This window comes from Mesorhizobium sp. M0208 (genome assembly GCF_040322015.1).
In the GTDB taxonomy this organism is placed as follows: domain Bacteria; phylum Pseudomonadota; class Alphaproteobacteria; order Rhizobiales; family Rhizobiaceae; genus Mesorhizobium.
Map to the genome: position 1 here is coordinate 1 of NZ_JAMYSP010000037.1, position 53772 is coordinate 53772.

The window sequence follows — 53772 nt, forward strand, 5'->3', positions numbered from 1 at the left end:
CATGCCGCGTTCCGCGGCCTTGGCAAACAGCAGGTCGGCGACGTGCCGCCCCGTCGCCTGGTCGAGATTGCCGGTCGGCTCGTCGGCGATCAGGATGCGCGGCGACGGCGCCAGCGCCCGGGCGATCGCCACGCGCTGTTGCTCGCCGCCAGACAATTCGCCGGGGTAATGGGTGACGCGATCGCTGAGGCCGACCGCCGCCAGCTCGCGCGCCGCCACGCCGAACGGATCGGCATGGCCGGCAAGCTCCAGCGGGACGGCAACGTTTTCCAGCGCCGTCATGTTGGGGATGAGATGGAAAGACTGGAATACGATGCCGATGCTTCGCCCCCGAAACGATGCGATCTGGTCTTCGCTTTTGCCGTTGAGCAGCTCGCCGGCAATTCGAACCGTGCCCGAATCGACCCTTTCAAGCCCAGCCAAAACCATCAGCAATGTCGACTTTCCCGAACCTGAGGGTCCAACGATGCCTGTCGCTTCGCCGCCCGCCACATCGAGGCTGACGCCCTTCAGCACATGGACCGAGGAGCCACCTTCACCAAGCGTCAGCGATACGTCTTTCAGCGAAATGACGGCTTCTTCCAAAATCAAATCGTCCTATATGGAGGATGAAGGCTAGAGCATCCGATGCTCGACAAAAGATGAAAACCTGCCTTCGCCAACAGATGTTCCTGGTTCATATGGGGCCTGCCGCATGGCTTTCAAACACACCTTTGCCGCAGCCTTCGCCCTTTTTCTCGCCGTTTGCGGCGCCATTTCGTCGGCGAGCGCCGAACCGTTCACCATTGTCGGTTTGGGCGACAGCTTGATGGCGGGTTATGGCCTCGGGCCAGGTCAGGGCTTCACCGAAAAGCTGCAGTCGGCGCTTCGCGCCAAGGGCTACGATGTCACGGTCGCCAATGCTGGCGTCTCCGGCGATACGACGAGCGGCGGCCTGTCACGGCTCGACTGGTCGGTGCCGGACGGAACGCAACTCGTCATCCTGGAGCTCGGCGCCAACGACATGCTGCGCGGCGTTTCGCCAGCCATAGCGGAAAAAAACCTGGACGCCATGCTGGCAAAACTGAAGCAGCGCAAGATCGCCGTTTTGCTTGCCGGAATGCGCGCGGCGCCCAATCTCGGCGCCGACTACCAGAAGGCGTTCGACGCAATCTTTCCGCGACTGGCTGAAAAATACGGCGTGCCGCTCTATCCTTTCTTTCTCGAGGGCATCGCTGGTCAATCCGTCCTGCAGCTCGAGGACGGCCTTCATCCGAACGCCGGAGGCGTCGACCGCATCGTCGAGGGTATGCTGCCCGGTGTGGAGAAGGCCATTGCAACGGTGCGGGGTAATTCCTGAAGGCGAGGGTTCGCCGCCGCACCACATTCCGTTGGGGAAGCTTTTAGGCAGCCCTGCGACCAACAAACCGCTTGCCCCGTTCGAATATCGATGATTCGCTAGGTGCAAGAGTTCGATTCGAGGACAGGAGGCTTCCCATGCCGCGTCTTTTTACCGCCCTCGAAATACCGCGTGATGCCGCTCTTTCGCTGTCCCTGCTCAGGGGCGGCCTGCCCGGAGCCCGCTGGATCGACGTCGAGAACTACCATCTGACGCTGCGCTTCATCGGCGATGTCGAGGGCCATGTCGCCGACGAAATCGCCAACGCGCTCGACCGTGTTCACCGCTCCTCCTTCCCGCTGACGCTGTCCGGCGTCGGCGCCTTCGGCCAGAAGAAGCCGCATGCGGTGTGGGCCGGGGTCGCCGCTTCGCCCGATCTTTCCGCATTGCAGGCCGAGATCGAGCGCATCTGCCAGCGGCTCGGCATCCCGGCCGACCCGCGCAAGTTCATGCCGCATGTGACGCTGGCCCGCCTGCGCAATTCGAGCCCGCTCGATGTCGCCCAGTACCTGTCGGCACGCGGCAATTTTTCGACGCTGCCGTTCCGGGTCGGCCGCTTCGTGCTGATGTCGTCGCGCGATTCGGTCGGCGGCGGGCCTTACGTCGTCGAGGAGGCCTGGCCGCTTTCAGGTGCCGACAACCGCGTCGCCAGCCGTTTGGTCGGCGCCGCCGACGCTTCGCGGATCATGCGGTAGGCGGATATGGCCAGGGAGAAACTAGCAAAAGAGGCGATCCGCGCCGAACTTGCCGGCCTCGAAGGCTGGTCGCTTGCCAAGGATGGCGGCTCGATCACCCGCACCTTCACCTTCAAGAATTTCTCCGAAGCCTTTGCCTTCATGACCCGCGTCGCCCTGGCGGCGGAGAAGATGGACCACCATCCCGACTGGTCGAATGTCTACAAGACGGTAAACGTGACCCTCAACACGCACGACGCCGGCGGCCTGACGGCGCTGGATTTCGATCTGGCCAGAAAGATGAACCGCTATTTCGGCGGCTGAGCCTAGCTACACCTTGCAGCGAGGTTCGGCTTTCACCACATTTTGCCTCGCGGTCATGCGTGAAGTCACGCGACGGCCGCAAGGAGAGATTAATGGCGCAAAAATCCGGTTTTGATTTCTTCGGCCTCGGCAGCAAGCCGGGCAACGAGAGTGACGTGCGCGACAAGTTCTGGCGTACGGCGAAGAAAGCCGCCCGTCATATCCCGTTTATGGAAGAGGTGGTCGCCGCCTATTACTGCGCCATGGACAAGAAGACGCCGCTTCGCGCCAAGGGCACATTGCTGGCTGCGCTCGGCTATTTCGTGCTGCCGACGGACGTCATCCCCGATTTCATGGTTGGGCTTGGCTTCACCGACGACATCGCCGTGCTGACCGCCGCGATCACAACCGTCAGCGCCCACATCACGCCCGCGCACCGGCTCGCCGCCAAACAGGCCATCGCCGACAAGAGCTGAGCCGGCACGGCGCAAAAAATCGCGCGAGACTTTCCGGCCGTCAAACCCACCGCCGCACCCGCGCCTTGTAGGCGCGATAGGCATCTCCGAACTTCCGCTCGAGATAGCGCTCTTCCGGCGCGATGACGCCGGTATTGATCACCTACAGCAGGGGGATGACGAGCGCGATAGCCCAAAGACTTCCGGCGGCGACGCCGAGGCCCAGATAAATGAGGGTCGCTCCCAGATACAAGGGGTTTCTGGTCCGCCGATAGATACCGTCGACGACCAGCGCCGTCGTTGGCAAGGTCGGTGGTATGTTGGTTCCAGCGGCCTGAAAGCGGCCCGCCGCCATAAAGAGGAACACGAAGCCGCACACCGCGAGCACGGCGCCGGCCAGATAGCGGGCGAGCGCCTGCCCGGCCATGACCGGGAGGGGCGCGAGCACCTCGAGCACGGTTGCCGCCGCCAGGAAGCCGAGGAAAATCAAAGGCGGTAGCGCAATGACCCCGGGAACGTCGGACGCGCCCGATCCGCCCGCCGCCTCTCCGCCATCCGACCGGGGCACCGCGCCGCTAGCCGCCGCGCGGACGGCGACACGAATGCCGAACACAATCGCCAGGACGACTGTGCCGCCCGCGAGGATCAGGACTGTCTCGGAAATGGCCATGGCCAAATCTCCCGTAAGCCGCCAAGGAGGGCACCCTGGCCGAGTGCCGTGGCAACGAACGCAGACATGGTACCGCCTGCAGGGAAATTCGTCACGTACCTCAAGAAAAGCGGGAATCGCCGCGAAACCTAGCTGCTTGAAAAGTCAAACTCTTGCCGTTTTCGTGGCCTCCAAGTCGCGGCAGGGACAGTGCGCCAGCCGCTTTTTCGGGCGGCAGCGCGAAGACGGCGGCGGTTTCCTGGCGTGAACATCCTTTTCTTAGGGAAATTCACCGTTTGGTAACCCAGATTAAATCAAAATGAAGCGACGGGCAGGACGCCGAGCCGGCCTGCCGCCGCACCAGTGGAATACGGGAAAAGCGATGCGCGGATTGATTGCTATAGTTTCCAGCCTGGCCCTGGTGGCCCTGACGGCGCCCGCGCTGGCGCAGTCGGCCACCAAGATCGGCCAGCATAATGCCTGGGGCACCTACAGCTATCAGGCGTCGGGCGGCGGCAAGGTCTGCTATGTCCTGACCGTGCCAACCGACAAGCAGCCGCCGACGCTCGATCACGGCGACATGTTCTTCTTCGTCAGCCAGCGGCCGGGGCAGCAAGTGTCCTACGAGCCGCAATTCATTGCCGGCTATACCTTCCAGGAGGGTTCCAAGGCCACCGTCACCATCGACAAGAAGTCTTTCTCGATGTTCACGCGCGGCAAGTCGGCCTGGGTCGAGAACGCCGCCGAGGAGCCGGTGCTGATCGCCGCGATGAAGACCGGCACGGACATGAAGGTGTCGGCCAAGTCCGGCCGCGGCAACACCACCACTTACGTCTTCTCGCTGAAGGGCATCTCGGCGGCGCTGGCCTCGATCGCCAAGTGCAAGTAGGCGGTTAGGCGCGGTCTTCCCTTCCCTCCTTGTGGGAGAAGGTGGATCGGCGCGCAGCGCCGAGACGGAAGAGGGGTGTTGGACGGAACGCGGTCGGCGCCAAGCTGGAACACCCCCGACCGAGCTACGCTCGGGCCACCTTCTCCCAGGGGAGAAGGGAAGACCACCTGCATGACTCCGCCGCTAACCTGTGCTATGCGCCGCGCTTCATTTCGGGCACGATGCTGTACTCGGCCGCAAATCGCTTATATTGGCGCAACAATGACCCTTTCATTCGATCTCACCACTGAGGGCGCGCGTGACGCGTTGCGCACCCGCACGACGCCTGAAAAGCCGTCGCTGATCGGCCTGACGCGCGCCGAACTCGGGGCCGCCCTCGTCGCCGCCGGCATCGTGCCGGAGCGCCAGGCGAAAATGCGCGCCCAACAGCTCTGGCATTGGATCTATGTGCGCGGCGTTTCCAACTTTGCCGGCATGTTCAACATCTCCAAGGATCTGCGCGCCGCCCTTGACACGCATTTCACCGTTGCCAGGCCCGAGATCGTCGAGGAGCAGATTTCCTCCGACGGCACGCGCAAATGGCTGTTCCGCTTTCCGCCGCGCGGCGCCGGCCGGCCGGTCGAGATCGAGACCGTCTACATTCCCGAAGAAGGCCGCGGCACGCTCTGCATCTCTTCGCAGGTCGGCTGCACCCTGACCTGCTCCTTCTGCCACACCGGCACGCAGAAGCTGGTGCGCAACCTGACCGCCGAGGAAATCCTCGCCCAGCTTTTGACCGCCCGCGACCGGCTCGGCGATTTCCCCGACCGCGACACACCCGACGGCGCCATCGTGCCGGCCGAGGGCCGGAAAGTGTCCAACGTCGTCATGATGGGCATGGGCGAGCCGCTCTATAATTTCGAGGCGGTGAAGAAGGCGCTGCTGATCGCATCCGACGGCGACGGGCTTTCCCTGTCGAAGAGGCGCATCACGCTCTCGACATCGGGTGTCGTGCCCGAGATCTTCCGCACCGGCGAGGAGATCGGTGTGATGCTGGCGATCTCGCTGCACGCCACCAATGACGATCTGCGCGACCTTTTGGTGCCGATCAACAAGAAGTATCCGCTGAACGAGCTGATCGCTGCCTGCCGGGCCTATCCCGGCCTGTCCAACGCCAAGCGGATCACCTTCGAATATGTGATGCTGAAGGACGTCAACGATTCAATCGAGGACGCCAAGGCGCTGGTCAAGTTGCTCAAGGGCATCCCCGCCAAGATCAATCTGATTCCGTTCAATCCGTGGCCGGGCACCAACTATCAGTGCTCGGACTGGGAAACGATCGAGAAGTTCGCCGACTACATCAACAATGCCGGCTATGCCTCGCCGATCCGCACGCCGCGCGGCCGCGACATCCTCGCCGCCTGCGGCCAGCTCAAGTCGGACTCCGAGCGTATGCGCAAGGTCGACCGGCTGGCGCTGGAAGCGATGATGATCGCGGGGCATGGCGAGGTGTGAACCGCGTCGTCGCCTATCTGATCCGCTTCGCCGTCATCCTTGTCGGCTATGGCGTTGCTTCGCTGGCGGCAAGCGCCTTCCTTAACATCATGTTCCTGGCGTCTCTTGGGCTGATGACGGACGAGATTCAACCGGCGGCGCAGGCTTCGCTGTGGTTTTCAGTCCCCTTCGTCGGGCTGTTCGTCGCCTATTTCGCTTTCATGCCGGCGGCCATCGCCATCCTGGTTTCCGAGGTCCTTGGCCGGCGGGACTGGCTGTTCTATGCACTGGCGGGCGCGGCGGTGGCGGCGGTCTTCCTCGGCTTCGTCCACCAGACGGCCGATGCCAATTTCGAGGTTACCAACACCAGCGTCATGCTGGCGGTGATCGGCTGCGGTATGGTCGGCGGTATTTTCTACTGGCTGAGCGCCGGGCGCTCGGCCGGAAGCTGGCGCCAGATCAGCGCATGACCCCGAACCAAAGGTTCGGAAAGGATCATGGGCAAAATGAAAGTACCTATTTCGCCTGGGCCGTCAGGATCTTGAGCGCGAAGGCCGAAAAAACTCCGGCAAACAGATAGTCGACGACGCGGGTCACACGCGGGCTGGATTTCATCGCGGCCGAGAATTTTTCCGCCGCCAGCACCATCGGCGCCGTCACCGGGATTGCCAGCACGACGAACATCGCGCCGAGGAAGAACAGCTTTCCCGGCGCATTGGGGTCATGGGCGGAGACAAATTGCGGCAGGAAGGTCATGAAGAACAGGATGATCTTCGGGTTGAGCAGGTTGACCCCGAGCCCCGCGGCCCAGCTGCGGAACAGTGAGATCTGCGGCCCGCTCTTCTTCTCCGGTGAAAACGCCGACCCTTTTGTGATCGCCTGCCATGCCAGGAAGACCAGATAGCCGGCGCCGAAAATCTTCAGCACGAAGAACGCCATCGGCGAGGCGACGATCAGCGCCGAGACGCCGACCACCACCAGCGTGGTGTGAATCAGCGTGCCGCACAAGGCGCCGGTCATCGAGGCAAAACCGGTGGCACGGCCCTGGCTCAGCGTGCGCGAGACGAACAGCGTCATGTCAGGCCCGGGCGTGATCGCCAGGATGAAGGTGGCGATGGAGAACTGGATAAGCGTGGCACTGTCGGGGATGAAGGACATGGCTCGTCTCGTAGCGGCAAAAGACGGCGCAGCCATAGCGCAGGACCCGTGTGCTCGCCAGCCTCTGAGCGATACAGCATCTGGTCCAGCATCGTTCGTCCCTTGCGCTGGCCTAAAACGCCGTGATACCTCGCCCGCGAAGAACCCCTGTCGCGGAACTGCCCACCATGTCGAAAGCAAAAGCCGTCAAGAAAGTCGTGCTCGCCTATTCCGGCGGCCTCGATACCTCGATCATCCTGAAATGGCTGCAGACCGAGCTCGGCGCCGAGGTCGTCACCTTCACCGCCGATCTCGGCCAGGGTGGCGAACTGGAGCCGGCTAGGCGCAAGGCCGAGATGATGGGCATCAAGGACATCCGCATCGTAGATGTCCGCGAGGAGTTCGTATCCGATTTCGTCTTCCCGATGTTCCGCGCCAACGCCGTCTATGAGGGCAGCTATCTGCTCGGCACCTCGATCGCCCGGCCGCTGATCTCGAAACATCTTGTCGAGATCGCCAGGGAGACCGGCGCCGACGCGATCGCGCATGGGGCCACCGGCAAGGGTAACGATCAGGTGCGTTTCGAGCTTTCCGCCTATGCGCTGAACCCCGACATCAAGGTCATCGCACCCTGGCGCGACTGGTCGTTCAAGTCGCGCACCGACCTGATCAACTTCGCTGAGCAGCACCAGATCCCGGTGCCGAAGGACAAGAAGGGCGATGCGCCGTTCTCGGTCGACGCCAACCTTCTGCACTCCTCCTCCGAGGGCAAGGTGCTAGAGGACCCGTGGAGCGAGCCGCCGGAATTCGTCCACCAGCGCACCATATCGCCGATGGATGCGCCGGATGAGGTCACCGAGATCGAGATCGAATTCCTCAAAGGCGATCCGATCGCGCTCGACGGCAAGAAACTGTCGCCGGCGACGATGCTGGCGGCGCTCAATGATCTCGGCCGCGACAACGGCATTGGCAGGCTAGATCTGGTCGAGAACCGTTTCGTCGGCATGAAATCGCGCGGCGTCTACGAGACCCCCGGCGGCACCATCCTGATATCGGCCCACCGGGCGATCGAATCGATCACGCTCGACCGCGGAGCCGCCCATCTCAAGGACGAGTTCATGCCGCGCTATGCCGAGCTGATCTATAACGGCTTCTGGTTCGCGCCCGAGCGGCTGATGCTGCAGGCGATGATCGACAAGAGCCAGGAAGACGTTGAAGGCACCGTGCGGCTGAAGCTCTACAAGGGCAACGTGATTGTCACCGGCCGCAAGTCGAGGAAGACGCTCTATTCCGATGCGCTGGTCACCTTCGAGGACGACCGCGGCGCCTATGATCAGAAGGATGCCGAAGGTTTCATCCGCCTCAACGCGCTCAGGCTTAGGACATTGGCCGCGCGCAGCCGCACGGGTTGAGCCAAACACTATTCCAGGAAAACCCGGCGGAGACGCCGGGTTTCTATTTGGTATCCCTCGCGGGACGGAGGGATTCTGATAATGAAAACGCCATTTTTCTCCTGCTTGCGGCAGCCATCGTCTTTATTGGATGCCAGTCCTCGCAGGCGGCCTCGAAACGCGAGCAGAATCCAGACGGGTGCATCTCTGCTGTCCACCTGTGGAGCATCACGCTCAAGCACGATATCGCCTCTTTCATGGGCGTCTCGCAGGAGCACATGCCGGCCCTGTTCTGCCAGCGCCTTGCCGAAGGGGTGCGCACCGGACGCATCAGCTACTCCGACATAAACAGCCTGCAGCTAGATCAACCGACCGAAATCTGGATGGTCATCAAGGGCAAGTCAAAGGCGGCTGCTAGGGCCACCCCGGCGCCGCGGAACCCCAAATTCCGTACCTGCTCAAATGTTATCACCGGCTCCTTCGAGGTTGCCGCTTCCGAGAAATGCCCCTTGGGCGGCAGCTACTCGCAAGCTGCCGGAGTCCCGACGGTGATCGAGGGCAGGCCAAAGGCGGCTCCTTCAACGCCACGGAACTCCAAGTTCCGTACCTGCTCAAATGTTTACGCAGGCTCCTTCGAGGTTCCCGCTTCCAAGAAATGCCCATTGGGCGGCGGTTACGTGAACAATTGAGAGCCCAGGCGCTCGCCTCTCTTGGCATGCCACACGCACCGACAAAAAAGCCCGGCACACGGCCGGGCTTTTTGTCGAACGGACATTTCTAGTCAGCCGCCGTCGATCGCGTCGGCGATCTGGGCGATGGCCTGTTGGTAGACGCTCGCGGAATTCCAGCCGGCAATTGCACCGATATTCGCCTGCGCGCTGGCGCCCGGTCGCCAACCATGACTCTTGAGGAAGTTGGCGGTAGAAGCCAACGCAGTGGCCTTGTCGCGCAGGTTTTTGTTGCCTACGCCATATGTCAAAACATTTCCGGGCAGGAACTGCGTGTGACCAATCTCGCCATGCGCGGCACCGACCGACGAGGCGCTCAACGCTCCGCGATCAACCAGCTTCAGGGCCGCAATGGCATGCGGGTAGAAGAACTCCGGACGGCGGCAGTCATAAGCGAGCGTTAAAATGGCGGAGACCGTATTCTGGTTGCCCATGGCGGAACCGAAGCCGGTTTCCATGCCCCAGATGGCGAGCAACACGCCCGGCGACACGCCGTAATTCTGTTCGATCTTGTCGAACAGCGCAGCATTGGCCTTCTTCAGTGCACGGCCCCTGGCAATGATCGCGGACGCGCCACGGCGCTTCATGAAAGCTTCCACCGAGCCGCTGAAAGCCTTATGGATGGCGCGGTCAACGGAGATCGTCTTTGTCGCGTAGGTTGCGCGAGCCAGAGCGGCCAGACCCTTCGAGCCGACGCCGTCGGCCTTGGCCTCTGCGGCGAACTCCGGTTTCCACGCCTCGAAGCCGGCGCCGCTCTTGCCACAGCTGGCCGCCCCTGCGCCCGTCGCCAGCGCAAGCACCGCCACCACCGTGGCCACTACAAACATCTTCTTGGCAAGAAATGCCATGCTGCTCTCCTGGTTGCCTGAATCACGTTCCCAATTGCGAACTTGCCTGCGAAACACCTGCTTGTCACTGCCCCGGCGCCACGCCGATGCACTCAATACAGCAGGAACCTCAAATCCACCACACTGGCGGACACCCGGGAATTTGCCTACGATCAAGTAATTATTGTGGCGGGGGCAGAATAAGCATGGAAGACGTTGACGTCGTGATCATCGGCGCCGGTTCAGCCGGGCTTTCGGCTGCCAAGACCCTGCGCGCTGCCGGTTTTTCCTTCAAATTGTTGGAAGCGATGAACCGCATTGGCGGCCGCGCCTGGACCAGCGATCAGCATTTCGGCGTGCCGTTCGACATCGGCTGCGCCTAGTTGCATGCCGCGGACCGCAATCCCTATTTTCCCGAGGCGAAAGCCGCCGCCTGGACGCTTCACCATCACGACATGAATGTCGATCATCTCTACTACCGCGAGCGAAAGGCAAGCGAAGCCGAAGAGGCGGCGATGAAGGTGGCCGACGCAAGGCTGTTCGAACTGGTGGCGGCACATCAGGTGAGGGAAGGCGACGACGACCGTCTTTCGGCATTGCTCGCCAAGGGACACGCGCCGCGCGCCGCCGCAACCTTCGCCGGGCCGATGGATTTCGGCGCCGACGAGGACGAGATATCGATCCGCGACTTTCAGGCCGCCGCCGATCTCGATCCGAACTATTTCACCAGGGAAGGCTTCGGTACGCTGGTTGCGCGCTTCGGCGCCGATGTGCCGGTGGCACTGTCGACGCCGGTGCGCAAGATCGTCTGGGATGGGCCGGGCGTAGCCTGCGTCACCGATCGCGGTACCATCTGCGCCAAGGCGGTTATCGTCACCGCCTCGCCGGCAGTGCTCGCCTTCGAGGAGATTGCGTTCTCGCCTGCACTCCCCGACGCGCATTTCGCCGCCTTCTTTGACCTGCCGATGGGCATGCTGACCAAGCTGCCGGTCGAAATATCCGGTACAAGGCTCGGCCTGGAGCCGTTCGACGATTTGCTGATCGAGCGGCTGGCCAGACACGACATCTACTTCCTCTGCTTTCCCTTCGACCTCGATCTGATGGTCGGTTTCGTCGGCGGCGATTTCGCCTGGGAGATGTCGGCGGCGGGCGAGGCGGCCGGCATCGACTTCGTCGTCGACCGGCTCTGCGGCATCTTTGGCGGCGACGTGCGAAAACATGTCGGACGCGCGATGATGACCAATTGGGGCGCTGAGCGGTTCGTGCGCGGCGCCTATGCGGCGGCGCGGCCAGGCCGCTCGCAAGCGCGCGCCACGCTGATGCAGCCGGTGGCGGAAAAGATCTTCTTCGCCGGCGAGCATTTGGCCGGTCCGCTGATGCAGACCTGCGGCGGCGCCAGGCTATCGGGCGCGGCAGTGGCCAAGGAGGTCGTCGCCCAGCTTGCGGCAAAATAGCGTCGGCCGGCAGGAACGTGGGCAGCTGACAGGCGTTTGGCGTTCTCCTGTTCGTATTGTCCTTCGCATTTCGAATGATTTGAGACGCCAATGAAGCTTTTCGACTGCCCGCATTGCGGCCACCGTCTCTATTTCGAGAACGCGCAATGCCTGAACTGCGCCAGCCTCGTGGTCTACGATCCCGAGCATGCGCGCTTCGCGCTGTCCGGCGGCGACGTCTTCCATTGCACCAATGCCGACGAATGCGCCTGCAACTGGATGGCGGAGCCCGGCCACGCCTTCTGCCGCGCCTGTGCGCTGAACCAGCTGATTCCGGATCTGTCGGTCGACGGCAACCGCCGCCGCTGGATCCGTGTCGAGGCGGCAAAGAAGCGTGCCGTGTATTCGCTGCTCGCCTTCGGCCTGCCGGTCGCACCCAAGCAGAATCCCGGCGACGAGATCGGCCTCGCTTTCGATTTTCTTGCCGATCCGATCGGCGGCGGTCCCGGCGGCGAGCGTATCTTGACCGGCCACGACAACGGCCGGATCACGCTCAACGTCGCCGAGGCGGATTCGGCAGAGCGCGAGCGACGGCGCGTCGAGATGGGCGAGAACTACCGCACGCTGCTCGGCCATTTCCGCCATGAACTCGGCCATTATTACTGGGACCGCCTGATCCGCGACGATCCGCAAAGGCTTGCCGGTTTTCGCGCTTTGTTCGGCGACGAGCGCGCCGATTACGAACAGGCGCTGAAGACCTATTATGCCGATGGCGCGCCGCCCGACTGGCAGCAGCGCCATATCTCGGCCTATGCGACGTCGCACCCATGGGAGGACTGGGCCGAGACATGGGCGCATCACATGCACATCACCGACACGCTGGAGATGGTGCATGCCCTGAATTTCCCGCTCGGCCGGCTGGAGACCGTTGAAGCCAACGAGCTGCCGCGCGCCGATACCGGCGGCAAGTTGCAGCCGGCACCATCGGAACCCGCCCCCAGGCCAGAGCCCTTCGAAAGGATTCTCGAGCGCTGGCTGGTGCTGTCGGAGGCATCCAACTCGATCAACCGCTGCATGGGCCTGCCCGATCTCTATCCGTTCGTCATCTCGGACGTGGCGGCGCAAAAACTTGCTTTTGTTCACGAGCTTTTGACCGACCTGCCGAAAACGACTGGAACAAATCGTGAGCCGGCCGAAGCCTTTTAGCCGGAACGCATGCGGCTTTGCTTCGTTTTCCGTGCCAAGGGACTGTGAAACGGAGAGAAAACCATGAAACGCATATTGTTTCCGGCGGTGGCCGGAGCGCTCATAGCGATGTCGGGCTCTGCTTTGGCCGACACCGCCGTCTCGGCCATCACCGATCTCAATGTACGCGCCGGCCCCGGCCCACAATATCCGGTCATCGGTGTGCTCGCGGCCGGCCAGTCCGCGACGCTCGACGGCTGCATCGCCAATAGCAAATGGTGCACCATCGCCGAGGCCAACGGCCAGGGCTGGGTCTATTCCGACTATGTGACGGCCGATTTCGGCGGCAGCCGTGTGGTCCTGACACAGCGTCCGGCCAGCGCCGACATTGCCGTCGTGACACCGCCTGCCGATAGCGCCGAATATTCCGACACCTATACCGGAGCGATCGTTGCCGGCGAGGCGATCGAGCCCATCCGCAGACCGCCGGCCGAGATCCGCACCTATGTCCGTACGCATCGGCTCGAACCGGTCTATCTCGAGGGTGAGGTGGTTACCGGCGCGACGTTGCCTGACACCGTCGAGCTGCGCGAGATTCCGGACTATGATTACCGCTATGTTTATGTGAACGGCCAGCCGGCACTGGTCGATCCAGGCACCAGGCGCATCATGTACGTCGAGCGCTGACGATACAAGCAGGGCGGTCGCCCTATAGCGGCGGCCGCTCGCACTGCCGACATTGCCACAAGCCGGTACTGCCGCTGCAATACCGGTTTCCACATTGCGGCCGATGTTCTAGACCTTGCGAGCCGAAGCACCAGCCAGCGAGCCCGCGTGACGATCGACCCAACCGCCTTCCAACAGTACCGGCACACCACCAACAACAAGACCACTTTGCCGCGGCTTCTGCTTGGAGCGGTGGTCGTCATCCTGTTCTGGCTCGGAACAACTGCCGCCGTGCTGTTCGGCGGCACATATGCCTTTGCCGTTTGGCAGGCGTCATCTGGCACCGCCCCGCCAGGTGGAGGAGCGGTGCAGGATTTCATGGCCTCTCCTGCGGGCATCCTCGCGGCGCTGGCTTCATTTGCCGGAATCTGGCTCGGCCTTTGGGCTGCAATGCGCTGGATCCATCGCGAAAAGCTGACCGCCCTGATTGGCGTCAGCCGGCGCATTTCTTGGGCGGGGTTCCTGAAAGGGCTGACCGCGGTGCTGATCACCTCGCTGCTTTCCGAGATCCTGCTTTATGGTTTGCAGCCCGACATCGCGCGCGGCGCGATCGGCCTGTCCTGGTGGCTTTTGTTCCTGATCCCGATCGCCGCCCTGACCTTTCTGCAGACCTCGTCGGAGGAGATGCTTTTTCGCGGTTATCTGCTCAGGAGCCTGGCGAGCCGGTTCCAGAACCCTTTCATCTGGGCGCTGCTGCCGGGATTGCTGTTCACCTCCCTGCACTGGAGCCCAGGTTCGAGCGCCGCCATCAATGCCTGCGTGCTGGCCTCGATCGCCGCCTTTGCGCTGTTGCTGACGCTTCTGGTCTATGCGACCGGCAATCTCGGTGCCGGCTTCGGCGCCCATCTCGGCAACAATCTAACCGGTTTCCTGCTGATTTCGCACCAGCAAAGCTATAATTCCTTCGCCCTGTTCAACGCCAAGCCGCTCGAATCCGCCGGCTGGACGACTTTAGACGCCGTCCTCATCGCCGTGATCGGCATCGTCAGCAGCCTGTTGACTGTTCTGTTGCTTTTGCATCCGCGCTCACCGCTGAAGGTCGAGCCGGATATGCCGCTCGCCGGCGGCGTGCGCTGATGCGCCTTGCCTGGCTGCCCCGAGCATATTTGGCGCAAAGCCTGACGAAAGCTTGACTCTGCAGCCGATTTCCTGTCTACACGCCGCGAAATCCGCGACGAGTATTCCTCCGAGCAAACCGACCGGGACGCCGAAACCTCCTTGAGGTGAAGTGCTGTAAATCGATCCCGGAGGCCAACACCCGGCAGCGCTGTGCGCCCCCGGGTGCTTTTTGGCTTTGGGCTTTTGCCCGGACCGGCTTTTGCTTGGACAGTTGGCGCGAACGCATTACCTCTCGGGCATCATCCGGGTGCCAGGGAAAAGGAAAAAGAATGTTTGAATCGCTACAGGAACGCACAAGAGGCGTGGAGGGCCATCGGCCCGACAGGGATCAAAATCAATCCAAGGCGCTGTCGCGCGGTGGGTTGACCAATGTTTGAGTCCCTGCAAGAGCGCCTTGGTTCGATCCTGAACGGCCTCACCGGCCGCGGCGCCTTGTCGGAGGCTGACGTCTCGGCGGCGCTGCGCGAGGTGCGCCGTGCGTTGCTCGAGGCCGACGTGGCCCTGGAAGTGGTGCGTTCCTTCACCGACAAGGTGCGCGAAAAGGCCGTCGGCGCCGCCGTGGTCAAGTCGATCAAGCCCGGCCAGATGGTCGTCAAGATCGTCCATGACGAGCTGGTCGAGATGCTCGGCGCCGAGGGCGTCGCCATCGATCTCAATGCACCGGCTCCGGTCGTCATCATGATGGTCGGCTTGCAGGGTTCCGGCAAGACGACGACCTCGGCCAAGATCGCCAGGCGCCTCACCGACCGTCAAAACAAGAAGGTTTTGATGGCCTCGCTCGACACGCGGCGTCCCGCCGCACAAGAGCAGCTCCGCCAGCTCGGCGAGCAGGTCAAGGTCGCCACATTGCCGATCGTCGCCGGCCAGACGCCGGTCGATATCGCCCGCCGCGCCGTGCAGGCGGCCAAGCTCGGCGGCCATGACGTCGTCATCCTCGACACTGCCGGCCGCACCCATATAGACGAGCCGCTGATGGTCGAGATGGCCGACATCAAGAAGATGTCGTCGCCGCACGAGATCCTGCTGGTTGCCGATTCGCTGACCGGCCAGGACGCCGTTAATCTGGCAAAAAGCTTCGACGAGCGCGTCGGCATCACCGGCCTCGTGCTGACCCGCATGGACGGCGACGGCCGCGGTGGTGCGGCGCTCTCGATGCGCGCCGTTACCGGCCAGCCGATCAAGCTGATCGGCACCGGCGAAAAAATGGACGCGCTGGAGGAATTCCATCCCAAGCGTATCGCCGACCGCATCCTCGGCATGGGCGACATCGTCAGCCTCGTCGAAAAGGCGGCCGAGAACATCGACGCCGAGCAGGCGGCGGCGATGGCCAGGAAAATGCAGTCGGGCAAGTTCGACCTGAACGACCTCGCCGGCCAGCTTCAGCAAATGTCGAAAATGGGCGGCATGGGAGGCATCATGGGGATGATGCCCGGTATGGGCAAGATGAAGGACCAGATGGCCGCCGCCGGTCTCGACGACAAGATGTTCGGCCGCCAGCTCGCCATCATCTCGTCGATGACTAAGGCCGAGCGCGCCAACCCGGATATTCTGAAGCACTCGCGCAAGAAGCGCATCGCCGCCGGCTCGGGTACCGACGCGGCCGAAATCAACAAACTGTTGAAGATGCATCGCGGCATGGCCGACATGATGAAGGCGATGGGCGGCAAGGGCAAAGGCGGCGGCCTGATGCGCGGCATGATGGGCGGCCTCGCTTCCAAGATGGGGCTCGGCGGCATGATGCCTGGCGGCGCAGGCGGTCCCGGAGGCGGCATGATGGGCGGCGGCATGCCGGATCTCTCCAAGATGGACCCCAAGCAGCTCGAAGCCTTGCAGAAGCAGGCGCAGGCGGCCGGGCTCGGCGGCATGAAGGGCCTGCCCGGTGGTCTTCCCGGTGGCGGTGGCCTGCCTGGGCTGCCCGGCGGCATGAAACTTCCCGGCCTGCCGGGCGGTGGTGGGCTGCCAATGCTTGGCAAGAATGGCCTCGGCAAGAAGAAGTGAGAGCGCCATGAACGAAGAGAAGGACATGGCGGACGCGCGTGCGGCGCTGGCCAATTATCGCGCCTCGATCGACAACATCGACGCGGCGCTGATCCACATGCTGGCCGAGCGCTTCCGCTGCACCAAGGCAGTCGGCGTGCTGAAGGCGGAACATGGCCTGCCGCCTGCCGACCCGGCGCGCGAGCAGGAGCAGATCGCCCGTCTTCGCCAACTGGCCAAGGACGCCCATCTCGACCCGGATTTCGCGGAGAAATTCCTGAACTTCGTCGTCCGCGAAGTGATCCGCCATCACGAGCAGATCGCCGCATCCAACGGCGTGACGAAAACCGGCTGAGGACCAGCCACCAACCGATCAACCAAATCAGAGCTTTAGGAGAAGAGAAATGCCACTGAAAATCCGATTGGCCCGTGCGGGCTCGAAGAAGCGTCCCTATTACCATGTCGTCGTCGCCGACGCGCGTTCGCCGCGCGACGGTCGTTTCATCGAGTCGCTCGGCTCGTGGAACCCGCTGCTGCCCAAGGACGGCGAACGCGTCAAGGTCGACGCCGAGCGCGTCAAGCATTGGCTGTCGCATGGCGCCCAGCCGACCGACCGCGTGCTGCGCTTCCTTGATGAAGCCGGCATCGCCAAGCGCGAAGCCCGCTCCAACCCGAAGAAGGCCGAGCCCGGCAAGAAGGCGCAGGAGCGCGCAGCCTTGCTGAAGAAGGCGCAGGAAGATGCCGCCGCGGCCGTAGCCGCCGCTGCAGCCGCGCCGGCCGAGGCGGAAGCCGCCAGCGCCGAATAAATCATCTCCACCACCACGAAACGGCGGGCCTTGCCCGCCGTTTGCTGTTCGTCCGCATGGTGCGGCCTGATCAATAGCCCTCGGGGCAACTCGCAACGTACACACGACCGTTACGATCGCGATAACGGCACTGGCCGCTTTCGCTGGCACGGCCGATCAGCGCACCGGCCAAAGCGCCGGCCGCACCGCCGATCACCGCGCCCTTGGTTGGGTTGCCGGCCACCGCAGCGCCGACCGCCGCACCGCCCAGGCCACCAACTGCCGCGCCTTGCTCAGTGCGGGAGCAGGCACCGAGCGGTACCAGCAAGGCCATCAAGATCATCACCTTTTTCATTGTCGTTCCTCTCCAACAGGGTGCCGTCCTCGCCGCTGCACCTCCTAACTCGCAACCAGGCGATTTGATCCAAAGAAGAAGATCGGCTGCCGCCCGGCGCTCTGGCGGCGTGGCCACCATCGAACGGCTTTCGAAGTCGCCGCTATTGGCTGAATGGGAACAACCCGCGCACCCTTGGATCGCGCAGATACAGGCCACCCCAGAGGATGGCGCCGAGATAGACGCCGAACAGTATGTGCGAGAACAAAGGGCTGCCGATCCGCACATGCGTGGCGACGGCGCCGCCGAGATAAGCGGTGAGCAGGATGGCGCCGAGCACCGAGGTGCGCGGCAGCGCGTAAAGCGCTGTCGAGACCAGTCCAATGATGCCGAGAATGCGCGAGACATTGGCATCGGCCGGCCAGCCGAGCTGCACCATGGTCTGGGTGACGATTTCGAGCGGCGGTAGCTTGATCACGCCGTCGAAGATCATGAACAGCACGACGACGGCGCTGAGCACGCGGCCGGCCCACAAGGCACGCGATGAGACGGGTGCTGCCTGAGACATGGTCATTGATGTTCCCTCCGGTCGTTGTGAGCACTGGCTCCTCCGCCAGCTCGAACCAAGGACGCGGCCCATTACGGCGATCCGACATGCCTCCAGTTCTTTTCACTCCAGCGGCGAACCTTGGGTGTGTACGTTCAGTCAGCAACGAACCTGGCCAAGTCCACCTTGCGGGGTGAGGTGGAGGGCGTTATCGAAAATCCATAGAAGTGTCTTCGAGCGCTCGACGCAGCAGCCGCCTAGTCGCACAACGAAAGCAATCGATGGCCGGAGAGACCGACCTGAAACAGTTGCTGGCGGCAATGACGCCGGAATTGCTTGCCGGGGTTCATGTGTTCACCACGTTGCCACCCGATGCGCCCGTTCCCGACAGGCTCCACCCGGTGATGCTATTTCGCGAGCGCGAGGGCATGACGCTGATCGTGCATGAAGACCATGCCAAGGCCGCTGGACTGAAAACCGTGTTCCGCTGCCGGATGCTGACGCTGAACATCCATTCGTCGCTGGACGCGGTCGGCTTCCTCGCCGCCATCACCGCACGACTGGCCGCGGCCGGCATCGGCGTCAATCCGGTCTCGGCCTTCTACCACGATCACCTGTTCGTGCCCGCCGACCGGGCGGAGGAGGCGCTGGAGTTGCTGTTGGACCTAGCGGAGGAGAACCGGCTGTGACGCCGGCACCTTGCTGGCCATTTGAGACGCCTGCGCTGCCCCTCATCCTCCTGCCGGAACCTTTTCCCCGTGAGCGGGGAGAAGGGCGCTAACGGCCGAAGGCCGAGCCCGCGACTGCGGCCGCCGGCCTTCCGGCGCCCCCGCGGAGGGCCAGCCGCGATAGCGGCGATACGGCACGTGAGCGAAAAGCAAGCTGAGCAAAAATCGCGGCCGAAGGCCGAGCCTGCGACCGCAGACCGCCGGTCGTCCGGCGCCCCGCGAGGGCCAGCCGCGTTAGCGGCGATGCGGCCGTGAGCGAAAAGCAAGCTGAGCAAAAATCGCGGCCGAAGGCCGAGCCTGCGACCGCAGGCCGCCGGTCGTCCGGCGCCCCCGCGGAGGCCAGCCGCGTTAGCGGCGATACGGCCCGTGAGCGAAAAGCAAGCTGAGCAGAGATCGCGAAGGCCGTGCCTGCGACCGCAGGCCGCCGGTCGTCCGGCGCCCCGCGGAGGCCAGCCGCGTTAGCGGCGATACGGCCGTGAGCGAAACTACGCCGCCTTCTTCTTTGGCTGGATCAGCCCGCGCTCGACCAGCAGCTCGGCGATCTGAACCGCATTGAGTGCCGCGCCCTTGCGCAGATTGTCGGAGACGATCCACATCGACAGGCCGTTGTCGATGGTCGAATCCTCGCGGATGCGCGAGATGAAGGTGGCGTCCTCGCCGGCCGATTCCAGTGGCGTGATGTAGCCTCCGTCCTCGCGCTTGTCGATGACCTGGCAGCCCGGCGCCTCGCGCAGGATCTCGCGCGCCTCATCGGCGGTGATCGGCTTTTCGAACTCGATGTTGACCGCTTCCGAATGACCGATGAACACCGGCACCCGCACGCAGGTCGCCGTCAGCTTGATCTTGGGGTCGAGCATCTTCTTGGTCTCGGCCACCATCTTCCACTCTTCCTTGGTGAAGCCGTCGTCGAGGAAGACGTCGATATGCGGGATTACGTTGAAGGCGATACGCTTGGTGAACTTCTTGACGTCGACGGTGTCGGCGACGAACACCGCGCGAGTCTGCGTGAACAATTCGTCCATGCCTTCCTTGCCGGCGCCGGAGACCGACTGGTAGGTGGCGACGACGACGCGCTTGATGGTGGCAGCGTCATGCAGCGGCTTCAGCGCCACGACCAGCTGCGCCGTCGAGCAGTTCGGGTTGGCGATGATGTTCTTGCGCGTGAACAGCGAGATCGCATCCGGGTTCACTTCCGGAACGATCAGCGGCACGTCCTGGTCGTAACGGAAGGCCGACGAATTGTCGATGACGACGCAGCCCTGCTTGCCGATCTTCGGCGACCATTCCTTCGAGACGTTGCCGCCAGCCGACATGATGCAGATGTCGGTGTCTGAAAAATCATATTGGTCGAGCGCCCTGACCTTCAGCGTGCGGTCGCCGAACGACACTTCCGTGCCCTGGCTGCGCCGCGAGGCCAGCGCCACCACCTCGCTCACCGGAAAGCCGCGTTCCTCCAGTATGTTGAGCATTTCCCGGCCCACATTGCCCGTGGCGCCGACGATCGCAACCTTGAAACTCATCGAAATCTCCTGTCCCTCTCCGCTCGGTTTCTGGAGAAAACCCGCCGGCCGATGCGGGTTTCAACCCCCGGGCCGGACCCGGGAGAGGGTGGTTAGGCCAAGGGAATCAGACCGTTTTGGTGGTCGTTTTGCCGGTTTTTTTGAGCAACAGCGTGGGTTTGCTGGAACGAGGAGACGCACCGACGCACCCGGCCCAATGGTTCGCATTGGGGCCGGGGATGTCGAATGCAAGGAGCGCCATCAGAAGGCCGCGCATCGAAACTATCCCGTTCGGTGCCGGCTTTTACGCGGTTTGCGTCCAGAGTCAATCGCAACCAGGCCGACCCGCCCGCCCTGTACAATGACATCGGCACCAAGTACGAACGGGTATCGTCTGGCTCGTGGCGCCCGTCCGTGGCGCTTGCCGACATTTACCCGTCGCCGGGTATTTAAGAATCCGAATTTCGAAAGAGCAAGATGTCCAATTTCGAAGCTATTGTTCCCGCGCTGGCAAAGGCGCTGGAAAAACGCGGCTATGTCGAGCTGACGCCGGTGCAGAAAGCGGTTCTCGAGCTTGGCCAGGCCGATGCGCTGGTTTCGGCCCAGACCGGCTCCGGCAAGACCGTCGCCTTCGGTCTGGCTTTGGCGCCGACCCTTCTCGATGGCGCGGAGCGCTTTTCCCACGCGGCGGCACCCTTGGCGCTTGCCGTGGCGCCGACGCGGGAGCTGGCCCTGCAGGTGACGCGCGAGTTGGAATGGCTTTACGAACTGACCGGGGCAGCGATAGCCTCCTGCGTCGGCGGCATGGACATGCGCACCGAGCGGCGCACGCTGGAACGCGGTGCCCACATCGTCGTCGGCACGCCCGGCCGCCTGCGCGACCACATCACCCGCAACTCGCTCGACATGTCGGCGCTTAAGGCAGTGGTGCTCGACGAAGCCGACGAGATGCTCGACCTCGGCTTTCGCGAGGATCTGGAATTCATCCTCGATGCTGCCCCTGCCGATCGCCGCACGCTGATGTTTTCCGCCACTGTGCCGCGCTCCATCGCCACGCTGGCCAAGGGCTACCAGCGCGATCCGGTACGCATCTCGGCTGGTGGCGAGGAGAAACAACATCTCGACATCGAATACCGCGCGCTGAGCGTCGCCCAGGCGGATCGCGAAAACGCCATCATCAACGTGCTGCGCTTTTACGAAGCCAAGAACGCGCTGGTGTTCTGCAACACCCGCGCCGCCGTCAACCATCTGACGGCGCGCTTCAACAACCGCAACTTTTCCGTCGTGGCGCTGTCCGGCGAGCTTAGCCAGAACGAGCGCAGCCACGCGCTGCAGGCGATGCGCGACGGCCGCGCAAAAGTCTGCATCGCCACCGACGTCGCGGCACGCGGCATCGACCTGCCCAACCTCGAGCTGGTCATCCACGCCGACTTGCCGACCAACCCGGAGACGCTCCTGCACCGAAGCGGGCGGACGGGACGGGCAGGACGCAAGGGCGTCAGCGCGCTGATCGTGCCCAACAATGCCCGCAGGCGCACCGAACGCCTGCTGCAAAGCGCCGGCCTTGCGGCGACGTGGGCGAGCCCGCCTTCGGCCGACGACGTCTTGCGCCGCGACGACGAACGCATCCTCGCCGCCCCGGTCTTCAGCGAGCCGGTGACGGACGATGAGCGCGGCTTCGTCAACGCGCTTCTCGACCAACGTGGCGCCGAACTGGTGGCGGCGGCCTTCGTGCGTCTCTGCCGCTCCAGCCGCTCGGCGCCCGAGGATCTCTTGGACGTCGCTCCGTTCACGCCGTCCGGCGACAGACCCGCTGGCGACAGAGCCGCCCGCCGCGACGAGGCAGCGAGCCGCCGCGACGATTTCGGCGACAGCGTCTGGTTCTCGCTGTCGGTCGGACGCCGGCAGAACGCCGAGCCGCGCTGGCTGATCCCGATGCTGTGCCGGACAGGCGGCATTTCCAAGCGCGAGATAGGCGCGATCAAGATGCAGCCGGAGGAAACCTTCGTGCAGATCGCGGCGGACTGGGCCGAGCGCTTCCTCGCTGCGATCGGTCCCGACCGCAAGCTGCAGGGCAACATTGCGGTCAAGCGGCTGGACGCTACGCCGGATTTGTCGCGAGCCGGCTATCAGGAACCGCGGCCCGACAAGAAGCCGCATCGCGGCAAGCGCACCTTCGATCAGCACGCGCCCAAATTCGAGAAGCGCGCACCGGCCGACCAGCGCCCGGCATTCGAGGCGAAGCCCTGGGCCGGGAAACCGGCCAAGGCGAAGTTCGAAGGCGGACCTGCGAAACACAAGAAATCGAAGAAACGGCCGGGGTAAATAGCCAGCACTCTCCATTTCCGCACGCCCCTTGCGGTCTGCCGGAACTTTGCACAGTCTGGGGCGGGGAAATGGGGGTGGGCAGGACATGCGCGGCGAAGTTCTTCATTACGACGAAGACCAGGGTTTTGGTTTCATCACCGGAGCCGACGGCAACCGCTACACTTTGGCGCGCGAAGATTTGCGCCGCGAAGCATCGGTTGCCGGAGGTACGACCGTCGAATTCCAGCCGGCTGGCGGACGGGCACGCGATGTTTTTTCGATCCGCGTCCAACCTCGCAGTGCGCCTGCCGACGCCTCCACTGCAACCGCCGTGCCATCTCAGGCCGGCAATGCGCCAGCGGCACGTCAGCCGCAACATTTCGGCCGTTCCGCTGAACAAAGTCCGGCCGAATCCGCCGGCCTGTGGAACTATTTCTGGCTGGGTCTGACCGAGAATTACTTCAACTTCGCCGGCCGTGCCCGCCGCAAGGAATATTGGGGCTATTGCCTGTTCTGGACGATCGCGCTGATCGTGGTCATAGGACTCGGCGTCTTCATCGATGACGCCATGGGCAATCTCGACAACAGTGAACTGCCGGCAGTAACGGTCGGCCTTTTCGGCCTCTTCCTGCTGGCGACAGCCCTGCCATGGTTCGGGCTGAACGTGCGTCGCCTGCACGACATCGGCCTGACCGGCTGGCTCTTCCTGCTTTTCCTGATCCCGACCTTCGGCATCGTGATCATCCTGATCTTTGCGCTGATCCCGACCCAGCCGCGTGAAAACCAGTGGGGTCCGGTGCCGGCAGGCGTCAGGGTTTAGCCGGCGCCGTGCCTAGCAGCCGCTCCATTCGCACATGTGATGCGTGCATATTGCAATTGGAAACAACCTTGGATAGTATCCGTACGGCACAGTATTTGGGGGCAAGCAATGCGCGGCGCGATTTATCATTATGACCAGGATCAGGGTTTCGGATACATCAATGGAGCCGACGGCAAGCGTTACATCGTCGGGCATGAGGATCTGAGTCCCGGCGTGGCGTTGGTCAGAGGCGCACCCGTCGAGTTCCAGCCGGACGATGGGACTGCGCGCGCCGTCATTGCAGGAAGGCCAAGGGCTGCCGAATCCCGCAGCCTCATTCCCAACGGCGTTGAACCTGCCCAATCCACCGGATTATGGGCTTATTTCTGGCGCGCATTCAAAGTGAGACATGTCAGCTTCACCGGCCGCGCCCGCCGCAAGGAATTTTGGGGCTTTTTTCTGCTCACGCTGATCGTGTTCTTCGCGCTTCTTGCGTTCGGCGTCCTCATCAATGCAGCGATCACAGCTGTCAGAGGCGACCTGGAATTTGGAGCTTTGGGTTATGCGCCAGCCTTCGTGTTCCTGCTATTGACTGTCCTGCCGTGGTTTGCCCTTATGGTACGACGCCTGCATGACATCGGCCTGAGCGGCTGGTTCGTTTTGCTGTACTTCGTTCCCGGCTTCAACACGCTGGGTCTGTTGGCGCTTGGGCTTATCCCATCCAAGGTCAGTGAAAACCCTTGGGGGCCGGTGCCGGCGGGCGTCAGGGTTTAGCGATCGCCTTCAGCGTCTCGCTCGAAAGCCTGAGGAAGACCTTCCGACCCTGGCGCTCCGCGCCGAGTCCGACGTAGAAGCGCAGCGCACGCTCGTTCCAGTCCTCGGTGGTCAGGTCGATGCGGCCGATGCCTTCGCGCAGGCAATGGCCGGCAAGGAATGCCATCAGCGCTCGACCGACACCGCCATTGCGGGCATCATCGCGTACGAATAGGTCCTTGAGGAACAGCAGCCGCTCGAGATCGATGCCGGGATGCGCGATCGCAACCGAGGCCAGCCCGCAAACTTCACCATCGACAAAGGCGAGCGCAAAATGCGGATAGGCCGGACTTTCGTCGCCAAGCCATTTCTGCGCCGCCGACAAAGCTTGGCTGGCGTCGAGTGGCGGCTGCCGGTAATGCACCGCCATTTCGCAAAGCATGGCGGCGAGTGCCGCGGCATCCCCGGTCGTCGCCCAGCGGACGTCGACCGACACAGGATCAGCCCAGGAACTTGGCGATGATCGCGTCGCCCATCTCAGCGGTGCCGACCTCGGTCATCCCCGGCGAATGAATATCCCTGGTGCGCAAGCCCTGGTCGAGAACGGCGGCGATCGCGCCTTCCAGCCGGTCGGCCTCTTCAACCATGCCGAAGGAATAGCGCATGCACATGGCGAATGAGGCGATCATGGCGATCGGATTGGCGATGCCCTTGCCGGCGATGTCGGGCGCCGAGCCGTGCACCGGCTCGTAGAGCGCCTTGCGCTGTTTTGTCTTCGCATCCGGCGCGCCGAGCGAAGCCGACGGCAGCATGCCGATCGAGCCGGTCAGCATGGCGGCGATGTCGGACAGCATGTCGCCGAACAGATTGTCGGTGACGATGACGTCGAACTGCTTCGGCCAGCGCACCAGCTGCATTCCGCCGGCATCGGCCAACATGTGATCGAGCTTGACGTCGACATAGCGCGCCTTGTGCGTCTGGGTGACGACCTCGTTCCACAGCACGCCAGATTTCATCACATTGCGCTTTTCCATCGAGGTGACGTGGTTCTTGCGCGTGCGTGCCAACTCGAAGGCAACGCCCGAAATGCGCTCGATCTCGAACGTGTCGTAAACTTGAGTATCGATGCCGCGCTTCTGGCCGTTGCCGAGATCGATGATCTGCTTCGGCTCGCCGAAATAGACGCCGCCGGTGAGCTCGCGCACGATGAGGATATCGAGCCCTTCGACCACCTCCTGCTTGAGCGAGGAGGACGCCGCCAGCGCCGGATAGCAGATTGCCGGCCTTAGATTGGCAAACAGCTCCATGTCCTTGCGGAGCCGCAGCAGACCCGCCTCCGGGCGCACCTCGTAAGGCACCGCATCCCATTTCGGTCCGCCGACGGCGCCGAACAGCACTGCGTCCGCGGCCATAGCCTTGGCCATGTCGGCATCGGAGATCGCCGCGCCATGCGCGTCATAGGCGCAGCCGCCGACAAGGCCCTCATCGGTGACGAAATCGCTGCCAAGCCTGTCGTTCATGGCGGCGATCAGCTTCTTCAACTCGGCCATCGCCTCGGGGCCGATGCCGTCGCCGGCAAGCAGGAGAAGATTTTTCGAAGCCATGAGAACCGTCCCGATTGTTTAGCGCATGAACGCGGCCTTGCTAAACGCCAAGCAGCCGGCGCGCAAGCCTGCGGTTCAGAGCATCGGACCCAAAAGTGGAAACCGGTTTTGGGAGAATCCGATGCTCAAGCCAAAACGCCTACAGATGCGAAAGGATATTGACCAGCCTGCCGAACGGGTCGCGTACGAAGAAGCGCCGCACGCCCCAGGGTTCGTCCGCCGGACCGTATTCGATGGCAAAGCCGGCCGTCCTCATGCTTTCAAGCGCGGCATCGACGTCGTCGATTTCGATAGAGATGTCCGGCACCGGCGTTCCTGACCCTCCTTCGGCCATGAAACTGACCTGCACGGACATCGTCTCTTGCGAGCCGTAGGTAGCGATCCAGCCCATATCCATCTTGAGATCGAGGCCGAGCACATCCTGATAGAAGGGTTTTGCCGCCGCGATATCCTGCGTGTCTATGTTTGCAACGATGCGCCTGACCTTCACCATGGGCCGATCCTCGTGCTAACCGTGTCGTTGTCGCAACCGTGACAGGCATCAGGCTGTGCGCCGCAGCGCCGTCACCTCGATCTCGATCTTCATCTCCGGCTTGTTGAGCTGGCACACGATCATCGTTGCCGCCGGCCTGATCTCGCCAAAGGCCTCGCCGAGGATCGGGAACACCACATCCACGAAAGCCGCATCGGTGATATAGTAATGTGCCCGCACCACATCGGCCATTTCGAAGCCGCCGTCTTGCAATGCCTTGGCGATGGTAGCGAGGCAATTACGGGTCTGCGCCTCGACCGTCTCCGGCATCGTCATAGTGGCATAGTCGTAACCGGTCGTTCCGGAGACGAAACACCAGTCGCCCTGCACCACGGCACGCGAATAGCCGGCGGTCTTCTCGAAGGGCGAACCGGTGGAGATCAGTTTTCGCATGGGGCGGCCTCGCTGGGTTGCTGAGCGTCGTCTAGCAGAGGGGGGCCGGGCGGGTCATGAGCCAAGCTAGGCAAATTGTTGTCACGAGGCGGCAAGACGAAAACCTCGGAGATTGGCCGGAGCATCTATCCCGTCGTCATCCTATGGCGGAGCAAGGAGCGTATCGACGCAGCGTAGACCATAGGATCCATGCCGAGACATCACGGGCTTTGCCACGGTGCAGAATTTCTGCTCAGCCGCCTTCCGACAACGGTCGCAGCAAGGATCCTCGGGTCAAGCCCGAGGATGACGAATGCGCAGTTGCGACCCCTTGTCGAAACCTTAATTGGCCGACCCCAGCGCCTTGTCCAGCGCTTCCTTGACGTCGGCCGGCCATGTACTCACCGCCGGCCACGCGTCCGGCTCGGGCTTGTCGCCGCGGCGGGCGAAATAGAGCTTATGGTTGACCGGGTCGACGGCCATGAAACCGTCATTGCCGCCGCAATCATGCGGCACGCAGCCGCTGGCAAAAAAGGCGCCCGAAGCGGTCTCCTCAGTACCGCCGCCGACCAGCAGGCTGGTCGCCATGTCGGGCATGTCCTTGCCGAGCAGCGTCTCGGCTAGCCTGTAGACGGCCTCGTTGTGAAAGGCATCAATGATGTTATCGTATTTCGACGGATCGACGTCTTTCCACTCCGTGCCCGGCTCCGGCATGTAGGTCAGATTACCGGACGTCGTCAGCCCGTCCGTCGGCGACCATTGCAGCGCCGGCTTGGAATCGCCCGGCAAAAGATAGGGTACGAAATAGATGGCGCTGTCGGAGATCGCGGCCGGTGGTGCGCCGCATTCATCCTGCTCGACCGTGGTCGTCTGGATCGTGCCGCCTTCCGGCTTCCACACGATCACCTTGGCCGGGCCGCATTGATTGCCGCCGTCGCCGACATCGACCAGCGCCACCTTGACACCGCCGACCTCGACGACCTTGTCGAAGAAGACGTCGTAATTGCGCGCCAGTTCCTTGCCGTCGAAGGCGAGCACCCGTTCCCCGTACTCTTCCTCCTGGGTGATGGTCAGCTGGCCACCCTCGAACGGGATCGGCGCCTGTTTGTCATTGTCGGCTAGGGCCGCATTGCTCAACGCGCCCTGGTCGGCCCCGCCGGACGCATCGTCAGCCGGCACGAGCACCATATCGGTCTGTGCATGCGCGCCTGCCACTGGCATCAGAATCCACGCCAGCGCGCAGGCCCCTGCAAGAAGCGAACGTGTCATGACTGTCCCCTCCATTCAGCCGCCACGAATCCGGTCTGTCGCGGCCAGGTCATCGTACCGCTCAGGCCCAGGGGCGCTCAGCAGCATTCTTCTTCTCGAACGAAGCGATGGCGCCAGCCTTCTCCATGGTCAGACCGATATCGTCGAGCCCGTTGAGCAGGCAGTGGCGCTTGAACTCGTCGAGGTCGAACTTGACCACGCCGCCGTCCGGCCCGCGGATTTCCTTGGTCTCGAGATCGACCGACAGCGTCGCGTTGGAACCGCGCGACGCATCGTCCATCAGCTTCTCCAGGTCTTCAGCGCTGACGGTGATCGGCAGGATGCCGTTCTTGAAGCAGTTGTTGTAGAAAATGTCGGCGAACGAGGTCGAGATGACGCAGCGGATGCCGAAATCGAGCAGCGCCCACGGTGCATGTTCCCGGCTCGAACCGCAGCCGAAATTGTCGCCGGCGACCAGGATCTGCGCCTTGCGGTAGGCCGGCTTGTTGAGCACGAAGTCCGGGTTTTCCGAACCGTCGTCCTTGTAGCGCATTTCGGCGAACAAGCCGGTGCCGAGCCCGGTGCGCTTGATCGTCTTGAGATAATCCTTGGGGATGATCATGTCGGTGTCGACATTGACGATCGGCATCGGCGCGGCGACGCCGGTGAGCTTGGTGAATTTTTCCATGGTTCTTGCCCGTCTTCTTCTCGTTGCGGGGAATTGCTGGCGCCCGGTTTACACAAAGCCGCGGGCAAATAAAAGGCGGCTGTTTCTGGACTTCCGTCGTCGATCGAAACACAAAACGCTTCAAAACCACCGGCCCATGGTGCACTTTTATCGACATGACAACGCGATCCACGGTCCTCTACGCCAGCGAACCGGACCTCGGCACCGCCGAGTTCCGCCGCGTGCTGGTGGAATCCGGCCTCGGCGAGACACGGCCCGTCGATGACAACACTCGATTGAAGGCGATGTTGTCAGCGGCCAATTTGGTGCTCACCGCGCGTCTCGACACAGAAGGCAAGCCGCTGGTCGGTGTCGCTCGCGGCATCACCGACTTTTCCTGGGTCTGCTATATCTCCGAGCTCGCTGTTTCTGCATCGGCGCAAGGGCTGGGTATCGGCAAGGGCCTGATGGATGAGGCACGCCGGCAACTCGGACCGTCCGTCGCCATCAGCCTGATCTCCATGCCCGACGCCGTCGGCTTCTATGAGCGTATCGGCATGGAGCGCATGCCCAACGCATTCTGGTTCGGCCGCAAGCGCTGAAATCCACTTTCAGCGACCTCAACCTGCGCATCCTCGGCCAAGGTTCTGCCTCTTGACATGCAACCATATGGTTGCATATTAGGGTCATGAGCATGGATGCCGTCTTTCGCGCCTTGGCCGACCCGACACGTCGGCGATTACTGGACAGCCTTCATGCAAGGAACGGGCAGACGCTGAACGCGCTGTGCGGTGAGATGGACATGACGCGCCAGGCGGTGACCAAGCATCTGGCGATCCTGGAAGAAGCAAACCTCGTCACCACCATCCGCCAGGGACGCGAGAAGCAACATTATCTGAATCCGGTTCCCATCAACGAGATCGCCGAACGCTGGATCGGCAAATTCGAGCGGGGGCGACTGGGCGCCCTCAGCGATTTGAAGAAACGCCTCGAAAGGGAAGACTGATGAGCAACATTTTCGTTTATGTCACCTACATCCGCACCTCGCCCGAAAAACTCTGGCAAGCGCTGACCGAGCCGGAGTTCCAGCGGCAATATTTCCTCGGCGCCCAGATGCTAAGCGACTGGAAACAAGGTTCGGCGTGGAAGATGGTTTACACCGACGGCCGCGTCACCGACAACGGCGAGGTCCTCGAGATCGATCCACCCAAGCGCATCGTGCTCAAATGGCGCAACGAGTTCATGCCCGAGATCAAGGCGGACGGCTACACACGCTGCACCTTCGCCATCGAGCAGGAGGGCGAGATGGTGAAGCTCGCCATCACACACGAAGCCGATGGACCGCACAAGCTGCTTGGCCATGTGGCGAACGGCTGGCCGCTCATCCTGTCCAGCCTGAAGAGCCTGCTCGAAACCGGCAAAGGCCTGTCGCGCCCGGCGTCGAAGCTTGAGGTTGTTTCGATAGCGAAACGTTTCTGGAGACAGCGATGTACAGTGCCGCGGTGCACAGCATGACGAATGGCAAGGCCGTTATGGCGAGCGCCGATGTTTGCGCGCCGCCCGAGCGGATCTTTGACGCGCTCGTTACACGCGAGGTCGAGCGCTGGTGGGGGTCCGCCACGACCTACCGGATGACCGGATGGACGGCCGACCTCCACGTCGGCGGCCGCTGGAGCGTCACCGTCGAGACGGCGGCCGGCAGACACCTGCCCGCCAGCGGCGAATTCCTGGAGATCGAAGAGCCGCGCCGAATCGTGCAGACGCGGAGATACGGCTGGGACCATCCGACGCTTGGCCGCCGCCAAACCAAAGTCGCCTGGCTGCTGGAGCCGATCGCCGGCGGCACACGCGTCACCATCTGCCATGGCGGCTTCGCCGGCCTCGCTGCTGCCGCGACGAAGCATGCCGAAGGCTGGGCCCAGGTGCTGGGCTGGCTTCAGGCGTATCTTGGTACGGACGGCTTGGCGGCGGCTTAATCCACCAAGCAACGGTAGCATCCCTTCGGGCTAGCGTTAAATTACATTCAATTCCCGAAACGGCCGCCCATCGGCGATCCGGCTATACCCGAACGCCGAGCAATCCACCGTGCGATAGCCGCCATGCACGATCAGTTCGGCCAGCGCCTTGCCGACGGCCGGCGCCTGCTGCAGGCCGTGGCCGGAAAAGCCGTTGGCGAAGAGGAAATTCTTCACCTCAGGATGCGGGCCGATCACCGCATTCTGGTCGAGCGTGTTGTAGTCGTAATGGCCGGCCCAGGCACGTGTCGGCTTGATCGCCTCGAAGGCGGGAATGCGGGTGGCCAGCACCGGCCAGATCACCTCTTCGAACAGCGGCCAGTCGGGCTCGAAATCACCGGGGTCGGCAGGACCGTCGCCCTCTTCCGGCTCGGCACCGCCGGTGATGTAGACCGAGCCCTCCGGCCGGACATAGATGCCTGAGGGATCGACCAGCAGCGGCATGTCGGCGTATTTTTCGCGTGCCTCGAAGACGAAGACGTTGCGCTTGCGCGGCTCCACCGGCAGCGCCAGCCCGGCCATATCAGCCACCTTGCCGGCATTCGGCCCGGCGGCGTTGATAACGGTGCCGGCCTCGAGCCGCTCGCCATTGTCGAGGCTGACGCTGGCGACGCGGTCGCCCTGGCGCTCGATGCCGGTCACATCGGCGGTGATGAAATCGATGTTTTCGCCCCGCAGCGCCTTGCGGAACAGCATCAGCATCGCATGCGCATCGAACCAGCCTTCGCCGCTGCGGCCATAGGCGCCGGCGGTGATGCCCTCGGCCGACAGCCATGGAAACCGGCGGACAAGCGCCTCCGCATCCTCAAGCACGATGTCGGCGCCCTCGGCCATCTGCGCCTCGTGGTTGGCCTTGAGGATCGGCAGCCCGTTTTCGCCGGCAAGGATAAGATAGCCGCCTTCGCGAAAGCCGATATCGGCGTCCGCGCCAAACTCTTCCCTGAGCCGCCGGAACAGTTTCAGCGTGAATTGCGACAGCCGGATGTTTTCCGGGATCGAGAACTGCTGGCGGATGGAGGCGCAGGACAGCGTGGTCGCGGCGCGGGAAAATTGCGGGTCGCGCTCGACAAGCGCGATCGAGCCCGAAAACCCTTCCTCGCGCAGATAATAGGCGACCGAGGAGCCGACGATGGCTCCGCCGATGATGACGATGTCATAATGCACCTTTTGGCCCTTCCGATCTGAACCGCCGAGTCACGCCGCCGGCAGGATGATCTCGAAGCGCGTGCCGCTCGCTGAGTCAACCAGCCGGATCGTGCCATCATGCGCTTTCAGGAGGGCCAGCACGATGCCGAGGCCCATACCGGTGCCGCCTGAATCGCGGCGCGTGGTGAAAAACGGCTCGAAGATGCGAGCCTGGTTGCTGGGCGAAATGCCGGCGCCGTCGTCGCTCACCTGGATCGTCGCCTTGCCGTCCGCGCTCGCCGCCGCAACGGAAACGAGCGTTGCGCCATGCCGCGCCGAATTGTCGATGAGATTGGCCAGCACGATTGCCGCGTTCTCGGCCGAGATGCGCAGGCCGATATCGCTGCCGGCCTCGAGGCGCATCGCCAGCCTGTCCTCGGCCGGCAGCAGCGCCAGCGCAGCACCGAGCGACGTGCTTTCGCCGCTCGGCTCGAGATTTTCGGCGCGCGCCAGGTCGAGCAGGCGGCGCACCAGAAGGTTGAGCCGGCCGGCATCGGTGACGATATTGTCCGAAAACCGCCGCCGCTCGGCCTCGTCCATCGCGCTGCCCGAATCGCGCAGCAGTTCGGCGGCCCCCTGGATCGCCGTCAGCGGCGATTTGAGCTCGTGCGAGACGTGGGTGGCAAAGGTCTGGATGCCGTCGGAGCGTGCGTGCAGCTTTTCGGCCATGTCGAGGAAAGCAGCAGAGAGTTCACCCATTTCGCGCGTGCCGTGGTGATCGAGCGGCCTGATCGCCGCGCGGTCGCCGGCGGCGATGCGTTTCGTGCGTTCCATCAGCGCATAGATCGGACGGCTGACGGCGCGCAGGAAGACCAGCCCGATCAGCAGCGCGCCGCCGAGGATGGCGATTGCCGCCAGCGCCACCTTGCCGCGCTCGCCATAGAGATGCTTGACGATGTTGTTCGGCGTCCGCGACAGATAGACGACGCCGGCGACCTTGCCGGAGACCGCAACCGGCATGGCCACGAAGACGCGAACCTTGGTGCCGCGGCTGACCGAATAGAGCGGCGGCGACGGCTGGTCGGGAACCCGCAGCCTGAGCGCGCTGGCGTAGCGGCCGGCAAGCGCTGCGCGAACCTCTTCGACAGCCGCGAGCGACAGGCCGGCCTCCTCACGGCCGGCGATGACCACGCCTCTGGGATCGAGCAGCCGGAAGCCGGCGAGCGTGGTCTTCTGCGTCTCGGCAAGAATGCCCGACAGGCGTGCGCCGATTGCCGCTAAGGCGGGATCGGCGCTGGCCGCGGTGGCCGCGGGCCGGGTCGGCAGGATCCCGTCGGACGCAAGATCGAGGCCCGGTTCGATCGGCTGGTAGGGAGAGGCCCGATCGCTGGTGTTGGGTGAAGGCACGGGTGCGCCTAGCTTTTCCGGGGCAAGGCCGGCCTCGCGAACCTCTTGCGCATAGATCGCGCCAAGGGCGGCGCCTTGGGCGATCAGCTCGGCCTCGGTCTGCCTGATCAGCTGGTTCTCGTAGAGCCGGAAGAAAAACAGGCCGGCCAGCGGCAGCGCCATCACCATGATCAGGATGGCGATGACGACCGTGGCGAGGCGAGGCCGCCATTTGCTGCCAATCAGTTCTTGGGCGCTCACGCGCCGCATCCGCCCAGCCGAAAACCGACGCCGTGCACGGTCTCGATCGCGTCGACGCAGCCGACGGCCGCCAGCTTGGCGCGGATATTGCGGATATGGCTGTCGACGGTGCGGTCTGCGACATGGATATTGGCCGCATAGGCGTTGGCCATCACCATGTCGCGGCCAAGCACATGCGCCGGCCGCGCCAAAAAGCCTTTCAGAATCGCGAATTCGATCGACGTCAGCGCCAGCGGCTTGCCGTCGAAGCTGGCTGTATGGCTTGCCGGAACCAGCAACAGTCTGCCATGCGAGAATTGCCGGTCGTCGGCTGGTTCCGGCGTGGGCCGGGAGCGGCGCAGGATGACGTTGACGCGGGCGACCAGCTCGCGCGGGCTGAACGGCTTGGTGACATAATCATCGCCGCCCATCTCCAGCCCGAGCACGCGGTCGATCTCTTCATCCCGCGCGGACAGGAACAGCACCGGCAGGTCGGATGTGTGGCGCAGCCGCCGGCACACTTCCAGCCCGTCCATTTCCGGCATGCCGATGTCGAGCACGACGAGATCGGGCGCATGGCGCTCTATCGCCTGCAGGGCAGCCGCGCCGTCCGGCACCGCCAGCGTTTTCATGCCGGCCTTTTCCAGCGCGAAGCAGATGATTTCGCGAATGTGCGGGTCGTCGTCGGCGACCAGTATGTGGTTCGGCATCAAATCAGCGGCCCGGCATGAAGGGTTCGGACATCGGAGGAACCACGAACGGGCCACGCCTGTCGAGGGCGCGGTTGAGCCGCCAGTCACGAAAGCTCCAGCCCCGCCAGTTTTCCTGGCCGGCGCGGAAGCGTGCTTCGTCCTGTGCATACCAGCCGGCGAGTTCGCGGATGGAGGCATCCTCCGCGGAAACCGTCCTGCTCTGGTGCTGGACGAAGCGATCGAGCGCTGGCAAGGCGCCGGGCCCGAGCGAGCGCAGGTACCAGACGTCGAGCTGGGTGCCTTGGCCGGTCATTTCGAAGCAATGGTCGACATTGTAGTTGGCGATCAGCGCGGCAAAGTTGATGAACGAGCAGGCATAGAGCGTCGCCGATAGCGTCAGAAGATTGGCGGCAAACAGCCATTCGTTGGACTTTTCGCGCGCGATGCGGGCTATGATCAGGACAAGGCCCGCCGCCACCAGCCCCATCCAGACGAACGCAGCGACACGCCAATAGGTCAGCGCATAGATACCGACATAGAGATCGAGCCGCAGGATCGACGAGACCACCAGGAGGATGTTCTGCGCCACCCAGGCATAAACCAGCCGGCGGATGAGCGGATCGCCGGAGGTCGCACTTCCCGGCCGCAGCGCCGCCAGCACGAAGCCGGCGGCCAGCAGCGCCGTGACGATCAGCGGATAGGCGCCGCGATGCGCGTAGGCGGCATAGGTCAGCCGGTCTGGAAGCGCGATGCCGCCCCACAGATAGGTGGCGTCGAGTGCGCTCTGCACCGCGAACAGGATGTTGAAGACGACGAGCGCGCGGAGGATAGCGGCCTTGCCGAAGACGATGTCCTCGATGGTGGTCCTGGTGGCCGGCGTCGCCGGTGCGCTGGCTGGCGACACCCTGCGGCGGCGGAGAAAGCGCGGCAGGCGCGGCTGCAGAAATGCCCAGACGCAGGCAAGCACGAACAGCCAGAAGGCGAGACGTGGCAGCTGGACGAGGTCGAGCAGTGCCATCAGGTCGATCAGCGAGAACCAATATTCAATGACCGGATTGGCGGCGCCGAACAGCGCGAGGAACACTGCGCCGAGGCCCAGCGGCATGACCCAGACGGCGATCGCCGCAAGGCGCACGCGCCGCCGGCCAAGCCGCCGCGCCGCCGTGCGCCAGCGGAAGAAATCAAGGACGAGCCGAAATGGCGTTGCAAGCAGGAACAGCGAGAGTTGGCCGGCAATACGGGCAAGGCCGCGCCGCAACCGTCCGGCCAGTGAAAGCGCGAAGATGGCCAGCCCCGCCAGCGCGATCGAGACGGACAGTGCGCTGACATTTTCCACAAGCGGCAGCAGCGCCATGAGCAGCGCAACCGGCTTGAACCAGAATTTGCCATCGTTGAAGGAGCCGAGAGGATGGAGAGCCATGCTCGCCGCGGCAATCGCAACGCCGAACAGGAAAAGCGTGATGCCCGCCGGTTGGCCATAGAAGAAAAAATCGGCCAGCGCGACGAGCAGGACGGCAACGCCGAAGCGGTTGCAATAGCTCGGCGCCGCCGGGAGGAATACTATCATGATCGGGCTTTCTCGGCGGCTTTGATGCGGCCGGTGGGCGGGGATTTCCGGACGAAAGGGAGGAGGTTTACCGAAGTCCGGGGCGGATCGACGAGCCACCAGCTTTCGCGGCGAAGCCGGTACGGCAGGGACCAACGGGAGTTCGTTTGCTCTTGCATGCCGCCCTTGTCGCATCCGGTCGGGTGGCAAGCGGGGCGGAGACGAGGAGATTTTCCGAAGTTGCGTGCAGTTTTTATGCACGGCTTGCCTCGGCCGGCTGCAGACGGCATAGATCGGAGATGACCACCGAAAGCTACCGCCCGCGCCGCTCGGTGCTTTACGTCCCGGCTTCGAACGACAAGGCGCTGGCCAAGATCCAATCGCTGGCCTGCGATACCGTCGTCATCGATCTCGAGGACGCCGTCGCCCCGGCCGACAAGCCTTCCGCGCGCGAAAAGCTGGTGGCGATTTTCGCCGGCCATTCCAACCGGCGCTGCGAGATGGTCGTGCGCATCAACGCGCTGTCGAGCGAGTGGGGCGGCGCCGACCTGCTGGCCGCGGCAAAATGCTCGCCCGACGCCATCCTGCTGCCCAAGGTCGACACGCCGCGCGACATTCTCGAGGCCGGCGACGTGCTCGACGACAATTTTATCGCCGACGAAGTCAAGCTATGGGCGATGATCGAGACGCCCAGGGCGCTGCTCAATATCGGGCCGATCGCTGAGCTCGGCCGCGACCCGGCCTCTCGACTGGTTTGTTTCGTTGCCGGAACGAACGACCTGGTCAAGGACACCGGCATTCTCGCCACGCCCGATCGGCGCTATCTCGTTCCATGGCTGATGCAGATGGTGCTCGCCGCGCGCGCCGGCGGCCTCGACCTGCTCGATGGTGTCTTCAATGATTTTCGCGATATGGACGGGTTTGCGCGCGAGTGCACGGAAGCGGCCGCCATGGGTTTTGACGGCAAGTCGCTGATCCATCCGGCTCAGATCGAAGCCGCGAACCGCGCCTTTGCACCGTCGCCCGAAGCAATAGCCGAAGCGCGCGCGGTCAAGGATGCCTTCGCGCTCGCCCAAAATACCGGTAGGGCGGTAGTTGCGCTGAACGGCAAGATGGTCGAGCGGCTGCATCTGGCGCAGGCCGAAAAACTGCTGGCGAAGGCCGCCGCTGTTCGCGCATGACTAACGCAACTGACGACAGGATTGAAGAATGAAACTCTACCGTTTTCTGTCCGGTCCGGACGATTCCAGCTTCTGCCACAAGGTGACGGCGGCGTTGAACAAGGGCTGGCACCTGTTCGGCTCGCCGACCTATGCCTATGACCAGGAAGCCAAGACCATGCGCTGCGGCCAGGCCGTGGTGAAGGACATCGAGGGCCAGGAATACGGCCCCGACACCAAGCTCAGCGATTGGTAGGGAGGTTCGCTGAAGCGCTCGTCCTTCGTCATCCTAGGGCGTAGCAGTCGCGAAGCGACGTCGCGGAGTACCCTAGGATCCATGCCGTTACCTCTGCCGAAGGGCACGGCGGATCAGGATTAGTCTAGTGTGATCTACCACCGATCGGGATAGCCCCGTTACCCAGAACGGGATGATGAGCGTTCGGTTCTGCACCGCCGGCGCACTGCATCACTATCACGGCATGGATCCTGGGGTCTGCGCCGCGTCGCTTCGCTCCTTGCTCCGCCCCAGGATGACGAGGAGCGGGGTCGCTCACTCCGCTGCCTCTTCGATCTTCTCCATATCGTCGTCCGACAGGCCGAAATGGTGGCCGATCTCGTGGATCAGCACATGGGTGACGATGTCGCCCAGCGTTTCCTCGTTCTCGGCCCAGTAGTCGAGGATGGCGCGACGATAGAGGGTGATGCGGTTCGGCCCCTCGCCGGTCTGCGGATTCCAGCGCTCGGCGATGCCGCGCCCCTCGAACAGGCCGAGCAGGTCGAAGGGCGTTTCCAGCGAAAGGTCGTCCATGATCTCGTCGGTCGGGAATTCGGCGATCTGAATGACGATCTCGCCGGTCAACTTGCGAAAGTCCTCCGGCAGATGGGCATAGGCCTCCAGCGCCAGGAGCTCGATTTCCTCCATCGTTGGCGAAAGCTGGTCGTGCCAGATGCGTGTTTGGTAGATGCGAGCCATGCTTTGTCCTTTGATCCCGGCATATAGGCTTTCAGGCCGAACTCGGCAAATGGTCGGGCTGCCGCCTTTGCCCCAGGATCATAAGCAGGAATAAATTCAGCGTGTCGTAATTCGCGTACGCACTGAGGAGGTGGTACCGTGCTGAACAAATTTCGAGCCGATGAGTCGACGGAAATGGTGGAAGGCGCGTCCTAGAGTTCCGCGACACCTTTCTTGCCCCTCGGGAAGGTTTGGTGGTCGTGATTGAGGTCTACCTAGACGAATCTGGCACTGACCATGACTCGCAAATTCTTTCCGTATCCGCCGTTTGGGCTTCAAAAGAAGACTGGCAGATCTGGACCCTCGAGTGGATCGTGGCGAAGGCGCCGATAAAAATTCACCACTCGGTCGATTGCCATAACAGGCATGGGGAGTACGAAGGGTGGACCCGTGAAGAGCGAGATAGACACGTCAAGCGCATCCTGCCGGTAGTCAAAAACCACTACATTCGGGGCATTATCGCCGCCGTCGACAGGCGGAAACTGAGCGAGGTCTTGGCTCACAAACATAGCTTAGCCATCAAGCCGGAAGACATGGTACGCGGCTGGTACTACATCTGCCTGCAATGGGCCCTTCGCAGCACGTGGGAGAAACTCGCATCGGAAGGCCACGATAACATCGCATTCGTCCATGAAGCCAACCAGTACAGCGCGGCGGCGACTGAGGCGTTCCAGCAAGTCCAGCGGCATTTTCCGGGAAAATCGGCGACTTTCAATTTCGGCTCAAAAACTAGGCACCCACCGCTTCAATGCGCAGACGTATTGGCATATGAGGGGAACCATCAAATGAGGAATTTTCGCGGTCCCCTACGAAAAACCCTCCAAGCTATCGACCCTAGCTTCAGCCGCTTTAGCTTTCGCAAATATGACGATGAAGAAGTCGATCAAATCGCCGACTTTACCGCCCAATATTTGAGACGCGTCGCTTCAGAATTGGCTTCAGGCTAGAGTCAAAAGCCGCCCCCTTTTTATCAACCCCAGGCTCCCGAGCGGTTTCCTTGAAAAGCTCGGATTGCTCTTTCTGGGAATAAATTCCCCATGACTCCGCTTGACTCTTCGGGCGGCCTCTGGAATCTATAGGAACATAACGGGAACAATTGTGAGTGGAAGCTGACCGTCATGGCGACAAGCGCCGTGGCGCGGGAGACTGTTTTTGCCCTGCGCCGCCAGATCGCGAAGATCGAAGGGACCTTGCCCGAGCGCCTGGAGGCGCCGGCCAGTTCGTCGTTTGACGCGGATGTCCCTCGTCAGAGTCTGACACCCTCTCGGCATCCGACACCCGCTCGGAATCTGACCATTGTCCGGCGCGGCCTCGCCGTGGCGCCGCCCGATGCGTTTTTGCGCACCGGCGCCGAGCGCCTCGATGCTGCGCTGAGCGGCGGCCTGCCGAAGGCGGCGGTGAGCGAGTTTCATGGCGCCGCGACCCGCGATGCCGGGGTCGTTGCCGGTTTTGCCTTGTCGCTCGTCAGCCTGATCCTAAGCCAGGGGCCGCGATTGCCGGTGCTGTGGATCGGCACATCAGAGGTTTTCCGCGAGGCCGGCTTTCCCTATGCCAGGGGGCTTCACGCCTTCTTCGGCATCGAGCCGGAGCAATTGCTGTTTTCCGAGGCGCCAAGGCTGCTCGATGCGCTGTGGATCGCCGAGGAGGCTGCCCGGATGACGGCGCTGGCCGCCGTCATCCTCGAAATCCGCGGCAGCCCGCAGCGGCTTGACCTCACCGCGACGCGGCGGCTGCACGCCCGCGCGCAGAGTGCGGGCCGGCCGCTGTTCCTGCTGCGCCAGGCCGGCGAGCCCGAACCGACGGCAGCGCCCGTCCGCCTCATCCTGTCGGCGGCACCGGCGGCAACGCGTAAGACGCTTGCCGGGCCGCTCGCCGGCTCGATCGGCCGGCCCGCCTTCACCGTCGCCATCGGCAAGAGCCGCACGGCCTTGCCCGGAAAATTCACACTGGAGTGGAACCCCGATGAACGCATATTCGAAGAAAGACGGGGCGAGCAAGGAAGGTCTCAGGAATGGGCCCCAGAACGGCCAAAGAATCCTATCCCTGTGGTTTCCGCATCTCGCCGCCGAGAGAATCCTGCGGCAGCGTCTGGGGCGGTCCTGGCGTTCCCGGCCGTCGGATCACCTGCCGCTGGTGATCAGTCACCGCGACCGGAACGCCCAGCGCATCGCCGCCCTCGACGAGCGGGCCGAGGCGCTTAATCTGAAGCGCGGCATGGGCATAGCCGACGCACGCGCCATGCATCCCTCGATCGACATCGTGGAGGCCGATCCGGAGGCCGACCGGCGCCTGCTCGAAGGCCTCGCCGACTGGTGCGACCGCTATACCCCGCTGGTGGCGCTTGACGGGACCGACGGCCTCTATCTCGACGTCACCGGCTGCACCCATCTTTTCGGCGGCGAACGCTCGATGCTGGACGATATCCTGTCGCGTTTTTTCCATCAGGGCTTCGATGTCCGCGCCGGGCTTGCCGCCACGCCTGGGGCTGCCTGGGCGGCGGCGCGGTTTGCTGGCGACCGCATCGTGCCCGATGGTAAGGAGGAAGCGCTTCTCGCGCCCTTGCCGCTGGCGGCGCTGCGCATCGACCCGGAGGTACGCGCCAGCCTCGAAAGCGTCGGCCTGCGCACGGCGGGCGCCGTCATGGCGGCACCGCGCGCGCCGCTGGCCCGCCGCTTCGGCGCATCGCTGCTCTTGCGTCTCGACCAGGCGCTTGGCCGCCTCGAGGAGGCCGTGTCGCCGCGCCTGCCGGTCGCACCGCTTTCGGTCGAGCGTCACCTTGCCGAGCCGATCATGCTGACCGAGGACATCGAGCGGCTGACCGGCATGCTGGCGACCACCTTGAAGAGCGACCTCGAGCGTCGCGGCGAGGGCGCAAGGCGGCTGGCGCTGCTGCTTTTCCGCGTCGATGGCGGCGTCAGCCGCATCGCCGTCGGCACCTCGCGGCCTCTGCGCGAGCCGCGGCTGATCCAGAAATTGTTCCACGAAAGGCTTGCCGCGCTCGAACAGGATATCGACGCCGGCTATGGCTTCGATCTCGTGCGCCTTTCGGTGCTGACCGCCGCCGCCTTCGACATGCAGCAGGCCGACCTTGCCGGCGAGACGAGCGACGACGGTGCCGATATCGCGCTTTTTGCCGACCGCATCCGCGCCCGGCTCGGCGAAGGTGCGGTCTTGAAACCGGTCGCCGTCGAGAGCCATCTGCCGGAGCGCGCCGTCGCCACCCTTCCCTTCGCGGAAGTGCCGCAGAGAACCTCGCCGCCGAAGCAGCCGGACAAGGCGAAGGACGCTCCCACGACCGTCTTCCAGCCGGAACGGCCGATCCGGCTTTTCCGTGCGCCCGAGCCGATCGAGGTGCCGGCCACCGAAATGCCGGAAGGCCCGCCTTTGAACTTCCGCTGGCGGCGCGCGCTCTACCGGGTCGCGCGCGCCGAAGGGCCGGAGCGCATCGCGCCGGAATGGTGGCGAGGGGCGGCGGGACGAGAAGATGCCCCGACCCGGGATTATTTCCGCATCGAGGATGCCGACGGCCGCCGTTACTGGCTCTATCGCCAGGGCCTTTACGGCGCCTCTCAAGTCCCGCCGCGCTGGTTCATGCATGGGATCTTCGCATGAATGCGCTGACGGCCATCCCCTATGCCGAATTCGGCATTCAGTCGAACTTCTCGTTCCTGCGCGGTGCCTCGAAACCGGAGGAGCTGGTGGTCGCGGCAAAATTCCTGGGGTTTTCGGCGATCGGTCTCGCCGACCGAAACACGGTGGCGGGCGTGGTGCGCGCCTGGCAGCAGGCCAAGGTGGAGGGTGTTTCCTATCATCCCGGCTGCCGCCTGGTTTTTTGCGACGGCACGCCGGACATCCTCGCCTACCCGCAGGACCGCAAGGGCTGGGGTCATCTGTGCCGCATGCTGACGCAGGCCAATCTGCGCGACGAGAACGAAAAGGGCGCAGCGCTTCTCAAACAGAGCGATCTTCTCGAATGGGGCGATCTCCTGTCGCTGGCCATACTGCCGGATCTGTCGGCGGACGCGGAAGCTGGCCTCGAACTGATTAGCCGGCTCAGGGATCGCTTCGGCGAAAACCTGAGGCTGGCGGTTTCGCCGGATTACCGCGGTAACGACCGCTTCCGTATCGAGCAGGCGGCGGCGATGGCCGAGCTGGCCGGCATCCCGCTGATGGCCACCAACGACGTGCTCTACCATACGTCGGAACGGCGCCCGCTGCAGGACGTGCTGACGGCGATCCGCCTCAATGTGCCCGTCGCCGAGGTGGGGCTGGAGCTGGCGGCCAATGCCGAGCGTCACTTAAAGCCGCCGCTGGAGATGGCACGGCTTTTCCGCAGGCATCCGCAAGCGCTGGCGGAAACGCTGCGTTTTGCCGGCGAGCTGACCTTCTCGCTCAGTGATCTGCAATACAACTATCCCGACGAGCCGACGGAATCGGGCCTCGGGCCGCAGGCCGAGCTGGAAAGGCTGGCCAAGGAGGGGGCCGCCATCCGCTACCCCTCGGGCGTGCCCGCTTTTGTGACGCAACGCATCGAGGAGGAGCTCGCCCTGATCGAGCGCCTGAACTACGCGCGCTATTTCCTGACTGTCCACGACATCGTCAAATTCGCCCGCAGCCAGAACATTCTCTGCCAGGGGCGCGGCTCCGCCGCCAACTCGATCGTCTGCTTCTGCATCGGCATCACCGAAGTTGGCCCGGACAAGATCGACACGCTTTTCGAGCGCTTCATTTCCGAGGAAAGAAACGAACCGCCCGACATCGACGTCGATTTCGAGCATGAAAAGCGCGAGGAGGTCATCCAGTACATCTATTCCAAATACAGTACCAAGCGCACCGCGCTGGCCGCTGCCGTCGTCAGCTACCGGGGCCGCTCGGCGATGCGCGAAGTGGCCAAGGCGATGGGCCTGTCGGACGACGTCCGCAGCGCGCTGTCCAGTTCGATCTGGGGCTGGTCGACCTCGGAACTCGGCGAAAAGGAGACAAAAGCCGGCGGCCTCGATCAGACCGATCCATCGACAAGGCACGTGATCGAATGCGCCAACGAGATCATGGGCTTTCCCCGTCATTTGTCGCAGCATGTCGGCGGTTTTGTCATCACCAGGGACCGGCTCGACGAGATCGTGCCCATCGTCAAGACGGCGATGGACGAGCGCAAGATGGTCGAGTGGGACAAGGACGACCTCGACGCGGTGAAAATCCTTAAAGTGGACGTGCTGGCGCTCGGCATGCTGACCTGCCTGCAGCGCGCCTTCACCCTGCTCCGGGATCATTATCCGGAGGCGCGGGACGATTACGGCCAACCCTATGTGCTGGCCACTCTGCCTGCCGAGGACAAGCGTGTCTACGACATGATCTGCCGCGCCGACACGATCGGCGTCTTCCAGATCGAATCCCGCGCGCAGATGTCGATGCTGCCGCGGCTGCGGCCGAAAAACTTTTACGATCTCGTCATCGAGGTGGCGATCGTGCGGCCCGGCCCGATCCAGGGCGACATGGTCCATCCCTATCTGCGCCGCCGGCAAGGCAAGGAAAAACCCGAATACCCCAAGCCGGAACTGGAAAAAATCCTCGGCAGGACGCTGGGCGTGCCGTTGTTCCAGGAGCAGGCGATGAAGATCGCCATCGTCGCCGGCGGCTTCAGGCCGGGCGAGGCCGATGAACTGCGCCGCGCCATGGCGACGTTCAAGCGCACCGGCACGATCGGCAATTACCGCAAGAGAATGGTCGACGGCATGGTCGCCAAGGGCTACGAAAAAGACTTCGCCGAGCGCTGCTTCAAACAGATCGAAGGCTTTGGCGAATACGGCTTTCCCGAAAGCCACGCCGCCTCCTTCGCCCTGCTGGTCTATGCCTCCTGCTGGTTCAAGACCTTCTATCCCGACGTGTTCTGTGCCGCGATCCTCAATTCCCAGCCGATGGGGTTTTACCAGCCGGCTCAGCTTGTCCGCGACGCGCATGACCACGGCGTCGAGATCCGCGACGTCGACGTCAATTTTTCCGGCTGGGATTGCGCCTTGGAGAAATCGCCTTTCGATCCGGATCGTATCCTTGACCGCCATGCCCAGATGCGCGGCGTCATCCGGACCAGCCATGCCGTCCGGCTGGGTTTTCGCCAGGTCAAGGGCCTGTCGAAGGAGCGCATGGAGACCTTTGTGCTGCGACGCGGCGACGGCTACGCATCCGTGCGCGATGTCTGGCTGCGCTCGGGCCTCAACGTCGACGAGATCGAAAAACTGGCACAGGCCGACGCTTTCCGCTCGCTTGGATTGAACCGCCGCGACGCTCTATGGGCGGTCCGCGCGCTCGACGGCAAGAGTGCCGCCGAAAAGCTGCCGCTGTTCGATCAGCCGGCGATCCGCTTGCGCGATCTCGAGCCTGAAACCCGGCTCCCGGCAATGCCGCTCGGCGAGCACGTCGTCCACGACTACCGCTCGCTCGGCCTGTCGCTGAAGGCGCACCCGGTCGCCTTCCTGCGTCAAAGGCTGGATCGGTCCGGCGTCACGCCCAATGCGCGGCTCGGCCAGGTGCGGGACGGCCGCCGCGTTTCGGTCGCCGGCCTCGTGCTGGTGCGGCAGCGGCCGGGCAATGGCAAGGCGATTTTCCTGACGCTGGAAGACGAGAATGCGGTCGCCAATATCATTTTCTGGGAAAGAACCTTCAACCGCTTCCGCCCCATCGTCATGGGCGCGCGTTTCATCCGCGTCACCGGCAAGCTGCAATCGGAATCGGACGTCATCCATATCGTCGCCGAGAAGGTCGAGGATCTGACGCCGTGGCTGTCGGTGCTGCTCGAGGAGGCAAGGCTTGTGGATGAACCTTCGAGCGGCCCCGAGGAGAAGCGGCCCGATAGCATCGCGCAAACGGAACTATTGGGAAAGGCAGAGAAGGTCATGCCCAAAGGGCGCAATTTTCAGTAGAACATGGCTGGCTATTGGCCTCTTCTCTTCGTCAGGCCGTTCCGCCCAGGCGCGGTGGCGTGGGCACGGCATCGTCAATGGTGATCGTACGTGCCTCCGAGGGCAGCATGATCGGAATGCCGTCCCGCACCGGATAGGCAAGCTTTGCCACCCGCGAGATAAGCTCGCCGCGCTCCGGATCCCAGGCAAGCGGCCCCTTGGTCAGCGGGCAGGCCAAGAGTTCCAGCAGCTTGGGATCGACAGTCCTGTTCCCGTCACGTCCATCCGCCATTCGATCCATCCTTTCCACAAGGCGACCGCTTCAGGTTTTTGCGCGTGGCCTCCCCTTCTCCCTTGTGGGAGAAGGAGGGCCAACCTACTGCAAACTCGAACCGAAATCCTCATTGTCGCGCGCCAGCGCCATTTCGGTGATGGCGATCAGGGTCTCGGCGCGTGTCTTCAGATCGGCCGCTTCGAGCAGCGCCTGTTTCTCGGCCGGCCCGTAGGGTGCCATCATCGACAGTGCGTTGACCAGCATGGCGTTTTCGGCGCGGCTGACGCTCTCCCAGTCGGCCTCCAGATCGTTGGCCTGCAGATAGGCGCGAAACGCTTTCAGCAGCGCCGGCCGGTCGATCTCGGCGTCTGCCTGCTCCTCGTCGAGATCGGCGAGAAAAGGTGCCAGCCGGCACTGGCGGAACGGCGTCTTGACCGTGAGTTCCTGAACAATGCGGAACCGGCACACGCCCTGCAGCGAAATCAGGTAACGGCCGTCGCCGCTCTCGGACAGCGCAATGATGCGCCCGGCACAGCCGACATTGCAGAGCTCCGGCTCGCCGTCTGGACGCAGCGCACCGTCGAGGCTGGGCTGGATCATGCCGATCAGCCGCGGCCCGGCGATCGCTTCGTCGACCATCTGCAGATAGCGCGGCTCGAAGATGTTGAGCGGCATACGGCCTCCCGGCAACAGCAATGCGCCCTCAAGCGGAAAGATCGGCATGGTCGACGGTAAGTCCGCAGCGAGCCGGTAATGCGCGTTTCCCGCCTGCACCTCAATCCTCCGATCGCTTTGTCAGGAAGCGCACCAAATCCGTCTCCTCCCGGCCGGCACAAGGCGCAACACCGGAAACCTGAAATCGAACGCCGTCCGAAAACCTAATCTGGCGCAGCTGCCGCCCACCGCAAGCCCGCGCGACAAAACAGTCTGCGCCGGCTCAGGAAAACAGCAGCGACGACAATTTGCGCCGTGCCGACAGCGTTGCTTCGTCGGTCATGCCCCATGCCTCGAAGAGCTGCAGCAACTGGGTTCTGGCGCCGTCGTCGTTCCACGAGCGGTCTGCCTTGATGATCGCCAGCAGATTGTCGGCCGCCGCCATGCGATCACCCTTGCCGTTCTGGATCATGGCAAGCTCGAACCGTGCCTGGTGATCCCCGGGATTTTCGGCCAGCCGCCGTTCCAGTTCCGCCGGATTGCCGAGCACTGCTGCTTGCGCGGCGAGCGCCATTTTGGCCCGCAGCGCGGCGAGCTGGGGCGCATCCTTCTTCGCTTCCGGCGCCCGCGCCAGCACCGCCTCGGCACCTTCGGCATCGCCGGCCTCGAACAGCAGGTCGCCCAAGCCGGCGATCGCCTCGATCGTCTCCGGCGCCTGTTCCAGGATGGCATCGTAGATGTCGGCCGCTGTCTGCACATCCCCGGCGTCGCGCGCCTCGGCAGCCGCGGCCAGCGCTTCGGCCACTTGCGGCGCGCCACCGTTCTTGCCGCCAACCTTCTGGATGAATTGCGTGATCTGGCTCTCGGGAATGGCGCCCATGAAGCCGTCGACCGGCTGGCCGTCCTTGAAGGCAATGACCGCCGGTATCGACTGGATGCCAAGCTGGCCGGCGATCGACGGATGGTCGTCGATATTCATCTTGACCAGCTTGACCTTGCCGCCGGCGGCTTTCACCGCCTTCTCCAGCAGCGGCGTCAATTGCTTGCAGGGGCCGCACCACGGCGCCCAGAAATCGACCAGCACCGGCTGGCGACGCGATTCCTGGATGACGTCTGCAGCAAATCCAGCGGTCGTTGTGTCCTTGATGACGTCGGCCGGCGCCTTCGCAAGCGCGACCTTCTCACGCGCGGCATCGGTGCCGCCATATTGCACGGTGGTGGCATACTGGCGGCCATTGCTGCCAAATGGGCCGCCAAAGGGGTTGCTATCGCTCATCTCTCGTCGCCTTTCGGTCGCGCCGCCGGCCAAGGGACGGGCGCAACATCCTTCTTTAGAACCCGGTTTCAGTCACCCCGGTCTTAGTCACCCATGTGGCGATCATGCCGAGACTTTCAAGATAACAGCATCATGTCCGGTTGCCTCGACGAATTTGACCAGGTCCGCGGCAGCGATGGAAGTCGTCGCTTCATTGGTCAGCGGGTGGGCATTGACCACCGCATGGCTCATCAGCTTCTCGTCCAAAACGACCTTGACCCTTCGCTCGGTGTCGTTGATCAGCCCGAACACCGTGACCGCGCCCGGGACGACGCCGAGAAGCTCCATCAGCATCTCCGGCCGGCCGAAAGACACGCGCCCCGCAGCGCCGATCAGATGGTGGATCTGCTTGAGATCGACCACCGCCTCCTCGTCGACGCTGACCAGGAAGAAATTGTCCTTCTTGTCCTTGAGGAACAGGTTCTTGGTGTGGCCGCCGGCAATCTCACCGCGCAGCGCCTGCGAATCGGCGACCGTGAACAGCGGCGGATGCCGCCGCGTCGATACCTCGATCCCGAGTCCGGCAAGAAAGGCGAAAAGTTCGGCTTCGGTCTTCGGCATCGGTCTTTCTTCTGGTGGCCCGCTTTCAACGGCTTGTTTGGCTAACGCCGTTTACGGCCAATGATGCGGCCAAGACAAGTCCGTCGCGCAACGCGGGGGGTGATTGCCTTGCGACGTCCGGAGGAGCGCTTCTCCGCATTGCCGGCGAAGCAAAAAAGCCTGCGAATTCCCTGTTGCAATCGCCGCGCTCTTCAGCCATATAGGCGCGGCTTGCGGCCCAAAAGCCGCGCGAGCGGGTGTAGCTCAGGGGTAGAGCACAACCTTGCCAAGGTTGGGGTCGAGCGTTCGAATCGCTTCACCCGCTCCATTTCTCTCAAGGGAAATCAAGCATCGAAAAGCCGCGGTCCGCCGCGGCTTTTTCGTTTTTGCGCGCCAACAGGGCGCAGCGCGCCGAATCGGCTGGCCGCGCGCGCAAGTTCATTTGCCACGAGATTCATCCGCAGACCGCTCAGGTGCTTTTGAGCGTTCCGTTCATTCCGTTCGGGTAGAAGCCGCCCTTGCTGACGCCTTTCTGGTCGGTCAGATAGACGATCCGAAGCACTTCTTGCGGCGTCCTCGTGAAGGCGATTGCATCCGGGGTCGATGGAACGATATTGGCTTTGCCGTCCACTCGGATGCCCTGGTCCTTGTCTTCCGGTCCATCGATCTTGTCGCGGGCGTCGGAAACCGCATTGGCGGCCTTCCAGGCATCCTCGCCCATTCGGTAAAGCGACGATCGCGCCATCCCCATGTGGTAGGCCTCAACGGCCAGAATGCCAGCGGCGGCGGCCTGGAAATCCTTGTTTTTCAGAAGGGGCGCGGCGCCGGCATAGGCAGTGACGCCGACATCCTCGAACAGCATGCCGCCGAGCACGAAGTTCATCTGGTTGCCGAAAGGATCGAAGTCCGCTCCGAGCCCCGCCGCCTTGGCAACCGCCGCAAAGCCCGCATCGAAATCGATTGCCGGCCGGTCGACGGCATCGCTTCCAAGTGTCTTGCGATAGAACCTGACATGGGCAAGTTCGTTTTCGGCGACCTCACGCATGAACTCGCCGATTGCAGGCGTGTCAAAGCGAACCTGTTTGCCGCCAGCCACAGCGCCGGCCTTCGGGCCGGCATCCGAGTCATCGATCCCTTTTCCGGTTGTGCCGCGCAGGTAATATTCGGCTTCCATATATTCGAGATTGAGGGCGAACCGGAAAATGTCTTCGTCTTTGACCTCATCCTGCGCATAGGCGCGGGAAACCGGGGCAAGCCCGGTGGCCGAAGCGAGCGTCGCTCCCAGGCCAAACTGCAATGCGCGGCGGCGTGAAACACGAAATGCAGGCGTGACGCGGATCATGGCTTCCTCCCAAAAGCCCGCCGGCATCAAACATTTTGGCACCTCAAAAGCGGGCCTGCGCTCCCAACTTCACGAACTGTGGAATGTTCCTCAATCGCCTTAAATGATCTCGCCGGATGGCGAGCACCGAGGTTTCCTCGATTGTAACCTCATGTCAGCCGACGCACATGCGCTGTAGCGGCGCTGGATCTGACGGCAGCAAAATCCAGCCGTTGCGGTCGTCCGAAGTACGCTGTCGATAAAATTCAGGACTTTTGCGTGCCGGTTTCGGACCAAGGTCCATCTTGCAGAATACTGTATTTGAACAAAGCTAGGTAACAGCCGGCTTTCACATTGGAAGTCCTGACGTTTTTCATTTGGAACCCATCCTGGCGGGAGGGCGACTCGAAGGAGGAACTATGAAAACGCGCACCTGTCTATTCGCGACTGTAGCCGCTCTCACCCTTGTCGCATCTCCGGTACTCGCTGCTCCCGGCGGCAATGGCAATGGCAACGGCAATGGCGGCAGCAACGGCAATGGCGGAAACTCGGCCGGGGCCGGCTCGCAGGGACACGGAGCCGCCACTTCCGCCGCGGCCAGGGACAAGTCGACGCACGGAGTTGCTCACGCAGCGGCGGTCGTTGCGACGACACCGGCCTCGCCACAGGCCACGTTGGCCTTGCAGGCAGCGCTGGCAAGGCAGACCGCGGATGACGCGGCAGACACTGCCGACGACACTTCCGACGAAACCGAATAAAGCTTTCGAAGCAGCCGCTTGTTGTGTTGAAAAGCCGCGGTTCGCCGCGGCTTTTTCGTTTCCCGACGACGAACTCTCAAGGTGAACAGCGCTTCCAGAAAAAAGCTGCTCCACGGCGGCACTGAAGCTACGCTAAGGCCAAACGCCGCCGCATCGGCGTCGGTTTCGATTGCATTCGAGGAGATCCCATGACCGGCTTTGTCGACCGCGAGCGCGCGACTGACCTGATGCAGCGCGCCGGCATCGAGGCGCTGGTGCTTTGCGAGCCCGAGGCGTTCCAATATGCCACCGGTGCCTGGATCGGCCCGGCAGGCCTGTTCCGGCGGGCCGGCGCCGGTTTCGTCGTTATTCCCAAGCGAGGCAACCTGCCGATCGGCGTCGTGGTGGCGGATTTCCAGGCTGCCCAGCTCCCGGCGGCGATGGCCGGCGCCATGGTACGCACGCATCCGATCTGGATCGAATCGGCGTCGCTCGAGCCGGCGACGGCCGACCGGCCTGTTGCGCAGCGCATCGAGGCCGGCCTGGTTGGCCGCGCCCCCGGTTTTTCACGTCCGGCGACCTTCGAGCTTGCCCGCTCCGTCCGCGAGCTGAAGACGATCCTCGCAGAATTCGGGCTGGAGCGTGCGACGCTCGGCATCGAGCTGGATTTCGTCTCGGCCAGCGATTTTTCCGCGATGCAGGCGATGTTGCCGGGCACTGCCCTGGTCAACGGTTCGCCGATCCTCGACCGGCTGCGGGCGATCAAGTCGCAGAGCGAGATCGACCTGTTGCAGCAGGGCATCGTCCTGTCGGAGGCCGGCCTGTCGCGGCTGCAGCAGCATGCAGCGGCCGGCATGCGTCAGTCTGAGCTGGTCGCGCTTTACCGGCAAGGCGTCGCGGATGTAGCCGGCGGGTCGTCGCAGCAAATCTCGACGGCGGAATACGTCACGCTGGGCGCTCGCCCAAAAGGCGCCGACGCGGTCGCCGCCGCCGGCGATCCGCTGAAGGCCGACATGGTGTGCAGCGTGAACGGCTATGCCTCGGATATGTCGCGGAATTTCACCTTCGGGCCGCCGTCGCCCGAACAGGCCGAATTGCATGCGATAGCCGAACGCGCCTTCGCCGACGGGCTTGCCGCGCTTATGCCCGGAAAGCCGTTGGCCGCCGTGCATCGCGCCGCCAGTGACAGCCTGGCGCGCCAGGGCCTGCGTTCCTATCGCCGCGGCCATTTCGGCCACGGCGTCGGCCATTCCGTGTTTTCCGAGCAATGGCCGTTCATCTCGGCCGACTGCGATGTCGCGATCGAACCCGGCATGGTGCTGGCATTCGAGATTCCGCTCTACATCGACAGTCTCGCCAGCTTCAATCTCGAGGACCAGTTCCTGATCACCGCCAACGGGCCGTCGCCGATGAACCGCCTGCCGAGACGTCTGGGGGTTATCGGCTGAATCCAGCCGGCGCCCTTATCTGGCGCCGGCCACGCCCCTGCGGAAATCCGACGGCGACATGCCGGAAAGCTTGCGGAACGACTTGTTGAACGCGCTGAGCGAGCCGAAGCCCGATTCCATGGCGACGCGCAGCACATTGGCATCCTGATGCATCAGCAGCGCCTGCGCGTAGCTGAGGCGCAGCAGATTCACATATTCATTGAGCGTCATGCCGGTCGATTTCTTGAAGATGCTCATGGCGTATTTGGGATGGATGTCGGCCGCCGCGGCGATGTCGACGCAATCGATCTCGTAGAGGAAATTCTCGGCGATGAAGTCGCACATGCGCCCGACATTGCGCAGCGATTGCTGATCGAACGGGCTGCCTAGCTCCTGTTCGACCGGCGTTTCCGGCACCAGCCGGTAGGGCTCGAACCGCACCCGCTCAAGCCGCAGCAAAAGCTCGTTGACGGCATGCTCCGCCTTGACCGGGTCGCCGGAGCGGGCATAGCGGTTCCAGCGCTCGAAATTGTGGTCGTCCGACCGGTCTGTGGCGTCGGTCACCAGCGTCGCGCCGGTCATCAGCCTGTTGCGGACGTCGACGGGCAAATGCAGCCGGAAGAAATGAACCAGCGGCAGATGCGCGCCGGCGTAGATGGCATCGTCGGAGGCTTCGTCCATCTGGTGCGGCAGGCCGCCCCAGAACAGGCACATGTCGCCCGCAGAAAGCGAAAGCCCGTGCCCGTCCATGCGGTAATGCACGGCGCCACGCACGATGAAATTCACCTCGACCTGGGCATGCCAATGTGGCTTGAGCATCACCAGGGGCTGGGTGTGGAACATTTGCAGCAGCAGCGGCAGGCCCTCCACGCTGCTGGCGCCAGGCTGGTAAAACGGCCTTTCCGGCATCTTACTTTCCGCTCATTTCTTATTCCCTTTGTCGCGGACAAGGCTTTCCCGAAGCCTAGTCTAGCCACGCTCGCAAACAGAGAGCAACTGAAATGGGAGGATTTCAATGCGCTTAAAATTGACCTGCGCCGCGCTCGCGCTTGCCCTGGGCTCCAGCCCAGCCTTTGCGCAGTCCGGTGAAATCACGATCTGGAGCTGGAACATCGCCGCTTCGTCGCTGAAGGCCACCATAGCGGGCTTCAACAAGCAGTATCCCGACATCAAGGTCACGGTCGAGGACCTCGGCAACCAGCCGACCTACGACAAATCGATCGCCGGCTGTGCCGCCGGCGGCGAGGGCCTGCCGGATATCGTGACGATCGAGAACGGCGAGGCGGAAAACTACTGGAGCCAGTTCCCGGATTGCTTCGTCGACCTGCACACGCTCGGCTACACCGCAGAAGACCAGGCAAAATTCCCCGACTTCAAACGTACCGAGCTCGAGGTTGACGACAAGGCCTATGCGATGCCCTGGGATTCCGGTCCAGTAGCGATGTTCTACCGCCGCGACTTCTATGAGAAGGCCGGCGTCGACCCGTCTTCGATCAAGACCTGGGACGATTTCATCGCCGCCGCCAAGAAGATCCAGGCCGCCAATCCTGGCGTGACGATGACCAACGCCGATTTCAACGGCGATTCCGAATTCTTCCGCATGATCTCCAACGAGCAGGGCTGCGCCTATTTCTCCGCCGATGGTCAATCGATCACCGTCAATCAGCCCAAATGCGTCGATGCCATGACCAAGATCAAGGAGATGAAGGACGCCGGCATCATTTCCTCTGCCGACTGGAGCACCAAGATCACTAACAACACCGCCGGCAAGGTCGCCAGCCAGATGTATGGCGGCTGGTATGAAGGCACCATACGCACGGAATCGCCCGATGGCGCAGGCAAATGGGGCGTCTATCTGATGCCGAGCCTGACCGCCGACGGTCCGCGCGCCGCCAATCTCGGCGGCTCCTCGCTCGCCATCACTTCGGTGTCGAAGAACAAGGAAGCCGCCTATGCCTATCTGAAATACACGCTAGGGACGAATGAGGGCCAGATCACCATGCTGAAAGGCTTCGGCCTGGTGCCGTCGCTGATCTCGGCGCTCAACGACCCTTATGTCTCCGAAGGCCTGCCCTATTGGGGTGGCCAAGCCGTGTGGAAGGACATCCTCGGCACCTTGCCCAAGGTCGTCCCCAGCCGCGGCACTCCGTTCCAGAGCGACGCCGAAATCATCATCCGCGCGGTGCAGACCAAATATCTGGCCGGCGGCTATCCCGACGCCAAGGCAGCGCTCGACGATGCCGCAAGCCAGATCGCCGCGGCGACCGGCCTGCCGGTCAAGTCGTGATCTGATACGGGATGGCTCCAGACTTCGTGATCTATTTCGAACGCTGGCGCTGCCCCTCACCCTTACCCTCTCCCCGTGAAGAACGGGGAGAGGGGAATCCCCCAGCATTGCGGCCAGGCAGGCGGATGAGGGGCGGCGCCGGCCTTCGAACAAGCCACCGTTTGCGGCGGCGCATCACCTGAACATCAACACCGCGCGCCCCAGCAGGCGAAAGCAGAAAGGAGGAAAACGAATGCGCTACCAGAACGCCACGGCTTATCGCTTCCTCGCGCCCTATCTGCTGATCTTCTCGATCTTCTGGCTGTGGCCGATCATCGATTCCTTCCTGATCTCGTTCCAGGCGACGCGCACCGTGCCGTGGCGGTTCGCGCCGACCTTCAACTGGGGCCGGCTGATCGGCGATCCCGCCTTCTTCAACGCCTTGAAGAACACATTGCTGATCCTCGTCATCCAGGTGCCGGTGATGATTTCCCTGGCGATTGTGATGGCGGTGCTTTTGAATTCGCCGCTGCTCAAGGCGCGTGGCCTGTTCCGCTTTGCCTTCTTCGCGCCGGTCGTGGTCGGCGAAGTCGCCTATTCGGCGGTTTTCCGGCTGATGTTCAATCTCGACTACGGCATCATCAACA

The 53772-nt window shown here is 63.3% G+C and carries 60 protein-coding genes and 1 tRNA gene (1 of these 61 only partly in view); 36 read left to right on the top strand and 25 right to left on the bottom strand.

From position 1 onward, the window contains the following. Positions 1-585, bottom strand: a 585-nt coding sequence (locus tag NKJ17_RS27095; RefSeq protein WP_352690916.1) for an ABC transporter ATP-binding protein, incomplete at its 3' end; no start/stop codon positions are given. A 109-nt stretch (positions 586-694) separates the two neighbouring features. Here NKJ17_RS27095 and NKJ17_RS27100 point away from each other — a divergent pair. The 4 genes from NKJ17_RS27100 to NKJ17_RS27115 all read left to right on the top strand — a co-directional run bounded on the left by NKJ17_RS27100 (position 695) and on the right by NKJ17_RS27115 (position 2831). Then, on the top strand, positions 695-1339 hold the full coding sequence (locus NKJ17_RS27100) for an arylesterase (RefSeq protein ID WP_352507344.1): 645 nt from the start codon (positions 695-697) through the stop codon (positions 1337-1339). A 137-nt stretch (positions 1340-1476) separates the two neighbouring features. Continuing rightward, positions 1477-2073: an RNA 2',3'-cyclic phosphodiesterase gene (thpR, locus tag NKJ17_RS27105; protein WP_352507345.1), complete on the top strand. Its 597-nt coding sequence runs from the start codon at positions 1477-1479 to the stop codon at positions 2071-2073. A gap of 6 nt (positions 2074-2079) precedes the next feature. After that, positions 2080-2376: a 4a-hydroxytetrahydrobiopterin dehydratase gene (locus NKJ17_RS27110; protein WP_254817876.1), complete on the top strand. Its 297-nt coding sequence runs from the start codon at positions 2080-2082 to the stop codon at positions 2374-2376. Positions 2377-2468: 92 nt separating this feature from the next. Beyond that, complete coding sequence (locus tag NKJ17_RS27115; RefSeq protein ID WP_352507346.1) at positions 2469-2831, top strand: YkvA family protein; 363 nt, start codon at positions 2469-2471, stop codon at positions 2829-2831. A 142-nt stretch (positions 2832-2973) separates the two neighbouring features. Here the strand turns inward: NKJ17_RS27115 and NKJ17_RS27120 are convergent, their stop codons facing one another. Then, the gene (locus tag NKJ17_RS27120) at positions 2974-3480 is read right to left on the bottom strand and encodes a methyltransferase family protein (RefSeq protein ID WP_352507347.1); all 507 of its coding nucleotides are present in this window, start codon (positions 3478-3480) and stop codon (positions 2974-2976) included. 361 nt (positions 3481-3841) lie between these two features. Here NKJ17_RS27120 and NKJ17_RS27125 point away from each other — a divergent pair, with 361 nt between their 5' ends. The 3 genes from NKJ17_RS27125 to NKJ17_RS27135 all read left to right on the top strand — a co-directional run bounded on the left by NKJ17_RS27125 (position 3842) and on the right by NKJ17_RS27135 (position 6291). Next, complete coding sequence (locus NKJ17_RS27125) at positions 3842-4348, top strand: invasion associated locus B family protein (RefSeq protein ID WP_023721899.1); 507 nt, start codon at positions 3842-3844, stop codon at positions 4346-4348. Between the two features lie 261 nt (positions 4349-4609). Then, positions 4610-5842 (top strand): dual-specificity RNA methyltransferase RlmN, encoded by a 1233-nt coding sequence (gene rlmN / locus NKJ17_RS27130; protein WP_352507348.1) that lies wholly within the window; start codon positions 4610-4612, stop codon positions 5840-5842. Continuing rightward, positions 5839-6291 (top strand): hypothetical protein, encoded by a 453-nt coding sequence (locus tag NKJ17_RS27135; protein WP_352507349.1) that lies wholly within the window; start codon positions 5839-5841, stop codon positions 6289-6291. Before rlmN ends, NKJ17_RS27135 begins: the two co-directional genes overlap by 4 nt. Before the next feature lie 46 nt (positions 6292-6337). Here NKJ17_RS27135 and NKJ17_RS27140 read toward each other — a convergent pair whose 3' ends face one another. Next, positions 6338-6979 carry a LysE family translocator gene (locus NKJ17_RS27140; RefSeq protein ID WP_352507350.1) on the bottom strand — a complete coding sequence of 214 codons (642 nt, stop codon included), beginning with the start codon at positions 6977-6979 and terminating at the stop codon, positions 6338-6340. Positions 6980-7146: 167 nt separating this feature from the next. On the opposite strand from NKJ17_RS27140, the gene NKJ17_RS27145 reads away from it, so the two are divergent. Beyond that, positions 7147-8370: an argininosuccinate synthase gene (locus tag NKJ17_RS27145; protein WP_352507351.1), complete on the top strand. Its 1224-nt coding sequence runs from the start codon at positions 7147-7149 to the stop codon at positions 8368-8370. Then, positions 8367-9038 (top strand): hypothetical protein, encoded by a 672-nt coding sequence (locus NKJ17_RS27150; protein ID WP_352507352.1) that lies wholly within the window; start codon positions 8367-8369, stop codon positions 9036-9038. Before NKJ17_RS27145 ends, NKJ17_RS27150 begins: the two co-directional genes overlap by 4 nt. A gap of 92 nt (positions 9039-9130) precedes the next feature. On the opposite strand, the gene NKJ17_RS27155 is transcribed toward NKJ17_RS27150, so the two are convergent. Then, the gene (locus NKJ17_RS27155; RefSeq protein WP_352507353.1) at positions 9131-9925 is read right to left on the bottom strand and encodes a lytic murein transglycosylase; all 795 of its coding nucleotides are present in this window, start codon (positions 9923-9925) and stop codon (positions 9131-9133) included. Between the two features lie 185 nt (positions 9926-10110). Here NKJ17_RS27155 and NKJ17_RS27160 point away from each other — a divergent pair, with 185 nt between their 5' ends. From NKJ17_RS27160 to rpsP, 8 genes are all read left to right on the top strand, one after another. Continuing rightward, positions 10111-10287, top strand: coding sequence for an FAD-dependent oxidoreductase (locus NKJ17_RS27160; protein ID WP_352507354.1), 177 nt, complete (start codon positions 10111-10113; stop codon positions 10285-10287). Continuing rightward, positions 10288-11358 carry a flavin monoamine oxidase family protein gene (locus tag NKJ17_RS27165; protein ID WP_352507355.1) on the top strand — a complete coding sequence of 357 codons (1071 nt, stop codon included), beginning with the start codon at positions 10288-10290 and terminating at the stop codon, positions 11356-11358. It abuts the gene before it with no gap. A gap of 90 nt (positions 11359-11448) precedes the next feature. Continuing rightward, positions 11449-12543, top strand: coding sequence for a zinc-binding metallopeptidase family protein (locus NKJ17_RS27170; RefSeq protein ID WP_352479694.1), 1095 nt, complete (start codon positions 11449-11451; stop codon positions 12541-12543). A gap of 63 nt (positions 12544-12606) precedes the next feature. Next, positions 12607-13209 carry a DUF1236 domain-containing protein gene (locus NKJ17_RS27175; protein ID WP_352479695.1) on the top strand — a complete coding sequence of 201 codons (603 nt, stop codon included), beginning with the start codon at positions 12607-12609 and terminating at the stop codon, positions 13207-13209. A 147-nt stretch (positions 13210-13356) separates the two neighbouring features. Continuing rightward, the gene (locus NKJ17_RS27180; protein ID WP_352690921.1) at positions 13357-14325 is read left to right on the top strand and encodes a CPBP family intramembrane glutamic endopeptidase; all 969 of its coding nucleotides are present in this window, start codon (positions 13357-13359) and stop codon (positions 14323-14325) included. A 411-nt stretch (positions 14326-14736) separates the two neighbouring features. Beyond that, the gene (ffh, locus tag NKJ17_RS27185; RefSeq protein ID WP_352690923.1) at positions 14737-16365 is read left to right on the top strand and encodes a signal recognition particle protein; all 1629 of its coding nucleotides are present in this window, start codon (positions 14737-14739) and stop codon (positions 16363-16365) included. Between the two features lie 7 nt (positions 16366-16372). Further along, positions 16373-16699 (top strand): chorismate mutase, encoded by a 327-nt coding sequence (locus NKJ17_RS27190; protein WP_254817890.1) that lies wholly within the window; start codon positions 16373-16375, stop codon positions 16697-16699. A 49-nt stretch (positions 16700-16748) separates the two neighbouring features. Next, on the top strand, positions 16749-17150 hold the full coding sequence (gene rpsP, locus NKJ17_RS27195; protein WP_254817891.1) for a 30S ribosomal protein S16: 402 nt from the start codon (positions 16749-16751) through the stop codon (positions 17148-17150). 70 nt (positions 17151-17220) lie between these two features. Here rpsP and NKJ17_RS27200 read toward each other — a convergent pair whose 3' ends face one another. Both NKJ17_RS27200 and NKJ17_RS27205 read right to left on the bottom strand, forming a co-directional pair. Then, positions 17221-17484 (bottom strand): YMGG-like glycine zipper-containing protein, encoded by a 264-nt coding sequence (locus tag NKJ17_RS27200; protein WP_023680734.1) that lies wholly within the window; start codon positions 17482-17484, stop codon positions 17221-17223. A gap of 142 nt (positions 17485-17626) precedes the next feature. Further along, a complete protein-coding gene (locus tag NKJ17_RS27205; RefSeq protein ID WP_352690925.1) occupies positions 17627-18037 on the bottom strand; it encodes a DoxX family protein in 411 nt (136 codons plus the stop codon). A gap of 254 nt (positions 18038-18291) precedes the next feature. Between NKJ17_RS27205 and NKJ17_RS27210 the strand changes: the two genes are divergently transcribed. Then, positions 18292-18699 carry an ACT domain-containing protein gene (locus tag NKJ17_RS27210; protein WP_352479699.1) on the top strand — a complete coding sequence of 136 codons (408 nt, stop codon included), beginning with the start codon at positions 18292-18294 and terminating at the stop codon, positions 18697-18699. Between the two features lie 524 nt (positions 18700-19223). Here the strand turns inward: NKJ17_RS27210 and NKJ17_RS27215 are convergent. Together NKJ17_RS27215 and NKJ17_RS27220 are read right to left on the bottom strand one after the other, a co-directional pair. Continuing rightward, on the bottom strand, positions 19224-20258 hold the full coding sequence (locus NKJ17_RS27215; RefSeq protein ID WP_352479700.1) for an aspartate-semialdehyde dehydrogenase: 1035 nt from the start codon (positions 20256-20258) through the stop codon (positions 19224-19226). Between the two features lie 106 nt (positions 20259-20364). Further along, positions 20365-20514 carry a hypothetical protein gene (locus NKJ17_RS27220; RefSeq protein ID WP_352650252.1) on the bottom strand — a complete coding sequence of 50 codons (150 nt, stop codon included), beginning with the start codon at positions 20512-20514 and terminating at the stop codon, positions 20365-20367. A 200-nt stretch (positions 20515-20714) separates the two neighbouring features. Between NKJ17_RS27220 and NKJ17_RS27225 the strand changes: the two genes are divergently transcribed. From NKJ17_RS27225 to NKJ17_RS27235, 3 genes are all read left to right on the top strand, one after another. Next, positions 20715-22562 (top strand): DEAD/DEAH box helicase, encoded by a 1848-nt coding sequence (locus NKJ17_RS27225; protein ID WP_352690927.1) that lies wholly within the window; start codon positions 20715-20717, stop codon positions 22560-22562. Between the two features lie 88 nt (positions 22563-22650). Further along, positions 22651-23364 carry a DUF805 domain-containing protein gene (locus NKJ17_RS27230; RefSeq protein WP_352690929.1) on the top strand — a complete coding sequence of 238 codons (714 nt, stop codon included), beginning with the start codon at positions 22651-22653 and terminating at the stop codon, positions 23362-23364. 108 nt (positions 23365-23472) lie between these two features. Further along, complete coding sequence (locus NKJ17_RS27235; protein ID WP_352690931.1) at positions 23473-24117, top strand: DUF805 domain-containing protein; 645 nt, start codon at positions 23473-23475, stop codon at positions 24115-24117. Here the strand turns inward: NKJ17_RS27235 and NKJ17_RS27240 are convergent. The 6 genes from NKJ17_RS27240 to leuD form a co-directional block, all read right to left on the bottom strand. Continuing rightward, positions 24107-24592 carry a GNAT family N-acetyltransferase gene (locus NKJ17_RS27240; protein WP_352690932.1) on the bottom strand — a complete coding sequence of 162 codons (486 nt, stop codon included), beginning with the start codon at positions 24590-24592 and terminating at the stop codon, positions 24107-24109. The genes NKJ17_RS27235 and NKJ17_RS27240 overlap by 11 nt on opposite strands. A 4-nt stretch (positions 24593-24596) precedes the next feature. After that, positions 24597-25700, bottom strand: a complete 1104-nt coding sequence (leuB, locus tag NKJ17_RS27245; RefSeq protein WP_352690934.1) for a 3-isopropylmalate dehydrogenase — start codon at positions 25698-25700, stop codon at positions 24597-24599. Positions 25701-25839: 139 nt separating this feature from the next. Beyond that, positions 25840-26190, bottom strand: coding sequence for a VOC family protein (locus NKJ17_RS27250; protein WP_352690956.1), 351 nt, complete (start codon positions 26188-26190; stop codon positions 25840-25842). 51 nt (positions 26191-26241) lie between these two features. Further along, positions 26242-26625, bottom strand: a complete 384-nt coding sequence (locus NKJ17_RS27255) for a RidA family protein (RefSeq protein ID WP_254817900.1) — start codon at positions 26623-26625, stop codon at positions 26242-26244. Between the two features lie 321 nt (positions 26626-26946). After that, the gene (locus NKJ17_RS27260) at positions 26947-27873 is read right to left on the bottom strand and encodes an Ivy family c-type lysozyme inhibitor (protein ID WP_352690936.1); all 927 of its coding nucleotides are present in this window, start codon (positions 27871-27873) and stop codon (positions 26947-26949) included. 61 nt (positions 27874-27934) lie between these two features. After that, complete coding sequence (leuD, locus tag NKJ17_RS27265; RefSeq protein ID WP_254817902.1) at positions 27935-28540, bottom strand: 3-isopropylmalate dehydratase small subunit; 606 nt, start codon at positions 28538-28540, stop codon at positions 27935-27937. Between the two features lie 155 nt (positions 28541-28695). Between leuD and NKJ17_RS27270 the strand changes: the two genes are divergently transcribed. From NKJ17_RS27270 to NKJ17_RS27285, 4 genes are all read left to right on the top strand, one after another. Continuing rightward, positions 28696-29121 (top strand): GNAT family N-acetyltransferase, encoded by a 426-nt coding sequence (locus NKJ17_RS27270; RefSeq protein WP_352690938.1) that lies wholly within the window; start codon positions 28696-28698, stop codon positions 29119-29121. Between the two features lie 92 nt (positions 29122-29213). After that, positions 29214-29525, top strand: coding sequence for an ArsR/SmtB family transcription factor (locus NKJ17_RS27275; protein WP_352690939.1), 312 nt, complete (start codon positions 29214-29216; stop codon positions 29523-29525). Further along, positions 29525-30034, top strand: coding sequence for an SRPBCC family protein (locus tag NKJ17_RS27280; RefSeq protein ID WP_352690941.1), 510 nt, complete (start codon positions 29525-29527; stop codon positions 30032-30034). Before NKJ17_RS27275 ends, NKJ17_RS27280 begins: the two co-directional genes overlap by 1 nt. After that, complete coding sequence (locus NKJ17_RS27285) at positions 30031-30495, top strand: SRPBCC family protein (RefSeq protein ID WP_352690943.1); 465 nt, start codon at positions 30031-30033, stop codon at positions 30493-30495. Before NKJ17_RS27280 ends, NKJ17_RS27285 begins: the two co-directional genes overlap by 4 nt. A gap of 36 nt (positions 30496-30531) precedes the next feature. Here the strand turns inward: NKJ17_RS27285 and NKJ17_RS27290 are convergent, their stop codons facing one another. From NKJ17_RS27290 to NKJ17_RS27305, 4 genes are all read right to left on the bottom strand, one after another. Then, positions 30532-31698, bottom strand: coding sequence for an NAD(P)/FAD-dependent oxidoreductase (locus NKJ17_RS27290; RefSeq protein WP_352507371.1), 1167 nt, complete (start codon positions 31696-31698; stop codon positions 30532-30534). Positions 31699-31728: 30 nt separating this feature from the next. Then, positions 31729-33228 carry an ATP-binding protein gene (locus NKJ17_RS27295; RefSeq protein ID WP_502906573.1) on the bottom strand — a complete coding sequence of 500 codons (1500 nt, stop codon included), beginning with the start codon at positions 33226-33228 and terminating at the stop codon, positions 31729-31731. A 74-nt stretch (positions 33229-33302) separates the two neighbouring features. Next, positions 33303-33995 (bottom strand): response regulator transcription factor, encoded by a 693-nt coding sequence (locus tag NKJ17_RS27300; protein ID WP_352507373.1) that lies wholly within the window; start codon positions 33993-33995, stop codon positions 33303-33305. A 4-nt stretch (positions 33996-33999) separates the two neighbouring features. Then, positions 34000-35544: a DUF4153 domain-containing protein gene (locus NKJ17_RS27305; protein ID WP_352507374.1), complete on the bottom strand. Its 1545-nt coding sequence runs from the start codon at positions 35542-35544 to the stop codon at positions 34000-34002. A 278-nt stretch (positions 35545-35822) separates the two neighbouring features. Here NKJ17_RS27305 and NKJ17_RS27310 point away from each other — a divergent pair, with 278 nt between their 5' ends. Beyond that, entirely contained in the window at positions 35823-36704 is an 882-nt protein-coding gene (locus NKJ17_RS27310; RefSeq protein WP_352507375.1) for an HpcH/HpaI aldolase/citrate lyase family protein, read from the top strand. Positions 36705-36732: 28 nt separating this feature from the next. Further along, positions 36733-36939, top strand: a complete 207-nt coding sequence (locus NKJ17_RS27315) for a DUF1737 domain-containing protein (protein ID WP_352470863.1) — start codon at positions 36733-36735, stop codon at positions 36937-36939. Positions 36940-37233: 294 nt separating this feature from the next. Here NKJ17_RS27315 and NKJ17_RS27320 read toward each other — a convergent pair whose 3' ends face one another. Further along, a complete protein-coding gene (locus tag NKJ17_RS27320; protein ID WP_023680515.1) occupies positions 37234-37656 on the bottom strand; it encodes a metallopeptidase family protein in 423 nt (140 codons plus the stop codon). 233 nt (positions 37657-37889) lie between these two features. Here NKJ17_RS27320 and NKJ17_RS27325 point away from each other — a divergent pair, with 233 nt between their 5' ends. The 4 genes from NKJ17_RS27325 to NKJ17_RS27340 all read left to right on the top strand — a co-directional run bounded on the left by NKJ17_RS27325 (position 37890) and on the right by NKJ17_RS27340 (position 44612). Then, positions 37890-38642, top strand: coding sequence for a DUF3800 domain-containing protein (locus tag NKJ17_RS27325; RefSeq protein WP_352507376.1), 753 nt, complete (start codon positions 37890-37892; stop codon positions 38640-38642). 171 nt (positions 38643-38813) lie between these two features. Beyond that, entirely contained in the window at positions 38814-39896 is a 1083-nt protein-coding gene (locus NKJ17_RS27330) for an ImuA family protein (RefSeq protein WP_352507377.1), read from the top strand. Then, positions 39829-41307 (top strand): DUF6504 family protein, encoded by a 1479-nt coding sequence (locus NKJ17_RS27335; protein ID WP_352507378.1) that lies wholly within the window; start codon positions 39829-39831, stop codon positions 41305-41307. The genes NKJ17_RS27330 and NKJ17_RS27335 overlap by 68 nt, the downstream gene beginning before the upstream one ends. Further along, on the top strand, positions 41304-44612 hold the full coding sequence (locus NKJ17_RS27340; protein WP_352507379.1) for an error-prone DNA polymerase: 3309 nt from the start codon (positions 41304-41306) through the stop codon (positions 44610-44612). Before NKJ17_RS27335 ends, NKJ17_RS27340 begins: the two co-directional genes overlap by 4 nt. A gap of 31 nt (positions 44613-44643) precedes the next feature. Here NKJ17_RS27340 and NKJ17_RS27345 read toward each other — a convergent pair whose 3' ends face one another. The 4 genes from NKJ17_RS27345 to NKJ17_RS27360 all read right to left on the bottom strand — a co-directional run bounded on the left by NKJ17_RS27345 (position 44644) and on the right by NKJ17_RS27360 (position 47395). Then, entirely contained in the window at positions 44644-44883 is a 240-nt protein-coding gene (locus NKJ17_RS27345) for a Trm112 family protein (protein WP_352507380.1), read from the bottom strand. Positions 44884-44967: 84 nt separating this feature from the next. Further along, positions 44968-45639, bottom strand: a complete 672-nt coding sequence (locus tag NKJ17_RS27350) for an LON peptidase substrate-binding domain-containing protein (RefSeq protein WP_023675985.1) — start codon at positions 45637-45639, stop codon at positions 44968-44970. A 163-nt stretch (positions 45640-45802) separates the two neighbouring features. After that, positions 45803-46795 carry a thioredoxin gene (trxA, locus tag NKJ17_RS27355; RefSeq protein WP_352507381.1) on the bottom strand — a complete coding sequence of 331 codons (993 nt, stop codon included), beginning with the start codon at positions 46793-46795 and terminating at the stop codon, positions 45803-45805. A gap of 102 nt (positions 46796-46897) precedes the next feature. After that, complete coding sequence (locus NKJ17_RS27360; RefSeq protein WP_254817917.1) at positions 46898-47395, bottom strand: prolyl-tRNA synthetase associated domain-containing protein; 498 nt, start codon at positions 47393-47395, stop codon at positions 46898-46900. A gap of 232 nt (positions 47396-47627) precedes the next feature. Between NKJ17_RS27360 and NKJ17_RS27365 the strand changes: the two genes are divergently transcribed. Then, a tRNA-Gly gene (locus NKJ17_RS27365) sits at positions 47628-47702 on the top strand. A 141-nt stretch (positions 47703-47843) separates the two neighbouring features. Here NKJ17_RS27365 and NKJ17_RS27370 read toward each other — a convergent pair. After that, positions 47844-48716 carry a ferritin-like domain-containing protein gene (locus NKJ17_RS27370; protein ID WP_352479722.1) on the bottom strand — a complete coding sequence of 291 codons (873 nt, stop codon included), beginning with the start codon at positions 48714-48716 and terminating at the stop codon, positions 47844-47846. A 398-nt stretch (positions 48717-49114) separates the two neighbouring features. Between NKJ17_RS27370 and NKJ17_RS27375 the strand changes: the two genes are divergently transcribed. Next, positions 49115-49453 carry a hypothetical protein gene (locus NKJ17_RS27375; RefSeq protein WP_254817926.1) on the top strand — a complete coding sequence of 113 codons (339 nt, stop codon included), beginning with the start codon at positions 49115-49117 and terminating at the stop codon, positions 49451-49453. A gap of 188 nt (positions 49454-49641) precedes the next feature. Continuing rightward, positions 49642-50880: a M24 family metallopeptidase gene (locus NKJ17_RS27380; RefSeq protein WP_352507382.1), complete on the top strand. Its 1239-nt coding sequence runs from the start codon at positions 49642-49644 to the stop codon at positions 50878-50880. 15 nt (positions 50881-50895) lie between these two features. On the opposite strand, the gene NKJ17_RS27385 is transcribed toward NKJ17_RS27380, so the two are convergent. Next, positions 50896-51768 carry a helix-turn-helix domain-containing protein gene (locus tag NKJ17_RS27385; RefSeq protein ID WP_352507383.1) on the bottom strand — a complete coding sequence of 291 codons (873 nt, stop codon included), beginning with the start codon at positions 51766-51768 and terminating at the stop codon, positions 50896-50898. A 106-nt stretch (positions 51769-51874) separates the two neighbouring features. On the opposite strand from NKJ17_RS27385, the gene NKJ17_RS27390 reads away from it, so the two are divergent. Both NKJ17_RS27390 and NKJ17_RS27395 read left to right on the top strand, forming a co-directional pair. Continuing rightward, the gene (locus NKJ17_RS27390; protein WP_254817929.1) at positions 51875-53146 is read left to right on the top strand and encodes an extracellular solute-binding protein; all 1272 of its coding nucleotides are present in this window, start codon (positions 51875-51877) and stop codon (positions 53144-53146) included. Positions 53147-53378: 232 nt separating this feature from the next. Continuing rightward, positions 53379-53772 carry the 5' portion of a carbohydrate ABC transporter permease gene (locus NKJ17_RS27395; protein ID WP_352507384.1) on the top strand. The gene runs 467 nt beyond the window's last position, so 394 of the gene's 861 nt are visible here — the first part of the coding sequence; its start codon is at positions 53379-53381; its stop codon lies off the right edge, out of view.

Excerpts from the sequence above, each read along its gene's own strand:
- NKJ17_RS27285 (WP_352690943.1), top strand. The coding sequence starts at position 30,031 with ATGACGAATGGCAAGGCCGTTATGGCGAGCGCCGATGTTTGCGCGCCG.
- NKJ17_RS27110 (WP_254817876.1), top strand. The coding sequence starts at position 2,080 with ATGGCCAGGGAGAAACTAGCAAAAGAGGCGATCCGCGCCGAACTTGCC.
- NKJ17_RS27100 (WP_352507344.1), top strand. The coding sequence starts at position 695 with ATGGCTTTCAAACACACCTTTGCCGCAGCCTTCGCCCTTTTTCTCGCC.
- NKJ17_RS27340 (WP_352507379.1), top strand. The coding sequence starts at position 41,304 with ATGAATGCGCTGACGGCCATCCCCTATGCCGAATTCGGCATTCAGTCG.
- NKJ17_RS27345 (WP_352507380.1), bottom strand. The coding sequence starts at position 44,883 with ATGGCGGATGGACGTGACGGGAACAGGACTGTCGATCCCAAGCTGCTG.
- NKJ17_RS27230 (WP_352690929.1), top strand. The coding sequence starts at position 22,651 with ATGCGCGGCGAAGTTCTTCATTACGACGAAGACCAGGGTTTTGGTTTC.
- rlmN (WP_352507348.1), top strand. The coding sequence starts at position 4,610 with ATGACCCTTTCATTCGATCTCACCACTGAGGGCGCGCGTGACGCGTTG.
- NKJ17_RS27200 (WP_023680734.1), bottom strand. The coding sequence starts at position 17,484 with ATGAAAAAGGTGATGATCTTGATGGCCTTGCTGGTACCGCTCGGTGCC.
- NKJ17_RS27390 (WP_254817929.1), top strand. The coding sequence starts at position 51,875 with ATGCGCTTAAAATTGACCTGCGCCGCGCTCGCGCTTGCCCTGGGCTCC.
- NKJ17_RS27120 (WP_352507347.1), bottom strand. The coding sequence starts at position 3,480 with ATGGCCATTTCCGAGACAGTCCTGATCCTCGCGGGCGGCACAGTCGTC.
- NKJ17_RS27170 (WP_352479694.1), top strand. The coding sequence starts at position 11,449 with ATGAAGCTTTTCGACTGCCCGCATTGCGGCCACCGTCTCTATTTCGAG.
- NKJ17_RS27145 (WP_352507351.1), top strand. The coding sequence starts at position 7,147 with ATGTCGAAAGCAAAAGCCGTCAAGAAAGTCGTGCTCGCCTATTCCGGC.
- NKJ17_RS27295 (WP_502906573.1), bottom strand. The coding sequence starts at position 33,228 with ATGGCGCTGCCGCTGGCCGGCCTGTTTTTCTTCCGGCTCTACGAGAAC.
- NKJ17_RS27270 (WP_352690938.1), top strand. The coding sequence starts at position 28,696 with ATGACAACGCGATCCACGGTCCTCTACGCCAGCGAACCGGACCTCGGC.
- NKJ17_RS27210 (WP_352479699.1), top strand. The coding sequence starts at position 18,292 with ATGGCCGGAGAGACCGACCTGAAACAGTTGCTGGCGGCAATGACGCCG.
- NKJ17_RS27370 (WP_352479722.1), bottom strand. The coding sequence starts at position 48,716 with ATGATCCGCGTCACGCCTGCATTTCGTGTTTCACGCCGCCGCGCATTG.
- NKJ17_RS27205 (WP_352690925.1), bottom strand. The coding sequence starts at position 18,037 with ATGACCATGTCTCAGGCAGCACCCGTCTCATCGCGTGCCTTGTGGGCC.
- rpsP (WP_254817891.1), top strand. The coding sequence starts at position 16,749 with ATGCCACTGAAAATCCGATTGGCCCGTGCGGGCTCGAAGAAGCGTCCC.
- NKJ17_RS27385 (WP_352507383.1), bottom strand. The coding sequence starts at position 51,768 with ATGCCGGAAAGGCCGTTTTACCAGCCTGGCGCCAGCAGCGTGGAGGGC.
- NKJ17_RS27155 (WP_352507353.1), bottom strand. The coding sequence starts at position 9,925 with ATGGCATTTCTTGCCAAGAAGATGTTTGTAGTGGCCACGGTGGTGGCG.
- NKJ17_RS27375 (WP_254817926.1), top strand. The coding sequence starts at position 49,115 with ATGAAAACGCGCACCTGTCTATTCGCGACTGTAGCCGCTCTCACCCTT.
- NKJ17_RS27305 (WP_352507374.1), bottom strand. The coding sequence starts at position 35,544 with ATGATAGTATTCCTCCCGGCGGCGCCGAGCTATTGCAACCGCTTCGGC.
- NKJ17_RS27300 (WP_352507373.1), bottom strand. The coding sequence starts at position 33,995 with ATGCCGAACCACATACTGGTCGCCGACGACGACCCGCACATTCGCGAA.
- NKJ17_RS27225 (WP_352690927.1), top strand. The coding sequence starts at position 20,715 with ATGTCCAATTTCGAAGCTATTGTTCCCGCGCTGGCAAAGGCGCTGGAA.
- NKJ17_RS27330 (WP_352507377.1), top strand. The coding sequence starts at position 38,814 with ATGGCGACAAGCGCCGTGGCGCGGGAGACTGTTTTTGCCCTGCGCCGC.
- NKJ17_RS27260 (WP_352690936.1), bottom strand. The coding sequence starts at position 27,873 with ATGACACGTTCGCTTCTTGCAGGGGCCTGCGCGCTGGCGTGGATTCTG.
- NKJ17_RS27255 (WP_254817900.1), bottom strand. The coding sequence starts at position 26,625 with ATGCGAAAACTGATCTCCACCGGTTCGCCCTTCGAGAAGACCGCCGGC.
- NKJ17_RS27280 (WP_352690941.1), top strand. The coding sequence starts at position 29,525 with ATGAGCAACATTTTCGTTTATGTCACCTACATCCGCACCTCGCCCGAA.
- thpR (WP_352507345.1), top strand. The coding sequence starts at position 1,477 with ATGCCGCGTCTTTTTACCGCCCTCGAAATACCGCGTGATGCCGCTCTT.
- ffh (WP_352690923.1), top strand. The coding sequence starts at position 14,737 with ATGTTTGAGTCCCTGCAAGAGCGCCTTGGTTCGATCCTGAACGGCCTC.
- NKJ17_RS27215 (WP_352479700.1), bottom strand. The coding sequence starts at position 20,258 with ATGAGTTTCAAGGTTGCGATCGTCGGCGCCACGGGCAATGTGGGCCGG.
- trxA (WP_352507381.1), bottom strand. The coding sequence starts at position 46,795 with ATGAGCGATAGCAACCCCTTTGGCGGCCCATTTGGCAGCAATGGCCGC.
- NKJ17_RS27360 (WP_254817917.1), bottom strand. The coding sequence starts at position 47,395 with ATGCCGAAGACCGAAGCCGAACTTTTCGCCTTTCTTGCCGGACTCGGG.
- NKJ17_RS27320 (WP_023680515.1), bottom strand. The coding sequence starts at position 37,656 with ATGGCTCGCATCTACCAAACACGCATCTGGCACGACCAGCTTTCGCCA.
- NKJ17_RS27275 (WP_352690939.1), top strand. The coding sequence starts at position 29,214 with ATGGATGCCGTCTTTCGCGCCTTGGCCGACCCGACACGTCGGCGATTA.
- NKJ17_RS27140 (WP_352507350.1), bottom strand. The coding sequence starts at position 6,979 with ATGTCCTTCATCCCCGACAGTGCCACGCTTATCCAGTTCTCCATCGCC.
- NKJ17_RS27125 (WP_023721899.1), top strand. The coding sequence starts at position 3,842 with ATGCGCGGATTGATTGCTATAGTTTCCAGCCTGGCCCTGGTGGCCCTG.
- NKJ17_RS27315 (WP_352470863.1), top strand. The coding sequence starts at position 36,733 with ATGAAACTCTACCGTTTTCTGTCCGGTCCGGACGATTCCAGCTTCTGC.
- NKJ17_RS27160 (WP_352507354.1), top strand. The coding sequence starts at position 10,111 with ATGGAAGACGTTGACGTCGTGATCATCGGCGCCGGTTCAGCCGGGCTT.
- NKJ17_RS27190 (WP_254817890.1), top strand. The coding sequence starts at position 16,373 with ATGAACGAAGAGAAGGACATGGCGGACGCGCGTGCGGCGCTGGCCAAT.
- NKJ17_RS27235 (WP_352690931.1), top strand. The coding sequence starts at position 23,473 with ATGCGCGGCGCGATTTATCATTATGACCAGGATCAGGGTTTCGGATAC.
- NKJ17_RS27220 (WP_352650252.1), bottom strand. The coding sequence starts at position 20,514 with ATGCGCGGCCTTCTGATGGCGCTCCTTGCATTCGACATCCCCGGCCCC.
- NKJ17_RS27115 (WP_352507346.1), top strand. The coding sequence starts at position 2,469 with ATGGCGCAAAAATCCGGTTTTGATTTCTTCGGCCTCGGCAGCAAGCCG.
- leuD (WP_254817902.1), bottom strand. The coding sequence starts at position 28,540 with ATGGAAAAATTCACCAAGCTCACCGGCGTCGCCGCGCCGATGCCGATC.
- NKJ17_RS27380 (WP_352507382.1), top strand. The coding sequence starts at position 49,642 with ATGACCGGCTTTGTCGACCGCGAGCGCGCGACTGACCTGATGCAGCGC.
- NKJ17_RS27310 (WP_352507375.1), top strand. The coding sequence starts at position 35,823 with ATGACCACCGAAAGCTACCGCCCGCGCCGCTCGGTGCTTTACGTCCCG.
- NKJ17_RS27175 (WP_352479695.1), top strand. The coding sequence starts at position 12,607 with ATGAAACGCATATTGTTTCCGGCGGTGGCCGGAGCGCTCATAGCGATG.
- leuB (WP_352690934.1), bottom strand. The coding sequence starts at position 25,700 with ATGGCTTCGAAAAATCTTCTCCTGCTTGCCGGCGACGGCATCGGCCCC.